Below are 57,671 nucleotides of genomic sequence, written 5' to 3' on the forward strand. Positions count from 1 at the left end.
GGAGTAATCAATAATGCAGTTTACGATCTCTGGTCTGGTCTTAACCCCGTTATTTCTTGTTACTTGCTATTTGATTCTACGTTACAATGCTGCTCAGCTTTCACTTTTTCAAAAAATAACGGTTGGAGCCTTTGTTTTCTATAGTTTCGCTGTCCTTTACTTGACTTTTTTCCCTTTTCAAATCCAAACAGGGGTCTATGCCAATCAATCCGATTGGCTCAGTCGCATCAACTTCTCCTTAGCAGCAGATCTTTCGATACTCCCTAATCTCATTATGTTGGCGCCATTAGCTGTTTTTTATTATCTGATGGCTAAAAAAACTTCTGTCTTACGAGCTGTTCTGCTAGGGTTTTTAGTCAGCTTTAGTATCGAAGTACTGCAGTTTTTAAGCAATTATTTCCTAGGCGGCTGGCGAGGGGCAGATGTCGTGGATTTGATTGCAAATACCGTTGGGGCACTACTTGGTTATTTACTCATTCGCTTTCTTTTCACTGTGCTCCCTAAGCGATCTTTTCTTAGAAAATTTATGCTTCATTCCCCTAGTGAGTCGTAAATCAACTATCGGAGCAAACAAAAAAGAGCCCGTCAAAAGGCTCTTTTTCGTATCTGTCTATTCGAAAAGAAAATCTTGCAGTTTTACTAGATGGGTATTGCTGTTGCCGGAAATCAAACAAGTCACTTTGTTTAGCGATTTGTTGAAACGATCGTGGCACCAAAAGGCATCAATGCTAGACCCGCTAGTTTCAGCGACTGTTTCGCAAAAGGAATCCCAATAATCGTAATCGTTAAGAGAATGGCACTCATCAGATGAGCGATTGCCAAAGGTATTCCTGAAAAAATCAGCCACAGGATATTCAATAGCAAAGAAACTCCTGAACCACTATAGACAACTTCTTTTCCAAAAGGAGCCAATGATAAAGAAGCAAATTTAAAACACTGCAAACCAATCGGGATGCCGATGATCGTTACACACCACAGACAACCGGCCAAAAACCACGAAATTGCACCAACCAATCCACCAAAAATCATCCAAATCAGGTTTCCTAAACAACTCATACTCATCACATTCCTTTCCTTTGAAAAAAGCGGCCATCATAGATGACGACCGCCTTGCATTATCCTTCGTTCGTTTTTGATTACGCCCATTTAGCCAACTGCTTATTCGTTAGAATTTCCGCCAAACACACCCGTGATCGAAGACCAAATTCCACTGAAGAAGTTTTTAACGTTTTCCCATAGTCCTTTGGATTTTTCTTCAATTTGTTTGCGCGCTTCTGAAAGATCCAACTCTTTGACAAAATCTTCAAAAATATTTTTGTCTTTCATGTTGCTCATCAATGTTGTCAATTCAGTAACTTGATCCGAAGTCACGATTCCCTCTAAACCATTGTCTTTCAATGCTTTTTCAACAGTTGCTTGAATATCTGATTGAGTCAATTCTGAGCCATCAGCTGTTTGAGCAGCTAGCTCTGTTTTCGCTTGTTCTTGTGCAGCATTCAGAGCTTCATCAGAATAGCCTTCTTTGTCTTTGTTTTCTTCTGTAATGGTTGATAAGACATCCATTTCATCTTGCGCAACACTGACACGATCTTGATTGATGATGCCGCCGGATTCTTCAACGATTTTATAGACTCCTGCCAATGCCCCAGAACCGTCAATCGGTACAGCAGAAGCTACTGTCAGCTTAGCATCTGTGATCCCAGCAGTCAGTGCAGCATTTTGGTATTGTGCGGCAGTGATGCGGGTGATATTTTTAGGTGTCGCAATGTCCACCGTGATTCCTTCACCGCTATCAAGGGTCTGCATCCGGACAGAACTATACACCGCCCAATCTTTAGTAAAGCCACCATCAGGGATATATTTCATTAAATCGGAACCTGAAGTCGTATAGATCGGTGTTTCTCCTTTGATCCCCAGTTGATCTAGGGTATAGTTTTCTTGCTCTTTTGTTAATGCATTACCGATGGCTACCGCATTGATCTGCAGTTTTTCTTTACTATCCGTCGTAGAAGTCGCAGTTTCTGAGCTTGCTGTATCTGAAGCTGCCGAAGACGAGGTTTCGATCGTTTGTGAGATTGCTGAGCTCCCTTCGCTTGAAGTTGATTCTTCAGCAAATGCTAATGGTGCGGCAACTAAAACTTGGCTAGAAACCAAGAGAGTGGCTAAAATCATTTGTTTTTTTCTGATATTTTTTTTCATAGTATCCTCCATCTAACTATTTTCCTGTTTCTATTATTGTACTATAAGAGATACGTTTCGACCTACGGCTAGGGTCGGATTTGAAGGAAAATTTATGATCTCATCTTTTAATGAATCGAAAGGAATGTTTTTTTATCAGAAAAAATAGCCGGTTGAAAGGGAATCCACGCCATTCTTTTTCAGCATGCAGCTGATTTTTGGTAGCGAGAAACAGCTGTCGTTTCGTTGAAAATTATTTGCACAGGGTCTTTCCCTCTGCTTGATATCTGCTTGATCAATAACCTATTTCGACTTTCGGCTCTCAATCGCTACGATTTGATGGCCAGAGGTAAAATCAACCCTTAGTTCTTTCTAGACTTTTTCCTGCACAAAAAAAGCTAGCACTTAAGTCCTCTCCCAAACGTTTGATTTATCATACCGGAAATTCAAGGTTTCCGATATGATCACTTTTCATTTCATTTGATCTGAACTTATGTCCTAGCTATTTTACGGTGCAACGCTCTCTATTCTTTACTTGACAAGCACGTTTTCTGTGTGAGAAACAGCAATCGCATGTTTTAGATAAGAAGTCTTGTTGCCCCTTGATGATCAATACTCAAACTGGCGATAGTAGCGTCGTATCTCCATTGGGTGGCAATTCATTTGCTCGACGTAAGCGTCGATGCGTTGTGTCACGCAATGCATTAACAAATGCGACAACACTCGACCCCGATATTTCTCACTGATTCCTGAAACAGGATAGTCTTTCGTGTCGATCAATGTATAGTCGCCACAAATTCGTGGCAATAATTTAGCCACTCTTTCTGATAGTGGGCGTTGTTCGTCTTCACCTAAAAAGACCGTGACAGGTGTTGTCTCATCAACGATTTCCAACGTCCCGTGAAGAAATTCAGCGGCATGGATTGATTTTGAGCGTAACCAGCTTTGCTCCTCCCAGTAGCACATAGCATAAGAATAGACAGCGCCCCATTGATTTCCCGCACCGATGAAATAGTGCATCGCATCATGACGATGTTTTTCCGCAAACGATCTGCCAAATTCATCCGCTTGTTTCTCTGCTTCTACTAATCCTTTTGCTAGATGCTGATCCAATTCTTGATAATACTCTTCGTAATCAGGAAAATCCCCATGATTTTTCATTAAACGATCCGCAACCATAAAGAATTTGATTTGTTCTGTTCCTGGTGCAGGATACGTGATGACATGGTCACACTGTTCTGCCAAGACACTGCCTTTTGTATCAATAAATCCTAGCAATGTCGCTCCTACTTTTTTGATTTCTGCGACAGCCTTTACCACTTCTTGTGTCGTACCAGTGACAGATGACAAGATAACTAATGAGTCTTTTGTCAAGCGACGGTTCCCTGTTGTATAGTATTCCGCCGCATGTTGGACATAAACAGGCAGATCACTTTTTCCATTGATATAAGTAACTGCTTGCATAGCAGAAGCATACGTGCCGCCAATTCCTAGATAATAGATCGCATCAAAGCCTTTTTCGTCAAGGGTGTCGACCAACTTTTCAATTTCTGGGCGCAAGTCTAACATTCCTTGGATATCGTCAATTTGTTGTTGTTCATTAAATTTAAGCATTTTTCCACCTCTAAATTTTACTTTTTAACACTTGATCAAAATCGTCAAAAATACGTTTACTTAAATCGATTCCTTTAGCAGCTGCCCCAAGATAGGAGAAAATTTGAAACGGAATAACTAAGAGCAACGGAGAAAAAAGTTCCTCACATGCAACATCCAGCCCAAGTGTATCGGAGTCAGCCGCTGCTGCTACAGTGATTGTATAAGCTTTCCCCACATGAGAAGTCATATAATCACGCAATAACTGAGATCTTGTTTGATTCGAGCTTGGCGCTTCAATAAAGAAAAGCACATGTTCATGGTTTGCTTCAAGATAAGGACCGTGCATATACGCTTCTAATTCCACGCCTTGAGAAGGTACTCGAACAGTTTCGGTAAATTTCGTTTCAAATTCTTTTGCGGTTCCCCAGTTTGGGCCGTAACCAATTGTCACAAACCGATTGGCTAGTTTAAAAGTACTGACGTTTTTCTCAAAAAAAGCTATCGTTTTATCAATGACTTGAGGAACGGCTTCAATCATCTTCTCTAACTGGCTTTTGATAATCGACACTTGGTCATCGGACAATAAGCCTTTGCTGTAGCCAATCGATACGCCTAACAGATAGAGTTGCAATACCGTTGCGACATATCCCTTCGTCACGAATCCAACGGTCTCGATCCCGGTTCCTAGATCAATTCTTTCGTTTACTTTTTGCACAAGGGGGCTTTCGAGATCACTGCTCAAACCGATGGTGTAAAGACCTTGCTCTGACAAATGGGCCACGGCATCTATTGTCGAGGCACTTTTTCCACTTTGAGAAACCGCCAGAACTGTCTCAATTTCTTTTGAAAGATGACCATAATGATTAAAGTGGTATGGTTCCTCGATCGTGACAGTGATCTGCGCCAACTTCTCCAGTGCGTACTTTGCTGCTAAACAGGCATTGGCAGAAGAGCCTGTTGCCAAAATCATTAAATGTTCAATCGCTGATCTTCTTTCTTCTTTTTTAGGAACAAATCCCTGCAATATCTCAACTAATGTTTCTTGCTCTTCCTGAATATAATCCATCATCGTTGCCACAACAATTCCTCCTTAAAAAAGTCCAATCAAAGATCCCAAAATACCAACTACTGCTAATCCAAGCAGAATAATCAACGGCTTGACTTCTTTTTTCAGCAGATAAAAGACAGCCCCAAACGCACCTAATGATAAAATTTTCGGGACGATATCATCAAAGATACTTTGTACTGTAACAGCATTTTCACCCGAACCGATCTGTAATGGGATATTGATATCGATCATCGTAGCTGTCATTCCTCCCACAACCATCAATCCAATGATCGCGGCGCCGTATGTTAAGCTTTCCATCATACCGTTTTCCTGGATTTTCTTTAAAAATCCTGTTCCAAGCTTATATCCCCAACCAGTAGCAAAATAACGAAACAGTAAATGAGGAATATTGAAAATCAGCAGAAAGAGAATCGGTCCCAATATGTTTCCTTGTAAAGCCAATGAAGTTCCTACTCCAGTGGCGATCAGTCGTAACGTTCCCCAAAAGAAGGAATCCCCAATCCCAGCTAAAGGTCCCATCAAGGATGTCTTGATGTTATCGATCGCTGAGGAATCAAAATTTTGATCATTCACATTTTCTTCTTCCATCGCTGCATTGATTCCTAAAATAAGTGTCACGATATGAGGGGTCGTGTTGAAAAATTCTAGATGACGTTTCAATGCATCGGCCATCGATTCTTTTGTTTTGTAAAGTTTCTTTAAAATCGGAATCATCGCATAGACATAAGCCAGGTTCATTTGCCGCTCATAGTTCCATGAGAACTCCATTTGAAACGAACGCCAGAAGACACGATTCAATTCTTTTTTGGTAATTTCGGCTTTCTCATTAGAAGTCTTCATCATCTAGTACCTCCCCTGAAGTCGTTTGAACAGATTGCCCTTGTCCGCGTATGTTTCTTAGATTCACAACTACAACGGCTGTTATCGCACCAAAGATTGCAATTCCTGTAACAGGCAGCTCTAAATAAGCTGCTAATGCAAACCCTAAAAAGAAATAAGGAGCAACTTGTTTATTGATCAGTAACCTAGCCAACATGGCAAATCCAAGGGCTGGGATCAAGCCAGTTGCGACTGATAAACCATTCTGTACAAAGGCTGGGATCATATCCAACAATTTACTAATCGTATTACTGCCTACCATGAAGGAAATCGTAACTACAAGGGCCAACATCAGTGATAAGCCAAAACCTGCCAATAAGTGCATCCTTTCCACACCTTTGTAGTTACCATCTGCCGCGTACAAATCGGCTTTTTGGTTCATCATAGGAATGAGCAGTCCCAAGTAAACATTTTTCAAGATAAGTGTCAATGTTGCGATCGGGAGTCCTAACAATAAAGCCGTCTCCGTTCCCGCTCCTGCTGTAATTGCAAAGGCTGTACCAAGAATCCCACCAGTTACGACATCGGGTGGAATAGACGCACCAACAGAAAAAGAGCCGATAAACGCTAGTTCCAGTGTTGCGCCCATAATGATTCCCGTGCTTACGTCCCCTAATACGATTCCTGTAAACAATCCAGTAACAATAGGACGCGACAGTAATGACGTTCCTAATGCGTATTCAGACTGCGCAATAAATGCAACGATTCCAAGTAATATTGCTTGCAGCATCTCTGTTACTCCTTTCTTTATAAAACATCTTCGACAGCGACTTTTTTATCTGAAGGTACCTGTCGGATATCGACAGCGATTCCTTTAGCAACCATTTTTTTCAGAAGCTCTTCTTCTGCTGGTAAAACATTGACTGCTTTGCCAATCATTTTAGTTCCTTCTTTGGCTTTGATCCCACCCAAATTGACTTTAGTGATTTCTGGATAGCTTTCTGCTAACTTATAGGCATCTTCAATGGATTCTACTACGATAAACAATTTGTATTTATCAGTCACGCCGCTTTTCAGCGCATGGATAGAATCTTCGATCGTTTTGATCACTAGCTTGACGCCTTGTGGTTTGGCTAGTTTGATCGTTGTCTTACGGATGTCATTTGTCGGCACATCATCATTAGCGATCAAGATGCAATCTGCACCCAAACTTTGCGTCCAAGAAAATGCGACTTGTCCATGTAATAGTCGATGATCGACTCGTGTCAAAATAATCATGTCGTTCCTCCTAAAATTCTTCTTCTTCGATTTCTTTTGCTACACTATCATTGCAGAACTGGATCATATCTTTCGAATTAGCCAACGTTTGATGGATTGTTTCTGAGATGGCACCTCCTCCTTGAAGTTGTGTTGTCAATTCAATCAACAATGGCAAATTCAATCCTGCGATCAAGTAGAAATTCGGTTGTTGGATATAACGTAAAAATTCATTGTTCACACTGCCACCGAAAATATCTGTGATAACGATCATTTCATGCTGTTTATAGGTTTCCATCAGTGTATCTATAGTTGCCGTTAGATCGAATGCTTCTTGAACATAACAATCAATGGCAATGACTGATTGTTTTTTTCCACAAATAAGTTCTAAAGAATGCAAGATTCCTGATGCAAATCTACCGTGTGATGCTAAAATAACGATTTGCTCCACTGCTTTCACCTCTCTTTGCGCCAAGTTACACTTTATTAAACGCAAAAAGCGTGCCAAAAAAAGTGGCACGCTTTCCTTATCGATTAAAAATCCGCTTCAACCATTGAAGAATCAGTGTTTCCAAATAAAACATCATAGATATAGCAAACTTCAGATTCTGGTATCGTGACACTGTAAACCTTTTCAATGACACTAAACGCCTTTTTGATCTCTTTCAGCTGTTTTTCATGACACTGGAGCAGTGTGTCGCTGGCATGGTAATTCTCAATGGCTTCATTTCGAATCAGTCGTTCGATCAAACAACTCGTATGGACAAACAACGCAAGCTTGCGGTCATTAGTGATTCTTTGCTGCCACATACGTTCCAGATTCCCCACAAAGAATTCCATTTGAGAAATCACTTTCTCTGTATCTAGAATCGTCACAGATTGAATCACTCGATCTAGCGAAAAGTTTCTTACTAATTGATTGTTCACATACGCAATCATCTCTTCATCCAATTCTTCTTTCAGCCAACTTAATAGTACTGCTGTACCTGCGCCAGAAATCAGTTCTTCTAAAGAAATAAAAGGAGCCAGCTCTTGACGAGGTTTGTTGGTTCCTACAACACCAACAATGTCATACGATGTCAAAGCCTGCTTGACATGTTCCCTATTTTCCAACTGATTGAACTCATAAGGGAGAATTCGAATCTGTAAATGATCTGGAATGCTCTTTTCTAATAAATTAGAGATTTGAACCGCAGTTCCAATCCCTGTTGAACACGTTGTGATGACAACTTTCTCTTTTTTCGTTTGCGGAAGAATAATCTCCCATTCATTTTGACTGTAGGCATTTACCCGTTCTGGAATTTCCCTCAACGAAACATTCTGCTGGATACATTCCCCCACAGCGATGGCTACACTTGTCGTTACATTGTTCATCATGACGATTGGAACCGTCAATTCTGGAATATACTGATAGATTTCTTTCAACGAACCCATGTCGAACAAGACCACTAGTCCATTAGATACATCATTTTTTTGAATATATGCGGTGACCCTTTCTGCAATTTGCTTAGGCGTGACATCTAATGGCATATCGAAAGACTGAAAAACCGATTCATTCAACAAACGATTCGCTACATTCGCAATACTGCTGGCAGTTGCGTAGCCATGGGCCACGATGATACTTCTTGGAAGCAATGAATCTTTGGTATACCCCATATCGTTGATATAGAGTGTAAAAATAATGCGGTCCATACTCGTTAACTCGATATCCAATGCTTTTTGCACTAGCCCTAACAGATTTTCGGTGTAGCGATCACTTGTCGAATAATGCTTTTTAACGCTCTTCAGTAGGTTCTCTGTCAATAAAAGTTTGTCTTGATCATCCGGCAGCCACTCCACATTTCGCCGCAGCCATAAATAATAACTGATCGTATAAACCATGCTGCCGTTAAAGCTGATTTGGAAGGAATGTTCGATCTGCTCCATCATTCGCTGGACGTGCTCGGTCACAAAAATCATCGTCCGCTGCTTTTGTTCTTGTTTATGATCAAACAATAAATTTTCGAATAGTCTTTCAATCACTTTAGAAATAGGATCAGTTGCAGCTGTAAAATCCTGTCCCGCCTGGACATAATTGAGTAGGATCTGTTCATATGTTTGAATGATCTTTTGTTGTTCTGGCTCACTTTCGGCAGTCAGCTGCTGGATTTGCGTTTGCCCATCAATAAGAATCGATTGCGTCGTCGCTGACTCATTGGGTTCATCTGTCAATTGCAGTAAATGTTCTGGTAAATGATAGACCGTGACTGCTATTTCTTTGGCTTTCCGCTTTAGACTAGCCGTATAGCTTTTGGCAGTAATAATCTTGATCGTACTTTTCAATTCACCGACATTCCCAGAAAAATGACTCGTCGTTAACATTTCGATCACTTGAGGTGAGAGTTCTAACGGCAAACCGATGCGTTTTTGCTCTTCAAAAAATGCTTGCAAGATTAGTTGCTTCCGTTCGGAAATCGTTCGTTCTTCCAAAGCAGGCAATGTCGCTTGGATCGGGATTCGCCGCAAAAAAGTTGTTAGAAAAGTTTGTTTCAAATCTTCTGTCGTTGCAAACGCCAACCGACAATCCAACGTGATTGGTCGTCTTGTATCCCCCATTCGATAGATGACACCTTGATCCAGAAAAGTGAATAATTTTTCCTGCCCTTCAGCATTCAACCGATGAACTTCATCGAGAAACAAGACACCGCCGTTTGCTGCTTCAAAAGCACCGCCACGATCTTCTTCTGCTCCGGTGAAGGCTCCTTTCACATGTCCAAATAAATTACTAGTCAATAGCTCTTGGTTATTGGCGTACTGTGCGCAATTGATGGTTATCAGCGGTGCATCGCTCTCTAACAATTCATTTGCCACACAATAGTGATGGAACATTTTTACCAGAAAACTCTTCCCCGTCCCACTTTCTCCCGTCAGCAAGAAGGGAAGCCCACCATTTGGATAGAAGGCGGCCATCTTGATCTGTTCAATGACTTCTGCCAGACTGCCTTTGCTGCCGATCACACTGGAAAAGAAATCTTCTTTTTGATCAAAAAAAGGTTTTTCCGCCGCAACAGCAGCCAGACTCTCGTATACGTTTTGTGTTAAGGGGTAGTTTTGGCTCTCAAATGCCTGCTTATGAAAAAAATAAACGGGTCGGGTCGCAATTTTCACTAAACGACCTTCTTCCGTTAGCTGATTCAAATAGTGACTGATCGTGTTTCTCTTGACTGAAAACTTCTCGGCAATATCTTTCGCTGTGAAGACATCGCTTACATTTTCTACAGAGAAAAAAGCCGTCTGGTTTTGCAAGTAAGCAAGTAATTGTTCTTTCATCGCTGTTCTCCTTGTCCTCTTTCTCCGTTTATCATAGCTTACGTTCCTGGAAAAGCCAAGAGGTGCTGTAAGAAACAGTTTTCTTTTAGTTTATTTGCTTCACCATTCCCCATATTCTGCTTGATAAAGGGTATCAATGATTTTGACAAGATTGACTTTGACAGCGACCAATCCACTCACGCCTAGTACAGTGAAAACAAACAGGGGTATGCCATGAAGTGAAGCTATCGTTTTGCCACTCTCCAAGACAAAAGGATGGATAAAAAAGAATGCTCTGCTTCCTTGCCGTAATAAAGAAGACTGTGATGATTGGATCTTGCTGTTTTTCACTAAAAAAGCAGTCATAAATAATGCAACTGGAACCATCATCAATAAGAAATTTTTATCATCTCCTTGATTGATATAAATGATTCCACCTTCGATCAACAGAAATAGTAACAATAAAGCAATTTTCTTCCGTAAATGATTTTGAAATATGGAATGTTTCTGATAGTCTGCCAAGAATGTACGCAAAGCAAAAAGATAAAGCTGTAAAATAGACCATTACGTGTTGTCAGAAATAAGCTTTTGTAAATATCATAGAATGTCAGCAATGGTCCCTCCAAATAACTGGAGTAGGTTTCTGAGGAACCAATCACATAGAGAAAACTAGCCAGCCCAAATTGGATAGGATAGCCCCACTTCCTTGTTTTGTGGACAAGCCACATCCCGCTGATCAGTGCCGGAAAATACCATAAGTGATAGCAGATACCGATCATAAAAAAAGCGAACCCGAAGGCTACGGGATAGAAATACACAGGGAGCGCTAGTTGCTGAAGATACATCATGCCATATGGCAGATAGATTATTGACCATAGGATATATATTTTTAACTGTCGCAAGATCCACTCTTTTAGAAGATACTGCTTTTTCCGAAAAAAGTACCCATTCAACACCAAAAAGAATGGTACCGCCCAGCGACAGAGGAGACTCTTTAAAAGAAAATGAACCAAATCATTTTCAGCAAGTCGCCCACAATGTACTAAAACAACCAACAGTGCAGCAAAACATTGCGCACAATCCAATAACGAGAATTTTCTTTTCATTCCTCTTCCCTCCGCTTCTTTTTTGACGATACTTGTTCGTTCTCATCAATCAAAGCGACAAAGGATTCCATGCCATATTCTTTTCTGCAACAAAAGAAAACATTGCTCCATCAACATGTTACCCTTTGTTGCACCCGAATATTCCCGGGGATTATTGGGAGGGTTTAGAATTTTTGCTATAATGGGAAAGACAAAACGGAGGAACCTATGAATATCGGAAAAATTATCAAAGAAGAACGATTAGCGAGAGGATTGACGCAAGAACAATTGGCCAATGAGTTTTTTGTCACCCGTCAGCTAATCTCCAAGTGGGAAAATGAAAAAAGTTATCCTGATTTAAATCAGGTGGTCAAGCTCAGTGATTATTTTGAATTGCCATTGGATTATTTACTGAAAGAAGATCAAGCAATGGTGACGGAACTAAATCTCGATAGTCGAAAAAAGAGATGGGGGAAATGGTTGATTGGTATATTGTCCGTTCTTTCTATCATTTTATTAACCGTATTAGCGATTGGTTTTTGGATCGATCCAGTCATGCTTACGAAAGAAGACATCACCATCACTGGAATCAAAAAGTACCGATTGCCAGAAACAACCATCACCAATAAAGCCACCGGTCAAACCGTTCGATTACCAGAAGATGTAGAATATTTGATTTCTTTTACAACGAATAAACCACTTATCAGCTTGCCAAAAATAGCTGGCTACAAAAACTATAGCAATGAGAAACAGAGTCTATTGCTGGCAGAGGGGCATCACGAATTGGAATGGGGCCCCCGGAAAAGCAGCATTCTTGTTCGCAGTTCTCGAGAAGAAAATCTATCCGATCCGCAATTGAATTTTGGCAAAGACCTTTATTTGTATAACACGAAAAAAGCCGGTGCTGCTTATAAAAAAGATTCCTCAGCAGTGAACAGAGTCAGCATTCCTACAGAAGGAGATTTGTTATTTACCACTGAAGAGCTGGACGCACTGCCTTTTGAAAACGGCACACTTTCTTACTGATTATCAGAAAAAAAGAGTCTACTGTAGGTTTTTAGTCAGCGAATCAATAAGAAGGTAGCTTTGGGTGAAGCTGTCTTTTTGATTTCACTTAAAAAGTCCTACCGTAGACTCTTTCTTTTACATTTACAAGTAGTTGTATCATTAAAAAACATTCACTATAAAAATAAGTCAAGCTTAAATCGTTACTTCCGTATGATCACGACTCAAGACATACAGGCTGCTTTCGATTTTGAAGTAGTCTTCGACTAATTTTTTCAACTCAGCCATTGCGGCATCGGCCCGCAAATGTTGTTCTTCATTGATTGATTCAATGAACAATACTGCGTTGACGGTCTCTTCTTTTAACATCGTGCGTTGCGCTTCTCGCCAATTTAAACAGCGGCAGATGGCTCCTTGCTCGTCATAGTAAATCAATTCTCCTGCTAGAGCTGGCGCATCCGTCTCGGCTCCTAATGGGAAAAATGACTCCCCACCCTTGGCTAATCCGAGGTGTAAATCACCTGCGATTGCAGCCAAATCTTCTCCACCTAAAGGCATTCCATACTTCATAGAGACACTATTGTAGAGATCTACTAATGGATTGATTGGAAAAAAAGTTCGATCTTGATTGACACGCTTCAACAACGCTTCAATGGAAGAACGGGCACCTTTTTTTGTCTTAAATTTTTGGAAAGCTTCCCGCCACTCTTGGACAACTGGATTTTCACTGAAGGTTTCATTCGTTAAGAATTGCTTAGCTTCGCGTTTGCCGTTTTCCAGCAATTCGGTAAAATAACTTTCTTTTGCAGGATCTATTGAATTGTCGATCCCTTTCACAACGAGACAACTAATTTGTGCTTGGGGAAAGATTTCCCAGAATGCTTGATCAATACAAATTTTCATTCTTTTCACTCTCCATTGCTTTATTTGAATCACTACAAATTACTTTGCGACTGACCGAACCACAGATACAGATAAAACGCCCAGGCTCTTCTTATGATTATACACGCTTTCCTACACTTTAAGAAGTGGAAGAAGTAGTGAAAGACGGCTCTCTTTTTTCGCTAAAAACGATTCAAGAACTTTATTTTTTCCAAAGTATTAGCCTAAAATCGTTTTATCATATTTAGTGGCAATTCTCACAATGCATGAGTGCTTGGGGGCTTATCCACTAGGTAAAAACATTCCTTTAGTTTCGTCGGATTGTTTAAAAATTGCACTGAGATAGAAGTTAATGCAAAAGAAATAACCAATACTTTGACAAGATTGGTTATTTCTACAAAGGTATTTAATGGTTATTCACATCATTGATGAGATGCGTTTGAAGCCGATTAGTATTCGCCAATAATTAACTCTGATGAAACTATCCTTTCAACCAGGGGCAAAAGGCAAAATCCCAAGTTCATTCAGATTGCTCGCCATTTCTACTTAAAGTGATCAATAACACAATAAGTAATATCCCTATTCCAGACAAGGTGAAAAAAGATTGGCTCGTTTCTCCTGTTCTGGGATACTCCCGCGTTACAACATAATGTGGAACAACCGAAGCAGTCGTTACTTCTTCCAAGTGATGATTTAATTCATTGATACTCTCCGGATTGCTGTCGGCTGTTTCAAGCCCTAATTGACCGAAAACTTGAATATCAGTTGCAGTAGCCATGCAATCACCCCATTTGTTTTTTAGTTCCAACTAACTGCATCAAACTTAAGATTCAACGTATAGTTTACGTTGACTTGTGTGGTGGTTGTAGCACTTCCTGTATACGTGAATGTTGCTTTATTGTTTACTGGCGTTGCGGGCGTATCACTAGCTTGCTGCTGATTTTTTACATTGGCTAAAGTAATCAGCGGTGCATTTAAAGAAGATACGACAGTCCCATCTGTAATCAAATTCGTTGAAGCTGTTGTCGCTGTGTTGCCTGCTGTTCCGGTAACTGCTAGTTTCAAAGTAAAGTCATTTGGCAATGTGGGATTCGTTCCTTCTGCTTTAAAGCCATTCGCAGTTACTGTTACTGGTCGCCCCGAATTGTTAAGAATTGTATAGGATGGTGCTGAAATCGTATGATTAGCCACAGTGTTATAAAAAATCGTTTTTGTCGGTACAGTCACATTGATCCAATTCGTATCTCCTTCAGGAATATTCGCATTTGGATCTGTGTTGTCAGCACCTAACGTTCCATTGACTTGAATATCAGCGGTAGTTTCGCCACTAATCGTTTGCTGACTACCACTTCCTGAACCATCTTCCGCGTAAACAGCTGTTGCCGTCCCGAGAACCACACCGGATGTTAGTAATATAGCTAGTAATTTTTTCATTATAAATTCCCCCTTATTATATAAAACAAAATGTTTGTAATACCTAAATTATTCAACAAGGAGCGTGACGCCTGCAGAAACTTCTCCTTGCTTTTTCTTTGTTTGCGGATCATAGAGGCTAAAATTAGCAGTAGTATGATACTCGCCCGCAGATAGCGATTGTTCTAAGTGAACCTGTTTAATTTCTTCTCCGGGATAAATTGCACCGGATGTATAAATAAGCTGACCCGTTTCATCCTCTTTGATCTCGACATTGATCGGATAAGCATTGCTTTCAGGGTTTTTAATTGCTAACTGTCCTGTTTGAGTTTTGCTATCGATGATTGCTTCCGAGACGATCATCATGTTGAAATTACTCGCATCAACTTTCTTCTGAGCAAGAACTGCTAATTCTTTTTCGGACATTTTTGTCGCATCTTTTCCTTCTGGCAAGAAATCCCCACTGATGACTGTCATCGGTATCGGTTTGGGAGACAAGAAGAAATGGTAGACTCCGTAACCGCCCAAAAGTAAGAGTAAAAGAAGGAGCAATAATAAAATTCGTTTTTTTCGGTTCTTTTTTTCTTCCATAATTTACTCCTCTTGATTTGTATTTTGTGCTGTAATAGCAAAAGAAAAGCGGTAACTGATCGCTTGCGGACCATTCATTGGCCCAGAATAGTTTCCAGTGAAATAAAGAGCTGCCTGATCATCCGATTCCCAAAATGGATTGAGTTGAATACTCGGCTGATCCATATTCTCTTTTTCAATCAATGGTCCCATCGTGACTCTTTCTTTACTATCTACTTTTTCTGCAACTAAAGAAAGCTGCAATTCCTGCTCATTACTTAGAAATTGATCCACTAACGAAATGATTGAAGTATTCTCAGGATCACGAGTAATACTTTTTAATTTTAGAACTGTTGGCACATTGCCAGCATTTCTCACGGTATATTCGTCTAGATTTTGTTGTTTTCCGAATTCACCAGGAATCGGACTATCAAAAGCCATCGTCTGATTGGAAAACTGCAGCAGTGTAAATTTAGGTACTTCTACAGCCACTTCTTGCCAAAGGCTTTGGAACAAATAACCAGGAATACGAGACCCTTCCACTTTCGCATATAAATAATAGGTGGCTGCAGTTAATTGTTGGAAAGTTGCCTTTGTAACGGTTCCTGTCGATGGAGAATTTTGTTCTAAGGTTACTTCCTTGCTCTGAAGAACCCCATCTCCCGCTTGCTCAATACTATCTTGAGCAGTTGGATCTGAGAGATCTGAGCCTGCATATAATTGTTTGGCAGCTAATTTATATTGAACTTGTTTCCCAACGAATGATAAAGGCGTTAGCGAATCAATTTGTCCATGGATGTTGCTAATATCTGCAGCAACTTCTGGTATTGCTGATAGGTTTTCAATTTTGGGCATACGACTGTAAGCCATTGAATAACCATTTTCGATAGCAGCTGCTGTAATTGTATAAGCGGTGTTCGACTGCACATCGGCAATATAGGTTGACTGTTGTTCTGATGTTAAGTAATCCATTCTATACGTAGAGGCATCCGTATCTTTGCGAGTGAATTTTGGGTTAAAGCCGGAAGCAAAAACTTGTTTTGACGGATTATTCGTGTCAAAAACTAAATAATCCGGTGAAGATAGATTGAATATCGGGCTATTGCCGGAGAAACTATTTGCTTCTGTCGTAAAATGTGCAATCGAATTTTCAGCTAAGTTCCCGGTCAGCGTACCGATATAACTTAAACTAACGTCATTTGTTTGATAATTCGTTCCATAAAACTTCCTGTAATGTAGCTCTGCTTGTTCTTGGATGTTTAAAGTGGCGTTATCCCCGTAGAAGAGCAAAGGTTTGCTTGTTTCGATCGAAACAAGCGCTCTTGGGGCAATTGTCACGGTTTGCGCAGTACTCCAAAAAATAGCCATAGCCGTAGGTGTATCATTATAGATTTTCGTGTTGCTGTCTTCAGAAAATAAAATAGTCCGGTAACCTTCCACGAATTCTCCGCCATATGATGAACCAGAAGAATAAAAACTATTTTGCCCCCTTAGTTCTAAACTATTCCCAGCATCATTGTTTCCCCAAAAAGGTTGTCCGCCATTTTGAATATTGTAGTTGATATTTTCCACAATAAAGTGGACATTCGAGTTTCCGTTATATAAAATTCCGTAATAGGTGCTATTTGGATAGGCACTGTTCCCAAACGATATATTTTTGTAGGTGATCGAAATATTATTAGCCCCTGTACTAAAATGGGCAGCACCATAACTTGTACCACTATATAAGAAAGCAAATCCGTTGCCATCGATCACCGTATTGTGTCCAATAACCGCAGTGCCATCGTAGACAATATCATTTTGTAATTGAATATATTTTGTTGACCCGGAATCTAAAGAAGCAGACAGTGCTTGTTTGAATTCAGAAAAAGTCGTCACTAAATATGGATTTCCAGCAGTACCTATTTCCTCAACTACAGCTTCAGCTTCCCCTGCAAAAACGGTTGGTTGTTCCATAGATTCTTGTTTCTGAGCCGAAGAGGATTCCGTCGTCAATGAACTTTCCAGACTTTCATCACCTGTTGGTTGGGCAACTTTTGACTGAGAAGACTCCTCTTGAGTGCTTTCCTCGATCAACGATTCTTCTGTCTGTGACTCATCCACTAAAGTTTGTGACTCTGGTATCGACTCTTCAGTTACCGTCATTTCTTCTGCAGCAACTGAAACCGAAAAATGAAAAAATAGGGAAAAGACGATACCTACAAGCTGCATTTTTTTGGACATTCTTTCACCATCCTCAATCTCACTAAGGTTATTAGAAATTATACGGATAATTTTTAGCAAACTAAAATCTAATTTTGGGAAAACTTTTCCCTTTTCTCAACACTTTCAGAAATTTTCCCTAAAATATCTTAAAATACTTTTTTTCTTTTCTGCAAAAGAAGGGACGTCAATCTGACTGAGATTATAACGAACATTCATTCACAAAGTCCGACTCATCTCTACCTTATTTATTATCATTCTATTCTAATCAAATAGGCAGTCCATCAGTATATGTCATATTCATTTATTTTTGCAAGCAATATCCCTTTGTCATTCTCAACACTAGAATTCCTCTTTTATTTTTTTGCTTATCGATTAAAGAAAATTTCTTATTCGCTCTGTATTAGCCTAGACTTACTTATCCAGTAAAATTCAGTGAAAGATTACAGGATAGTATCAGAACTGCTTATTTAGGCCTTTTAAATAGCTTTTCCCCTTTCTTATTTATGGATAAATGATGAGAATTTTTGTGTTGAATCACTGTTTTTGTGTAAAAGGTTGTACGATATTTCACTTATTAAGGTCTGCAGCAATTCTCAGTAAAAATAAAAGTTACCAGGATTTTATCTAAATTTTCTGACATTTATGAGTTAAAAAAGATTATAACATATCGCCGTTTTATATTAAAATATTTTAATGTAGATACTAAAACAACTATTATTTACCTTTATCGCAAAATTTTCTACTTTTAAATGATTCCTGCGGAGCAGATAAAAAGACTAAGAGATCAGCAATTCATGCTACGAATCTCTTAGTCTTTAACTATCGTTCACAGTCTTGTATCAGTTGATTTCCTATAGAAGAATTGTCTGTGAGTGAGGGCGATACCCGTTTTTAGTTGTGATGAAATGATAAATTATTTTGATTAGTACTTGAATGACTTATTGCAATTTGCATTTATCTTTAAGTAAATATTTGGTTACAAGAACGTCTTAGCAAATTGCATTCTAAGAGTGTGTTCTCAATACATTCCGTGTTTCTTTCAATATGGTCAGAAGGAACAACATACGTATCCTCTATCTGGCGAATGGCTGATTTGTTCCCTCAGTTCGTTTCATCTGCTTTTCTGACACGTATTCTCTTTTATTCAAAAAAGAACTCTTTAGAATTGTTTCTTTTTCATAATCGAAATACTGATCCTTACAGAGAGTGCCAAAAGTAGCAGAGCAATTACTAATGCAATAAGAAAGAGCATTCCTATGCTGACAATGGGCAATGTATTCAATTGAGCAATCAGATCAACGTTAAAGAAGAGCTTTGCCCCTTTTACAATCACAACACCAGCGACTACCAGAAGTCCAACAGCAGCAATAATGGCAATTCTGCCCTTTTCGCCGCCAAACTTTAGTTGGAAGGGAATCATGAGAGACTGGATGATGATCATAACAGGCAAAATCATTGCTGCAATCTGCCAGATCTCAGTGAGAGAAGTAGTATCTCTAACAACTGTTGCAATCAATCCTAAGAAAGTTGCCAAAAGCCATGAACTAAATCCCAGTAGAAATCCTAGACAATATTTTTCTAGCACATAGCCCACTCGAGTAATAGGTAAAGTGAATAAAAACGCATATCCATTGTCAAATTCATCATAGCTGATGGTGCTTAATGTGAATAAAGAAAGCACAAAGGTTAAGAAGCCTAGTGGGAATGATACATCCTCTGTAAACGAGATCATTCCTATTGCAATCAAAAGAATAACCAAAAAGAAATTTTTTTGTGTGGCCATCAATTTAAAATCTTTTACCAACAAACCTGTCATTATTCACGCCCCCTTACCATCATCATAATCACTTCATCAATTGATCCTTTTTCAATGACTATTTTAGGAAAATTCTCCATATAAAATTGTTTTTGATTCGTTAAACAACTATAGCCATAGCTTTCTTCTTTGTATCGGAGTATAAATTGTTTATCCAGTTCTTTGTATTGCTCCGGATCAACTTTCAATAGTGCATAATCACTTAACAAGACATCGGTCTCTTCGTGTAAGATCATTCGTCCATCATGGATCATATAAAGATCATCACAAAGTGTTTCTAAATCACTAGAGATATGGGAACTGATCAAAATCGCACACTCTTCATCTTTTTCCATAAACTCTCTCAACATCAAAAGTAATTCATCTCTAGCAATCACGTCCAAGCCAGCTGTCGGTTCATCTAAAAGCAACAATTTAGCGTGATGCGATATAGCTACTAATACTTTTAGTTTTGCTTTCATCCCTGTTGAAAAGTCGTTGAGTCTTTTATCCACTGGGAGTTGGAATCGCTGAATTTGTTCAGTAAAAAAGTCTTCGTCAAATTCGCTATACATTGTCCGCAAAATAGGAATAATATCTTTAATCCTTAAATAGCCGCTGAAGCCAGAATCGGATAAAACAACACCTAACTTTTGCTTCTCTTTTGGGGTGAGTTCTTTACTATCCTTACCTAAAAGTGTGATCTTCCCACTATCAAAAGGAATTAAACCAAGCGCCGCTTTAAACGTAGTACTTTTACCTGCTCCATTTTGACCAATCACCCCTGTGATAGTACCTTTTTGAACTTCTAATGAACAATCAAGAGAAAAATTATCATACTGCTTTTTTAGATGCTCAATTTTCAACATGTTTCAACCCTCCAATATCAATTCAAACAAACTTTTTATCTCTTCATCACTAATCCCGCAACGTCGCCCTTTTTGAATTGCTTGCTCCAATTCCTTTTCTAGTTCTTTTTTTTGCTCTTCCAGTAGAAGCTCTTTATTAGTGGCAGCTACATAGGTTCCTTTGCCATGAACAGTTATGGTAAAGCCTTCTGCTTCCAATGTGTCATAGGCTTTTTTGACCGTTAATGCACTGATTTTCAATTCTTTTGCAAGCGTCCGAACAGATGGTAGAGGATCATTTTCATTAAGCTCGCCACTACGAATATGCCCTTTGATTTGATCGACAATCTGCTCATAAATCGGCACCATTAAGGAAGTATTAATAATCAATCTCACATTTTCTTCCCCCTTCTCGTTACAAACAGTATATAACAGCACACAACTGTTATCAAGTGTTATATACTGTTTATCAAAAAAATTTGAGTTTTTACTGAGCATAAACAAAAAAAGCTAGGCAAAAGCCTAGCTGAGAACACGATTTAATCGTGAAAGATAGATAGTTATTTCATGCGTATGATAATTGTCCCACCTATAACACTCACAATCATGATGCCGAGGACAAGCATCCAACTCGCCTTCTCATCATTTGTCTGTGGAAGTTTTTTATCATTCGTTTTATTTGAAGCGTTTAATGTAGCAGAGTGACTTGATCCTGATTGATTGTTCTGAGTCCCTAACATGGACGAATCAGTTGTGTTTGGTTTCGTAGTACTTGGTTCTGTGCTGCTTGACTCCGTTACGCTTGATTCTGTGACACTTGGTTCTGTCATACTTGGTTCCGTCGTACTTGGTTCTGTGCTGCTTGACTCCGTTACGCTTGATTCTGTGACACTTGGTTCTGTCATACTTGGTTCCGTCGTACTTGGTTCCGTCGTGCTTGGTTCCGTGACACTTGGCTCCGTAGTACTTGGTTCTGTGCTACTTGGTTCCGTCGTGCTTGGTTCTGTGCTACTTGGTTCCGTCGTGCTTGGCTCTGTCGTACTTGGCTCTGTGACGCTTGGTTCTGTGCTACTTGGTTCCGTCGTGCTTGGTTCCATCGTGCTTGACTCTGTCATACTTGGCTCTGTCGTACTTGGCTCTGTCGTACTTGGCTCTGTCGTACTTGGCTCTGTCGTACTTGGCTCTGTCGTACTTGGCTCTGTCGTACTTGGCTCTGTCGTACTTGGCTCTGTCGTGCTTGGTTCCGTCGTACTTGGCTCTGTCGTACTTGGCTCTGTCGTACTTGGCTCTGTCGTACTTGGTTCCGTCGTGCTTGACTCTGTCGTGCTTGACTCTGTCGTACTTGGCTCTGTCGTACTTGGCTCTGTCGTACTTGGCTCTGTCGTACTTGGCTCCGTTACGCTTGGTTCGGTAACGCTTGGCTCGGTGGTACTCGATGTTTCTTTTTTAGTATTGGTAATAATGATGGTACCATCCTCATTGGTTACCGCACTTTCAAAGTCATCTGGAACATTGACTTCTTCGACAGTGTAAAAGAAATCTTCCCCTTGGTTATTGTACTTTGGTAATACTACGTTTTGGCCTTCAACTGGGACTTTTGTGCGTGTTCCTTGATAGCCCTCGCCTTTATTCAAGGTTAAACTATCTGACGTTTGCCAACTTTCAGCACTAACGGTGGTTGTTCTTTTGACTTGGTATTCGATCTGATCAGGAATCTCAGCATCAGGAACATTGACCCACTTCTTCATAATTTTCAATTCTACGACAGGTGCCTTGATGGATGGAATAGGAAAATCTAAATATTCACCATCACTTCCTGTTGTTAATGTCGTGCGTCCGTTACACAAGACCCATGTTTCTCCTTGAAACTCAGCGGATTCTGTATTTATTCGAACCTGATAAGTTAGGGTAAGTTTTTCATTTTCACCTAACGCGATGTTGCTAACAGAGATGGTTTGATTAGCTTCAGTTACTTGAACTGCTGCAACAATTTCAGGAGCTTGGATCCATGCTCCTTGATCATTTTTGCGCCACCCGACCAATTGATAGTGGCTATTATCAAACATACTGACTCCTTGTAAAAGGATGCTTTCCCCCATAGGGTCTGTGATCGTCCCATTGGGAATCGTTTTATCAATGTGGTTCGCAATTTCTTTCAATGCTGAACCAAGACCGCTAAGATTTTCGTCCGTCGTCAAATAATTAGCCGGTGCAGTAGCAAGATTACGGGCAATGTATTCGCCCCTTGCCGAAGGTGCCGTTGCCACTGAATAAACCGTAAAGTTCGATTCCTTGATGTCAACGATCGTTCCTAATGTTTCATCAGTCACCACTTGACTGCTGACTGGAACTGCTAAACTATCTGTTGAAGTCTTACTTGTTGTATGGTATTGAGGATTAGCTGTTTGGAAAGCTTTGGTATAGCTGCTAGTATGATAGCCATTGTAATCATCGATCTTTCCTGTATTGGGATACACAGTTGCATTTTCAGCAGGCAAATAGCTGCGATTGGCACTATCATCGCCAATATGGATAAACATCTTTTCAGCTTCAGGTCGACTTTGTTCAAGGAGCAGACGTTGTCCCTCCATCAAGCCTTTTTGCATAAATGTTCCTGAGTGTGATTCCGCCGTATGCTGTAAAAAATTTTGCAGATAATCGATGTCTGTGGAGAAGCCATTCGTAGAATAAGTTGTTCGATTATAGGCAACAATTCCGATACGAATAGAGCCGTTTGACAGGGAATCTCCTAATTCCTCACCAAATTGTTGCAGCCCTTTTAAGGCATTGGTTAATTTTTCTCCTTTCATAGAGGATGAGTAATCAATCACAAGGACAAGATCAACTGGATTATCTATTTGATTCCCTTTCACATCTAAAGTGACGTCAAAGAGACCTTGTTGCCCAGCTACCTCTTTGACACTCTTCTTTACATAAGCTTCATCATGATAGTTCACATAGTTTTCATTATCAAAATCGACTCCCGGCGCATTGCCGTAATCATAATTATAGGTATCCCCTTGTTCGACACCATCAGTAATGTATTGACCAGATTGATTGTTTTGATAATCAAAATCATAGGTGTCAGCATTTGCTTGTAGACTCATGCAAGTGATCATCAATCCAATAGTTAATAGTAAAAAAGCCAAACTCTTACTTGATTTTATTTTGTTAACTTTCATTTCTTACACTCCTTTACTTCATGTCCACTCATTCGAAGGGAGAATCGTCGTTCACTTGTGGACGAAATTTGCCAAACCAAATTGTAGTTTGTTTTGACAAACAAAAGAGGCAAAAAAATGCAAAACTCAAATACAAATAAATATCCTTTTTTGTGCTATCATGAGAGAAAATTGATACAAAAAAATTACTAGATCGGAGGCAAATCGATGGAGCGATTCCATACATTTTTTGGGAGTGGCCTCAAAAAAGACGTCGAGTTACTGCGCTTTTTGTATTTGCAAAAACGCTTTGTCCCTATAGAAGAAATCAGTCAAACATTAGGTCTCGATCGTCGTTCTGTCCAAAAGAGCTTTGACTCATTGACCAAACAGCTGGCAAACAATCAAGAAGAAAAAAATGAGATCCTAATTGCCAAACACGGATCCGGGTATAAATTCAGCGGCACCAAAACAGACTATAAACGATTGACGAGTCAGCTTTTAGCATCCAATCCTTTTTTTCAACTACTTAAAACCCTGTTGCTGCAAAATGAGATCAACTTGATCCAATTTGCTGCTAACAATTTTTTCTCTGAATCGACTGTTCGTAAAAGAATTTATGAATTAGAAAACGCATTGACTCCTCTTGGCTTTTCTTTGCGAAAACAAAAAGGCATGGTCCGATTGATTGGCAACGAAGCACGTATCAGATATTTTATGGTCGCCTTCTTTTGGCGGACATTCTCTGGGTTGCAATGGCCGTTCAAGGGACTCTCGCAAAAAAAATGCGAAACGATCGCTCAAGATTTCTATCAGAATAACCAGATTCCTTTCAATAAAATCGAATTAAGAATGACGACGTATATTCTAGCCGTCACTATTTTACGCTTTCGCAAAGGGCAGTCGCTCCCAACAGATTCATTGGAGGTGGCACCTTTTCTCGCAGGTGAAGACTTGCAGTTGTTTCGACAACTGACTGATCAAAATACGCCCATATTCAATCGCTTAGCAGAAGAATTATCCGAACACTTCTTTCTACCAGAAAACGAACGCCGTTTTTGTTTTCTTTGGCTGCAATCCAATCTTGACCGTACATTTAAGGAATCTCAGCTAGAGACTTATTTTTCTTCGAATGAGGTGGAGAAGACCCCTACTGCCATTCAAGAAGTGATTGCTTCAATGACATCACATCATGAGAGAAAAACATTCCCAACCTCTCAGAAAAATTTGATGTTGAACACCATTTTAAATGGCATTCTCTCCATTGCGCTTTTTGGAAAAACCGATCATACGTTGGCAGGCTATGACACCGTCCAATTTCTCGCAGAACATTTCCCAGAATTGCGGATGCAGTCAGAAAAACTTTTAGAGCAGACAAGCTTGTATCATGATGAACCACTCAATCGCAAAGGACTTGCATTGCATGTCGCAACGGCTTGGACGCAAGTGGTATCACCAGCCGCGTTTCAGAAACAAATCAGAATCAAACTCGAAACGGATTTACCTTTAGCCGTTTCACTGACAATAAAAAAACTGATCAAAATGCCTTTTCAAGGCTTTTATAATATCGATATTCGCGAACACTTTGACCAAGAGGCCTATGATCTTTGCTTAAGTACCACACCGTTGACTGAAACCTTTGAAAAAGTCCCTGTATTACTGATCAATGCCCAGATCACACTACCTGATTTGTTGGCGATCCATCAAGCCCTCGAGGAGCTGACCCAGCAAAATCGTCCGCACCATTGAAACTCAAGCATGCAGTTATTCATTGAGAAAAATAGGATATCCTGCTCCCTAAACCCCCTTCTTGCTACAGCATTCGTTAGTTCCAGTTAGAGTTTGTTGGAGGAAGACAATTATCTCTTACCTGATGCTGACAAACAATCGTATAAGCAATCTGTCACTATTCCAAATTGGCTGACAGATTGTTTTTTTGCTAGCATTCGGATGGTCTTGATAGATAATCTCCAGTCAAAGTAATTTTTTTCACTACAATTTCTTTCCAAGCAGTGCTTCTCTAAAAAGCTTCACACCTTCGAAAAATCAGCTCTCAACCTGCCATCGTTCTCATAAATACTTTTCTGATTAATTTTTTGAAGAATCAACCGATTCTTATTATTAGTGACACTTAGCAACAAAGAAAGAATAAGGAGGTTGATACTAAGAAATGTTTCTACAATTGATAGTTGATTGTTGAGTTAGTTGGTTGGGTCATTTGTTGTCTACTTCAATGTTTTGGATAGAGCTAGTCAATGAAAAGGCAAAATGATAACGCACATTTTGCCTGAATCAACAAATGATTGCCACTCCTCCCAACTATTTAAACCTCATGAAATTCATTAACGCGCTACCCCTCGTTTTTATTATTTCTATATGTAAGGAGAACAGATGAGTGTCCAGAATCGATGATTATTTAAAACAACAAATGCAGCAATCCACAAAGCAAACCGTGGAAAAAGATATTTTTTTAGGCCACTCCCCTAACGAAATCATCTACTTCATCACAATCCATGAATTATTAAGATCCCCTGATCAGTTATGTCATAAATTAAAAGACCAAATTTCTGAGAATGGCACAAAGGTCGTGATCAATGGAAATATCTACGATCATGCCCTTATCAAAGTGCTAAAAGTTGTCATCGAACTGAAGGCGGATTATTCAGTTATCGTCCGCGATGGCTTTAGAGAATATAACGGAAATCTTCACAGTAGTGAACAAGTTGGTTTGCTCGTTGTCAAGTCAGCTAAATAAAAAACTGCTACCTCTCAAAAACAGAGGTAGCAGTTTTTTCGTCTTTCCACCAAACGATAACTACGATTGATTGCTCGTTGCTTCATTCGTTGCTTTATTTATTATTTCAAAGATTGCTTTCTTTCCGATTATGTTGACGATAAAAGCTGAGAAAAATGATTGCATATAACACCGCTGTAAAACCAGTGACGGCAATCGAATTTGTGATCAGAATCCCCAGAAACAGCAAGACGAGAGAAACAATCGCCAAACTTAAATAGCCTTTACGAAAAAGATTTTTTTGCTTAATGGCTAAGACAAAAGCGGCCAGACTGATCAATAGCCAGATCAAAAGAACAGTGTAGGAAAGAGAGCCAGCTAAATAACCAAACAATTTGTCTCCTAAAAAATAGGAAAGCACAACACCTAAGTATAACGTTCCACTACAAAACATGATTGCTCGTTGCGGGACACTATTTTTATTTAAAGCAATAAATTTATGCTTAGCATTGCCATTGTTGCTCATTCGGAAATACAAGATTCGCGAAGACGCATAGATTCCTGAATTGATCGAAGAAAATAAAGCCAGAATGATTACCAAATTCACGATGTCCGATGCGAAAGGCAAATGAATCTTTTGAAAGACCATCACGAATGGACTCACATTCGGATCCGCTAACTGATTCCATGGGTAGATAATCAGTAATAGAAATAACGGAATAATATAAAAAGCCGTGATCCGTGTCATGACCCCTCTGATCGCTTTAGGAATCGCTTTTTTCGGATTTTCTGCTTCACTGATCGTGATTGCCACCAATTCTGAGCCACCATAGGAATAAATAACTACTAGCAATGAGTTGATAAATCCTTGAATCCCATGAGGGGCAAAACCACCATGGTCAGTGATTTGACTAAAGGTCGGCAAGAAGCCAATATCAAGTAGTTGTGTGCCGACTAGATAGATTCCAATAATGATCAACGCAATCACTACGCTGATTTTTGCCCAGGAGAGCCAATACTCCGTTTCTGCAAACAAACGTACGGAGAAAAGGTTGATGGCTGTCGTTAAAAGAGCCAGTATCAAAACAAAGATCCACGCCGGAATATTGGGAAACCAAAGCTGCAAAAAACTGGCAGCTGCCACTGCTTCGGCAATGATGTTGATCATCCACATCGACCAGTAGAGCCAATCGATAAAGTCAGCTGTATGTAATCCAAGATACGGTTGGACCAATCCAGAAAGACCATGTTGCTTTTGATCTTCTAGAACCAGCTTTCCAAGTCCTGTCATCACCATAAATAAAATAAGGCCACAAAAAATAAAGGCGAGTAATACCGAAGGTCCGGCTAAGTCGATCGCTTCTCCACTTCCTTTGAAGAGACCAGCTCCAATCGCTCCTCCAAGAGCCAACATGGTAATGTGGCGAGTTTTCATTTGTCTTTTTAATTGATTTTCTTCTTTCATATGATCCTCCTTGTTTCTCTGATAGGCATAAATGAAATCAATCAAAAAAATCATCATTTTTTATAACTGGTTTCAAAAAAATAACGGAGCTAGACTCCTTGCCCAGATCATACACAGTTAAATAACCTAATGCAACAAAAAATTGAAAAAATAATCTATTTTTTCTGAAAATTCTATCATATTCTAATCTTTTTCAGTTCCTTCAAAGAATCTTTCTCCCTTTATCTGAACAGTAAGTAGCCATGCATACATAAAAAAACGTTTCTCCCCTTCAATAAAAGCAGAAAAACGTCATTTAAAAAGGTTGGAAATCCATCCACTTATTGACCAAATAGCAAACCAGCTTTAAAGTGTTCCAATCAAATCCAGTGGATGCTCAATGAAGAAGTCCGGACCAACGCCTAACAAGGCTTCTTTCGTATGGCTTCCCCAGGCAACAGCGACGGTGCCCACACCGGCTGCTTGCCCCATCTCGATATCAAAGGTAGCATCACCGATCATCCTAACCTCTTCTTTTTGCAATGCATGATTTTTTAAAATCAAAGTTATCCCTTCAGGATGGGGCTTGTAGTGCGTCACTTTATCTGATCCGATCGTCTCGGCAAAAAAAGCAGCAATGCCTAACCCCTTCAAATTCCGATTCAATATATCGGTTTTCTTACTGGAAACAACAAAACATTTGATCCCTTGCTCTTTAAGAATTGTCAGTAATTCAGGAATGCCATCAAAAACCTTAAGCGACTTTTCTTCAAAAAATTGATAATGGCTTCGAAAAATGGTGAGAAGTTCCTTTAACTCCTCTTCCGATAACTGTTTGTCTGCCATCTCCAGAAAAGACTTTTCAATAGGAATCCCCATATAGTATTCGATCGTTTTTTCATCGGGAATCGTTAATTCCATTTCACTAAAGGCTTTTTGAGTAGCTAATATCCCACATTCTCTTGAATCGCCTAACGTCCCGTCAAAGTCAAAAATCAAGCCCTTGGTTCCCATTCCATCCTCACCCTTCATAATCAAAAAGTTTTATTCATCGTATCCTATTCTTTGATAGAAAACAATCATTGATTTTTTCCTCGTCTGAAGCTATTGATCCCAAACAGATTCTAGAACTAAGTATCGTTCACATCTTATAAAAAAAGAGGAAACGGACTCTTTTTTCAAAAAGTCAAAAATAACCGTTGACCTTAGAACGGCTCTAACCTTTATGCTGAGTATGTAAAGAATATGGAGGGAAAAAAATGAAACATTGGCATAATTTAGAAATCGAAGCAGTACGATCTGAAACGAGTACCGAACTTATCACACCGAAGATACGTACAAATTATCAACTAACCCATGGAAAAAATAGACTTACTGCTGCAGAAAAAACACCAGAATGGAAAAAGTTTTTTTCATACTTCAATGACGCACTGATGTATGTCTTGATCGGTGCTTCTGTTTTAAAATTTATTACAGGAAGTTTTATTGAAGGCGCAATCGTTTTATTAGTTGTTATCTTGAATGCCCTGATCGGTTATTACCAAGAAAGAAAGGCAGACGAATCGTTATCAAGTATCACAAAACTTCTCAGTTCCAAGGCAACTATCGAATCCAAGGATGGTAGAATTTCTATCGATGCCGAAGAGCTGGTTCCTGGTGATCGTGTCTATTTGGCACCAGGCGATATTATCCCTGCTGATTTACGAATCGAATCCGTGAATGAATTGAAAATCGATGAGTCGATTTTGACAGGCGAGCCAGATGCCGTCGTTAAGACAGTCCCTCGCTTAGATGAGCATACAGCTTTAGCCGATCGAACCAATATGGCTTACTCTGGAACGCAAGTCCAATCAGGGACAGGAAAAGGGATCGTTGTTGCGATTGGTTCCGAGACTGAGATTGGCAAAATCAATGCATCATTAGCATCGATTGAAGTGAAAGAAACGCCTTTACTGAAAAAAGTCAATGAAATGAATCATGCGATCTTTAAAGGAATTGGACTGTTCATTTTCTTGCTCGGACTGATCAGCTATTTTATTTACGATATGAGCATCATGTATATCGTTTCGGCAATCATTGCACTGATCGTCTCTTCTATTCCTGAAGGATTGCCATCAATCTTGACGATCATTCTGTCTTCTGGAGTAAAAAATATGTCTCAGCAAAACGCAATCGTGAAAGGATTGCCCACAGTAGAAACTCTTGGATCCATGACAGTGATTTGTTCTGATAAGACTGGTACTTTAACAAAAAACGACATGACGTTAACTACTTTGTTTACAAACAATCAGGTGATTGATGTGTTGAAGACAAACCAGGAAGATTATTCGAAGAATGAACTGCTCGCAGAGATCATGCAAAATTGTCAAGAAACGCAAAGCTTTGAGGATGTTCATTGTCCAGTTACAGGAAATGCCACAGAGTTAGCCTTGTTAAAGTGGACGAATCGGATCGGTGCCCAACGAATAGAAAGTGTAGAGACATTGCCCTTTGATTCAAAATATAAATATATGGCAACGAGTCATAGAATAAATGGCAAGAAACGTATTTTTGTCAAAGGAGCGCCGGACGTCATTATGACGAAAGTTTCCGCAGCTCATATCGATGGAACTATGCAAAAATTTGATCGCCTGCAATGGGAACAAGTCAACTCATCTTTTGCTTCTGAAGGTCAGCGTGTGATCGCTTTTGCCTACAAGGATGTAGCAAACGATACCCTATTAACCCATGACGAAATAAATGATCTAGTAATGACCGGACTAGCAGGTATTATTGATCCGCCGAAAGAATCCGCGATCGAGGCTGTCGCAGACTGTAAAAAAGCGGGTGTCAGAGTAGTAATGATTACCGGAGACCACCCTACAACAGCCAAAGCGATCGCCCAGCAACTAGGAATCAATCATGCTGATCGAGCAATTACTGGTACTGAATTGGATCGTTTGTCAGCAGAAGAATGGCAAACCGTTGTGAAAAACACCAATATTTTTGCCCGGACTACACCAGAGCACAAACTTCAAATCGTGACTTCCCTACAAGAACAAGGTGAGATCGTAGGGATGACGGGCGATGGCGTAAATGATGCCCCCGCACTTAGAAAAGCCGATGTCGGCATTGCTATGGGGATCAAAGGGAGCGACGTAAGTAAACAAGCGGCAGACATGATTCTGATCGATGATAATTTTGCGACGATTGCCAAAGCTATTAGAGAAGGCCGCAGAATTTTTGACAATCTAAAAAAGACGATCCTCTTCTATTTACCAACTTGTTTGGCGCAAGGTCTATTACTGATCGTCTCCATGCTGGGAAACATGCCTTTGCCATTGACCACCGTTCAGATTCTCTGGCTTAATCTTGTCGCATCCATCACGCTTTCTTATGCGCTAGGCTTTGAACCCGCGCACAAAATGATCATGAACCGTGCACCTCGAGACATGAATGAGAAAATCATTTCCAAATATACGTTGTTTCGAATCCTATACGTTGGTATCCTATTGACCTTTTTTGGATTCCTTACCATGAATTTATTTAGTGATGAAGCGACAAGACAAACCGTTCTCATCAATGCGATCGTTTTTGGTCAGGCATTTTACATGCTCAATTGTCGTGAAATCACTAGCTTTGCCTTCAGTAATAAAATCAAGCAAAACAAAGCCTTGATCTATTCGTTGCTAGTTATGGCCTTGTTACAATTAGCCATGGTTTATTTCCCACCGCTGCAGGGAATCGTCCACACCACTTCATTAAGCTTAAACAACATGCTGATAAGCATTCTTCCTGCTTTATTACTGTTTCTATTAGTCGAATCGGAAAAGCACATTACACGAGTGATTCTGAATGAAAGTTATTCTGAACAGTTCAATTCATTCGAATAATAAGCACAAGCTCGAAAATGAATATGCCTTTTGATAGTCTTGATACGATTGGACTTGTCACCTGCTAAACCTAATATTCATATTGTTTTCTAATCGAATTGTTCCTACCAACAATCAGATCCTTTTTGGGTAACACTTCGAATCGACATGATTTGTTTATTATCAGCTCAGATCGATCTGTACAAATCAAACAGAAGTATCAATATATAAGTAAAAAAGAAGCGAGTCAAAACAACCTCGCTTCTTTTCCATCTTTTTAAGGACTCCATCTAATTATCATAGCCCTTCAGTTTCTTCAATTTTCTTTTTTATCCTGAAAAGCGTACTTTGACTGAACCCGGTTATGGTTTTAATCTCTTTATACGACTTTCCAGAAGCAATACGTTCATATACCTGTCTTTTCTTTGGTGTGCTTGTTGCTTTTTGACGTCCTTGGTTGTAATAATGAGATCCAACCAAATTCTAGTGCTTCGTCCATTTTCTTCTCGAAACGGGTGAGCAATATTCATCTGTACATATTTCTGGATAATTTCTTTAAAAGAAGATTGCAGCATCTGATCAATATGTTTTAATGAATACTCCAGCTACATGACCGGCGCAAATCGAAAATTTCTATTTGCAATATTGACTGTCCGTATTTTTCCGGCAAAATCGTAAATCTCCGAAAAAAGATTCTCCCCGATCAACCTATCTACGGTTGATCAAGGAGAATCTCGATTTTACTGACATATTCTGATGGTTGATTTGTCTCATGAAAGTCGATCAAATAAAATTCATAGTAGTCACCTATTGTTGCAAGTTGGTGTTGCTTTAAATAATCGTTTAATTGACGAAGCGCTGCTCCACGATTCTTATAGGTCCCCGTATAGTAAATAGAGGCATAATTACCTGCTGGCAAAACAAAGGCTTTCTGATCAGAAAGATCACTGGTTAAACAATAAAAAACTTGATGTTTAAACGTCTCTCCATGAGGGGTTAAGACGGTGCCAAATACATTTTGATTATTGGCATGTAATTCTTTTTCAAATTGTTTATGTAATCGTTTGAGCTCAAAATACAAATCTTTTCCCAATGTATTTTTTTCCTGGCTCAAAACAATATAGCGATCGTCATAGTAAACCGTTTCGATTTCATGGTTTTGCTTGGTTTCCGCATACTCAAGTAAATCGATTCTCTCTTGTAACAACGCTTGTTTCTGCTTCAATTCCTTGATCCGCTCATCCAATTGTTCACGCTCAAAATTTAAGATTTCTTTGGTTAAAGCCTTGTTCTTGGTATCTAAATACTTCTTTATATCCTCTAAAGGTACATCAAAAAATCGCAAATCTCTAATCGTATTCAATCGTTGGATTTCTTCATAGGAATAATCACGATAACCATTCTCAGAATACTTTGGTGACAATAAACCGATTTTTTCATAATACCTAAGTGTATGAGGCGTGATATCATAATTTTCACTGATTTCTTTTATTTTCATCTTGGCACATTCCACCTAAACGATTTAGAATAAGTTTTAAACCCGTATAAGATTCATCTGATAGGATTCAAAACGAATACCTAGCTTTCCCAGAAGCTTTGGGCAGTCTGATTATCCCATAATCCTGAGTTAAAAGAAATAGCCTTGTTTCAGCTCACCAAAAATCAGTTAGTCGTTTAAAAACCATCTACTCCAACGAACTTATTCAGATATAAGCGATTGCTCATAATATTCAGCCTTACTATCCAAAAATTTTGCAACAGCAGCAGGGTCTTTTTTGAGTTCTGAAATAATCGTAGAGTCGTCAGTAAGTACAATCATTCCCAACTTTCCGTCGCTAATTGATTCGTAAGGAATAAACTCACTATAGTTCTGTTCAATCGAAAAAGAGTTGGTAGATTGGATGTCCTCACTTCCTGCGACAGATAGAGCGACTTCAAATTGACGGTCTTTCTCAGCAAAAGACAATTCCATTTTTTGGCTATCGTTCGTACTAAAAAATGGGGTACTTAATGACTGAGTTGAATCTTTGGTCTTTAAGTCCGTGGAGAAAACAAAGACACGCTCACCAGCTTTTTGGTGAATGGTATACTTGTTGGCATTCATTCTTTCAACTTCTGGAACTGCCTCAAACTCTGTGATTGTTCTTGATTCATCAATTTCAGCATTTGAACTTGTTTCGCGAGTCGTATGACAACTTCCAACGATGGTGACACTTAACAAAGAAAGTATCCCTACTAGGAACTTTGACATCTTTCCTTCCCCCTATCACTGAATGATCTATTAAAATCAGTATAAATGAAATCGTTTTAGAATGATAGTTAATTACTGTCTAAGCAAATTAAAACAGCGAAAAAAAACTATCCGAAGGCTCTTTTTTGAGTCTTCAAATAGTTTTTCCCCATGTTTCAATTTAACCAATATGACAATTACATTCTTTGACCATGAGCTGTTGCTTTTTTAACCAGTATTCCCCACAACACGAGGAGTGCTAGTCCCAAATACATGAGATACTCCCCCATCGAGCCTGTTTGAGGCAGTCGACCTATCTTTGATGCATCGGCAACAATGATTTTCCGATCCTTTTCCGGCTGAGAGTTTTCTTTCTCAAGTACATCATTTTTGACGGGCTCTTCACCTACGCGTCCCTGGACCGTCAGTTGATGAGAGGGTTGTTTCTGAACATGAGTCAGCCAATTCTGAGTTTCTGCTGTTACAGTCTGTGGAAGTATATTTCCTAGGAGAATAAGCATCATCAGCAGATATAAACACTTCCATAATCGTTTCATTGTATTGCTCCCTTCGGAAATTAGAGAAGGAATCGATCCGTCACTAAATGACTGGTGCGAAACGCAAAACTAAATTAAAACTTGGATTTAGCTCTGTGGCGGCATTACTTGGGCTTGCATCTCCTGTGAATGAGAATGAGCCTACAGTAGTTGAACCTTGATTTCCTTGCAATGTAAATAGTTCTGTCTCTGAGACTGTAGGTGCTCCATTTGCAAACAATTCAATCCCATTTACTTCTAGCAAATCAATTTCACTCATGCCGGTAGGTGTATCTACACCGGATACATAAGTAGTCACACCTACCGCTGAATTATTGGTGATGGTGTAAGTTGGAGAAACAATTTCTTCATGATTGGAAGACGCTGTCGTGTAGAACAATGCCGTCGTTGGAATTGTCACGTTGATCCAATCATCGGTCAGTTCTGGATTGGGTCCAGGGGTGGTATTGTCAAATTCACCAATAATCCCATTTACTGTAACATCTCCCGTTGTTTGTCCTGTTCGTCCATCCACAACTTGCTCCGCAAATGCCGGTATACTACTTGCCAAAATCCCCACAATTGTTGCTGTGCTTAATAACGCTGTTGCTTTTTTCATTTTATATTCCTCGCTTTTTGTTTGATTTTAATTCTTAACGATAATCGTTAATTCAGCTTCAGTGACCCCTTGCTTTTCTTTCGTTTCAGGATCGTAAATATTAATTGTTGCTTTTGCTTGGTATTCTCCCTTAGCTAATGGCGTGATCAAATTGACGTTTTCCACAAACTGATTGGGATAAATTGCTCCTGACGAATAGACAAGTTCTCCATTCGATAAGGTAATATCAACCGCAATTGGATAAACATTTGTTCCGGGGTTAACAATCTCGATTGATCCAGAGCTGTTTCCATCTTCAAATATTGCTTCTGGGTTGATCTGCAACGTAAAATAATTGGCATCTGCAATTTCTTGCGCACGTTCTGAGAGACGTTGATCATTGGCATCACCGATTTCTGGTAATAGCTCTGCACTGATGATCGGTACTGTTCCTTTTTGAAAATAAAAATACAAACCAATTCCGCCTGCGAGCAATGCAAGTAATAATAAGCAAAGCAATCCTCTATGTTTGTTAGATGCTTTTTTTGTTTGCTCCAATGGTTCCACCTCCTCGAAAATGGGTGTCTGCAACAACACCTCCAACTTTTTGCAGGATCAGTTTGGAACAAAGCGTAGAATGATCCGATACTTCGGTGTTAATGATTCTTGGTAATACCCACCTTGCTCCAATTGATTATCAGCTACCCAACGGGGATACGGCCCATAGAAAACTCCTGATAAAAGCATTGAGGTACGAGCACCTTCAGATAAGTGAATGAAGTGTTGTTCATCCATATTACGAGTCAAATGGACCTCTGCATCTTCTGCTTTTAAACTGAGCCTTAACAACGGCACCGAGATATCTCCTAAATTCGACGATCCTAAGTCTGGCGCTACATGGTCCAATGGGCTTTCACCTTCGGGCAGTAAAATGATTCCAGCATCATCTTCAACCACTAACTGATTCACATAAGTATCCACTGGAATCGTTGAGTGATTGCGGATCTCATAGGCAGAGCTTTCAAAATTGCGATTGCTTTCCTCTTCATCATAAAGGGATTCAAACAATATTTTTGTAGGGATCGTAACCTTTAAATGGTCTAATTGAGCTGTCACATCGATGCTTATCAAGAATTGATACGCTTTGTTTCCCACTTCCAATAGCGCATAGTAGGTTCCATCTTCGGCAATCTCGCGAGTCACATCTGTTTCGATTACTCGGATATCATTAGACAAATCAGCTCCAGTCAGTAAGTCCTTTGCCTCTCCACGACTTTCTCGTAGAATCAGATAACCTAATTCTTCATTCGATGTCAAGGCATTGATGGCTGAGCGACTCACTGTGATATTGTTGGCTCGATAATCAATTCCTTTGATTACTCTCTGGTTTTCTGTGACATCTCCCGTTGTATTAGCGGAAGGTTTTGAAAGAAAAAGTGTTACGATTGTATCTGTTGCTAGACGTTCGTTCTCTGCTAATTTAATCTGGAAATGACGAATCTTTTGTTGCATATCGTGATAATCTCCCCATTCAATGCGGGGAGAGTCTTTATCAATCGTCACTGTATTTCCTGCTGTATTTTGATAAGTGATTTTCAGACTATCCACAGCTTCCGTCATATATCCGGTGATTGATTCAGACTGATCGCTAACAGGAGCTAACTGCGCCACTAGTTCTTCTGGTGCTACCCGCTCCCAGATGTAAGTCCCGGGATGACTACCATCATAGCCAATGATAAACTGAATTGAAGAAGGAAAAGTGATTGGTTCATTGCTAACCGGATCATCTAGAACCCACCGGCCGGTAAATTCATCGTTGCTTGGAATTGCCGGCAATCCTGCACCTTGTTGAAAGATGCTACGTTCCCCTAAAGTAAGAGAGCGTAGAGAGGACATACCGCCAAAAAAATTATTCATGAAATTTGGAGAAACACTTTGCGTTGACCAGCTACTCAAATCCAAAGCAGTAATCGAACTAGCATTTTGAAAAACACCATTCATATTGGTCACTCTCGAAGTATCGAAATTACTTACATAGAGAGTCTCTAAATCTCTCGCTCCATTGAACATCCAACTAATATTGGTCACACTAGACGTATCCCAATTTCGAATATCTAAAACGGTCAACGAGCTATTGGCAAACATGGAAGACATACCGGTCACCCGAGACACCTGCCAGTCACCTACATCCAGCTCTTTTACACCAATTCCACTGAACATAGCACTCATATCTGTAACACTCGATGTATTCCACTTTCCTATTGATAGTTTGTTTAAAGATGGCGTTAAACCAAACATAGCGGACATGTTCGTTACTTTTGAGGTGTTCCATTCACTAACAAAAACTTCTTCTAATGACGTCATTCCCTGAAACATCCAGTCCATATTTGTTACATTCATCGTATTCCAACTATTTAAATCCAAATGTCGTATACCACTTCCCATAAACATCTTATTCATAGTTTCAACGCGGGCTGTGTCCCAATTGTTAACGGAGAGTTCTCTTAAGGCTGTGGTACCATAAAACATCTCAGCCATACTTATGACTTGTGATGTATCAAGATTACTGACAGCCAAATCGACAAGTGCTCGCGCATTTGTAAACATACGTCTCATGTTTGTTACAGAAGATGTATCCCACTGATTTAAATCTAATGTTGTCAAAGCACTAGCCGATTCAAACATTCCAATCATGTTTGTCACTCGTGTAGTGTTCCAATTACGAACGTCTACTTCTCTTAAAGCAGATGTTCCTTGAAACATTCGTTCCATAGTCGTAACTAACGATGTATCAAATTTTTCAGCGCCATTGATGCTGATCAAATTCGATAGATTTTCAAACAGTCGACTTGAATTTTGCGGCAATATCACCGGGTCCTGAACAATAATTCGTTCTACATCTGTGTACGTTTTCCAAGGGGCTTGTGCCACAGTACCAGCGTTTCCACCGTATAGAGTAATCGTTTTTGAGTCGCTGTCATACTCCCAAGGAACGTTTCCCCATAAAGAAAGCTGACGCTGATAAACAAAGATCACTGTCTGATCTGTATTCGAGAAAGTTCCTGAAGCATTATCAGGAACTGCAATTAGCCCCCAACCTGGAATAGTCTTGGCTTCTGCGGTATAAGATTCTCCTTGATAGCCATTCAGAAGCACGGTATTCGCAATCTCATTTCCAGATTCATCAACATGCCTAACTGTCACTATTCCTCCAGGAATCCGTTCATATATTGCTTGAATGACTGCTTCACCAGCTCCTTGTACCGTGATCCAGGAAGATTCTGCATAAAGATCATTGACAGAAACCCCAATGCTGCTAATAATCTCCCACTTGACAAACCGCCAATTAACATTGGGTCTTGCCATTATACCTGGGATCGATCCCGTAGGTGTTGGACTCATAAATTGTTGAGGATTTCCTCCTTCTGGCGGATTAGCAATTAACTGGACTAGGGGATTATTTCGCTCTACAGAATGATTCATTACTTGTTCTGATTCTTGCCTATTTGATTCGATGGTATTTTCCTCATTATTGGATTGAGAGGTCTCCTCTGCATAAACCATACCTACAGGAATATGCGATAAAAGAATGGAGAATACAACTAGAAATTTAATCAGTTGATTCATTTTTTTTACTTTTTCCATCATTCCCTCCTTTTGTATAAACTAGCGAAATTAACCATGCGTTTCCTACTCTATATAAGCAATAACTACGTTTTTAAACTCGTTTAACGTTCGACCGTTTCTTATTGTCTATTTTTTTAGACACATTCCTCCTTCCACCTTTTAAAATCAAAAATCTTCGTTTTTAATAAGCAAATAAAAAAACGGACAAATGACTTTGTATAAAGACAAAAATCCTTTGTCTCTAGACAGCGCAGATGAAGTGTGTTCCCCATAAGTAAGCGTCTCAAAAACGAAGGTTTTTGAGACAAAAGATTGAGAAATTCAAATTTCTCGAGATCAATCATAACACCTCAAAAAAAATAAAACCCACCAATATTTTCTTTACCTAGTGAAAAAATTGACGTGATGTTCCCCTTCTTCAGCAGAAAATACTTTCTTCCTCAGGGGATTACATAACAAACGAACCGATATATTTAAAAACAGCAATATGATAGGGATTGTTTTTTCAGAATGTTTCATTTCCGTAAATAGCAAAAAAATCTTAACGACCGCCATTTTTTTCATGTCCTTACTCAACGCCCTGCTCTCTTCTAGACAAACAAATTCAGCAATTATTGTTTTGGTTTATCTGCTATCTTCAAAGAAAAAAACTGAGTGGGGAAAAATAGGCTGTTTGAAAACGAATTTTCATCTAGTTAGACAAAATAATTCGTTATTTTACCTTATATACTTCATGTACAAAAAAAGGTATTCTTTCACTAAGAAAAATTTTTAATCGGAGGAATATAGATGTCAGGAATGGTTTATGGTTATGCGCGAGTCTCTACAAGACAGCAAGATCTTTCACGTCAATTGGATTTACTTGAGAAATATAACTGCCACAAAATTTATACAGAAAAGATTAGTGGTACGCAAGCCAATCGGCCAGAGTTGATCAAATTAAAAAAGCGGGTGAAGAAACAGGATCAAATCATTATCGAAAGCTTTTCTCGTCTTGGCCGTAGCACCAAGGATTTGATTGATTTGGTTTATTTTTTTGAACAAAAAGGTGTGAAAGTAATCAGTATCAAAGAAAATTTTGATACGCAGACTCCCCAGGGAAAATTGATGATGACAGTCTTTCAAGCATTCAGTCAGTTTGAACGTGATATTATCGTAGAACGTACCAAAGAAGGGCTGATTTCTGCACGGGCAAGAGGAAACATTGGTGGTAGACCCAAGGTAGATCCTCAGTTAATCCAAAAAGCTCTCCTTTTGTATCAAGAGCAGGGCTATTCAGTAGCAGAAGTTTGTCAAAAGACCGGTGTCAAGAAAGCAACGTTTTATCGTTATTTAAAACAATCAGCATTGCAAAGTTGATCACTTGGCTTTCCTTCGCTAACTCAGAGAACCACATCAAAAAACGACCATTGTTTTACGATGAGTCTATTTCATCGTAGTACAATGGTCGTTTTTCTTATTTTAAAACAGCAAATTTTCTAGTTTTTAATCAAATATTCTCTGGTTCTTCTTGTTTCTGATAATATTTTTTTTCGAAATCAGTCCATGATCGGCTAAATTGATGATTCGAAAAGGCACTCTTTAAGCCGGAGCTTTGTTTGAAACGAAAAACTTCTTCTGCATCCATTCCCAATTCTTTGGCAATCCGATCATCTGTCCATCCGCTTGCTACTAATTGTTGAACGATTTTGCTCATTTTCTCGATACCATGAGTGCCTCGAGCTCGATTATGTCTAACAGTAGAAGCCATACGATTTTCTAGCGGTTTGTCGATGACCGTTACTGGCACTTCTTTCAAGTCCAGACGTTCTTTGGCCACCTGATAGCGATGAAAGCCGTCAATCAGTAAGTACCCTTCTTTTTCGTTGTCAAAATAACAAACTAATGGTTGTGTGAAGCCGTCTTCCCGAATCGACAACTCCAAAAGTTCCAACTCGGGTTCCGCTACTTTATTGGGATTGTAGTGATTGGCGTGAATTTGAATCAATGGAACCATTTTGACAGCTAGCACAGGAAAAGCAATTTTTCCCATTAAATAGAACACTCCCTTTTGAGAAAATAATAGTTCTTCGTTTGGCGAAAAACGGTGAACCCTTTTGTCTGGAACAACGCCACTTCATTAGGGTGATTCGTTGTGACTGTGATTTCTTGATCCGGATATTTTTTTCGGATGTCATGCAGCATTTTTCTTAACAAAAGAGTTTTTCTGCCTGAAGCAGGCTCTTTTTCATAGAATTCGCCAATCTCGATGCGAGCGGTTTTTTTTTCATAGTAAGAAAAGGCCATCACCTGATTCAGCGGATCCACGATCACATACCAATGGCAATCCCCAGAATTAACGAGATAAGGAAATTGCTTTTGGTAGATTCGCTCAGCAAAGAAAGGTCCCATCAATTGATAGAAATGTCCTTTCTTATATGGTGGAAAAAAGACGATCAGTTGTTCTTTCAACTACTCCACATCCTTTCAGCAACTAACTGATTACGGCTGATTCTTGGTCAATTGTTCATAGGTCCTTCCTAACTTCTTCAATTGATATTTTGGCAGGTGTTCGATGCCTAATGCTGCACCAAATTCCACAGCTAACGCATAGAGTTCAGACTCGTCTTTCTTGGTCAATGCGTATTGTCTGGTACTCAAAGAGAAATCATTTTTTTCCAATGCTTTAGCGATCCCCTTCCAGTCATGCCAAAGTACTTCATTCTTCAGCCATTCTTTGCGTTTGGTTTCGTCGGGGATCGCCTCTACATGAACACCGTACTTGTCCCGATAGTGAGCGATCAGAATCGATATTTTACGGTAATAATGGTCTTGCAGATTTTTGGAATATAGCCCAATCGATTCCAGCAAAAAGACAGCGTATTCCTGCCAAGTCATGTGGGCAGGTTTTTGAGTATTGTAATGGGCCAACAAGGAAGTTCGTGCATACAAGCGGCCAAAATTCGCTCCCGAGACACGGTTGACGACTTTCTCCCAAGTATCCGGTTCGACTAGCGCATATTGAGAGAGTCCTTTTCGTTGTTGCAGGCCATATGGCTGACAAATCCGCATTTGCGTGATGGAGACCCCTTGCGTATAAAGCTTGTCATAAAAAGCATTCATCTCCCAATCAAAATGGGCATACGCTCCCCAGACATCCTCTGTCTTCCAGTCATATAATGGATAAAAGTTGACGATCGTTCCTTGATTGGTTTGATGTTTGATCCAGCAATGCCCCTGATAATTGAAGTTTCGATTTAAAATGGCCCGGTAGCGATGCAAACTTTCTTGTGTTCGAATGCCGATGCCACAAGCAACCGGCTCCCCTTTGTGATAGTTCGCATACCAAAAAGCAAAATTTCTCAGGAATTTATCTGGATTTAAATTTGCACTTTGGTACAGTTCCATCATTGATTCATCGAGATCTGCCAGCGAAATCGCATCCCTGGGCATTTCTTGGACCCACTTATCCTGTTCGGCTTCATCCCACATTTTCCACTGAGGCTGAAAAATACTAGTCGTATTGTCTTCATAAAACGGCAAGCAGAAATGATAGACCTGTTGAACGCTTTTCAGCTGTTTGATCGATTCCATAAAGTTCCGAGTCGAGCGATAATTGGCTTCGATGTCTAAAATCAATAAGTCAAATTTTTTTCCACTTTTTTGGGCAATTTGGTCAGCTAATTGGACCATTGCTCCGCTGTCTTTCCCACCGCTAAAAGAGAAATAAACATGAGAAAAGGTATTGAATATATACGTCAGACGTTCCTCAGCAGCTTCCAACACATTGATATCGCAATATTTCTTCATAAACCCCGCTTCTTTTACTTATTTTTGATTGAATTTGTGTATGTATTCACTTTAATTATAAAGTGAATTGGGTTCGCTTACAAGCCTACCTCTTAATTGCAGAATCTTTCTTAACGAAATAAATATCCAAATATTTCCACTCTTTCTTTCGATTAGGAGAAAAAAATTGCCTGTCTAACCCGACATTGCTTGAGCTGGATCATCAATTAAGCGGATCGGGGAAATCCAATGGTTATCAAAACGTAAAAATCCCACTGGACTAGTTGCTAGTCTAGTGGGATTTTCCTTACTCCATTGGAAAATCGTCGTTCGTTTTTATTGTTTCGTCACTTTCTCCAGTTGAGCGGGATTTTTTCCACAAGACGTACACAACGATGACACCAACCATTAAGATACCGCAATTCAACCATTTGGCATCATTCAACACGTGTAAATCTGGAGATGACAATGGATCGTTTCCCGATAGCTGTAACAAGATATTCAGCGGGCGATCAAAGAGAGTTGTCATAATCAGTAGAAAAGCCATCATGACGAATTGATGCGTGACACTCCCCTTATTTTGAGTGGTAAATTTGGCGATCATTCGCTGATCAACAGGCAAGGAAGGTTCCTGCGCATACCGTTGATTCAACCAGCTGCTGGTCAAAGATTGCCAAAAGCTTAATAAAAACAAACCAAAAACAAAGCTTTGTGGAAAAAGAAGCACAAACAATGAAAGAGCCAAACCACCAAGCAGAACTGGAACTGTATTTGGAGAAATACCTTGCAGAATACGTTTGCCTAAGATCATGGACAAAATCATTCCTGCAAGATAAGGCAAATACAAATAGCGAGTCAACGCCTCTGTCCCATACAGACTTCCTAGATAAAGTGCTCCAAATAAGAAAACAAAATTCCCTAACATGCCATTTAAAAAAGTTAGCACGTTGAGCCATGAGGGCAGTTTCCAATGCTTCTTCGCTCGTCCTAGATAAAATACGGCACCTAAGAAGAGGACAAAGAAACCATAAATCGCCCAATCAAGCAATTGGATATTTGCCAATAAACGTGCATTCCGCAGCAAAAAGAGTAACAAGAAAAAGATTAGAAAAAGAAGCAATTCTTTAAAGGCGATCACTTTTGAATTCATTTGCTTAAAGTCGATGCTATATCTAGGATAGTGGGTAACTGTATGGTAAGCCATGACGTAAAACATCGTATACAAGCCAAATGCGGCTATCAGCTTCGTTGTGCCTGACCATTCCATCACCACTAACAACAAAATCAGTAAGAACAATGCAAAAGGCATTTTTTTACGAGTCATATTGGTAAATCCCAAGTTCTTTTCATGAAGATTGACCGTGCGATTCGTTGGAACTAGCCAAGAGGCACTCAGCCCTAGCAAACTACCGGATAAATAGAAAAATGGAAAATAATAAACACCTAAAATTCCAGCAAAGGCTCCAACACCACCCATCAGCAAAGCACCAATCAGCAGTGTATAACTGTCTAATCCTAAACGTATACTGCGGATAAGAAAAATTCCTGTCATCCGTAATGTATAAAATAAAGTAAACGGCAGAATCGTTAACCAACTCTTGCCATCATTCAATCCTAGGAATAACAAATACGGAATCACGATTACCGTATTACTTAAAAGAAATGGGGTCGTTTGTGCAAACGTCACGAGCCATTTTTTGATTCGTTGAACCATCAGGAACCTCCTTGTTTCTCTCTACCAATCACTCATCTGTAGTACGATCTATTGACGTGTACAAGTGATCGTTTCTCATTTATTATACCTTTTCTATATAAAGACCGCACGGCTTTCCACAAAAAAGAAACTGAGAATCGAAGGCGTTATTCCTTTATCGCTCGTTTAGAGTATCATTTTTATCACTTACATCTTTTGTTCCATTGAATTCAGACATTCGCTATGCTACACTAGCGTTACTTTTGTTTGGCTGACGAACCGCTGCCCCAACCATGTTCGTTTGGACCAACTCGTTGCGAGTATTCGTGTTTTCGGATGCTCTTTTTGTCGCGTTTTTTGCCAAAAAAAGAAAGTGAGTGAATCCAAATGATCCAAGTGCAACACCTCAACAAAAGCTTCAAAGTCGCGAAACGCCAAAGTGGTTTTCGCAACGCTGCCAAGGCGCTCTTCCATCGAGAGGTTTCGACAATCCCCGCTTTACAAGATATCAGCTTTACGATTCAAGAAGGAGAAATGGTCGGATACATCGGCCCGAATGGTGCTGGAAAAAGCACCACCATCAAAATCATGTGTGGTGTTTTGACACCTGATGACGGAACGTGCTTGATTAACGGGCGCGTTCCATGGAAAGAACGGGTCGATCATGTCCAAGACATTGGCGTTGTCTTTGGTCAACGTAGTCAGCTCTGGTGGGATGTCCCAGTCATTGACAGTTTCGAGCTGATTCGTGATATTTATCGGGTCGATCCGCAAGTCTATCGGCAAAATCTGGAAGAGCTAGTCGCTCTGCTCGACCTAAGCGAAACGTTGAAAACCCCCGCCCGTTCGTTGAGTCTAGGGCAACGTATGCGCTGCGAGATTGCCGCTTCGTTGCTCCATGATCCCAAGATTTTGTTTCTAGATGAACCGACGATTGGCCTTGATGCGGTGTCTAAGATCGCAGTGCGCCAATTCATCAAAAAGCGTAATCAGGAAAAAGGAACGACTGTCATCCTAACGACCCATGACATGCAGGACATTGAAGCATTGACAGAACGCATTTTACTGATTGGTAAAGGGCAAATTTTATTAGATGGTCAATTGCCAGAGTTGAAGCAACGCTTCTCTGACGCCAAAACATTGCAGATCGATTATCTAGGAACCCCACCGACACTTCCAGCAGGCGCCACTGTGACCCAAGCAGAAATCGGGCGATTGGAACTAACGATTGATCCAAATCAGCTGACCGTTCCGCAAGCCATCACACAGCTTAGCCAGCAAGTGGAGATCACTGATCTGTCTGTTTCCAGTATCACAGCAGAAGAAATGGTCGCTAAGTTGTATAAGGAGTACCACATATGAGCAAGTATCAGGCACTCTTTCGTATCCGTTTTACCAATAGTTTGCAATACCGCTCGGCCGCATTAGCTGGAATGGTGACACAATTCGTTTGGGGCATGTTGGAGATTTTAGCTTTTCGCGCCTTTTATCAGACCGATCCGACAGCTTTTCCAATGACCTTTCAACAAACCGTCTCTTATGTCTGGATGCAGCAAGCGTTCTTAGCATTATTCATGTTATGGTTTTTTGAAAGTGAGATTTTTGATGCCATAACATCAGGAGCGATCGCTTACGAGTTGGCTCGTCCAATGGATCTCTATGACCGCTGGTTTTGCCAATCGGCAGCGAATCGCTGTGCAAAAGCGTTGCTGCGCTGCCTGCCGATTTTTGCTATCGCCTTTTTGTTGCCAGCCCCCTATCGTTTGGTCTTACCAGAAAATCTGATGAGCATACTGCTATTTATGCTGTCGCTGGTTTTAAGTCTGGGCGTCGTGGTGGCTGTGTCGCTGTTGATTTACATTTCGACGTTCTATACCCTTTCTTCCCTCGGCGTGCGGGTCGTGATGGGGGCAATCGGTGAATTTCTCGCTGGCGGTATTATTCCGTTGCCATTTTTCCCACAGCCTTTTCGACAAATCGCTGAATTGCTGCCTTTTGCCGCGATGCAAAATGTGCCTTTGCGGATTTATAGCGGGGATTTGGTTGGAAATGCGTTATGGCAGATGCTGGGAATGCAGCTCTTTTGGCTGCTGGTATTGGTAGCTGGTGGCAAGTTTTGGATGGCTCGTGCGTTAAAACGAGTGATCGTACAGGGGGGTTGAAAATGTCTCTTTACTGGAAATATTTTAATATCCATTTGAAAAGTCAAATGCAATATAAGGTTTCGTTCTTCTTGACAGCGTTAGGCCAATTTCTTGGTTCCTTTACCGCTTTTCTAGGAATTTTGTTTATGTTTTCCCGGTTCCATCAAGTTGATGGCTTCTCATTTGAGGAAGTGCTGCTGTGCTTTGCGACAGTCCTTTTTTCTTTTTCATTAGCGGAATGTTTTGCTCGCGGGTTCGACCTATTCCCGCAAATGATCGCCAATGGTGAATTTGATCGAGCATTGGTCCGGCCCCGATCGCTAGTCTTTCAAGTACTGGCTGCTAAAATGGAATTCACTCGCATTGGTCGGCTCCTGCAAGCATTGCTCTTATTTTGCTATGTACTGCCAACAAGCGGCATCGATTGGCAGCCAATCAAAGTGCTGACTCTGACTTTGATGATTCTCTGTGGTGCCGTCTTGTTCTTTTTTCTCTTTTTGATTTATGCCGCCATTTCTTTTTTCACCCTTCAGGGATTGGAATTCATGAACATCTTTACGGACGGCGCCCGCGAATTTGGCCGCTATCCATTTAGTATCTACGGCAAACAAGTCTTGCGGATCTTGACCTATGTCATTCCAATGGCTTGGTTTCAATACTATCCCTTTTTATTTATCATTGGTCGGCTGGAGCAGCCACTATGGGCGTTCGCCCCATTACTATGCTTGCCATTTGGTATTCCCGCCCTCTTATTTTGGCGCTTTGGTCTGAGCAGGTATGTTTCTACCGGTTCATAACTAAAAAGCAGCGTCTTTAAACAATAATTCTTTTCCAATTTTTGAAAAAGAAAAGTTGTTTAAGGTGCTGCTTTTCTTTACACAAATGATTTATAGTGAAAGAGTTTTTCTCCAAAGTGAACATGACCCTTTTCATTTTTCAAGGTACCGTCAGATTCTACCAATACAACGATCAGTACACTATCTTTATCTGCCTCCTCCAGTGCTGCTATATCCATTTGTGCTAATAAATCACTAGGCTGGATCCTCTGTCCTTTTTCAACAAGAATAGTAAACGGAGCCCCCTTCATCTCCACTGTTTCTAATCCCATATGCAACAGTACGATTGCACCATGATCTGTTTTGAGGGAAATTGCATGTTTAGTTGGAAAAATATCCTGTACGATTCCTGAAACAGGTGCAAAAACCTGACCATCATGCTCCGTTATAGCAAATCCACCACCCATCATTTTTGATGAAAATACCGCATCTCCTACCTCTTCAATAGGCAACACATTCCCTGAAGCAGGAGCCTGCAGCCAGTTTTTCTTTGAAAAAAACATTTATCTTCCTCCTCAACTTTTTTTTGTAGCAGTAAATCCTCTGTATAAAATAAACGCAAGAATTGGTAACAAGCCAAAAATAAAAATAGTTTGATCGATGGAAAGATAGTTTGATAAAATTCCCGAGAGCAAGGGGGAAAGAAATGAAGAACAGCCGATATAGAAACTGACGGATATCAATTGTCCCGAAGAAAACACAGCTCTTGGAGTGATCTGACTAATCAGTAAACGACTGCCAATCGTAAATATCGGTACAGTAAAAAATTGCAAAAAACTGGCGCCTAATAAAATCAATGGCCGATCAGCTAAATAAAAAAGAAAAAACTGCGCGGTCAAAAAAGCACCTGATATCATAACCAATCGTTCATTTTTCCATTTTGTGATCGTTCTATTCAGCAAAAGATAAGCAGGTATTTCGCAAAAAGACTGGATCGACCATTTCAAACCAACATATTCTTTGCCCCTCGACATGTCGATCAATTTATCAATGACCAATGTGTTATTGGCAACGATCGTCAAATACAAAAGAAAGAAAAGACTATTGTATAACAGAAATGGTTTGCTTTTGCACAATGCCAAAATATCTTTTAGTTGAACTTTAGCGACTTGTTTCGGTACAGTCTCCTGATTCCCCTGCATCGCCTCAGGTGTAGCTTTTGAAAAAAAGAGTGTCATCCCTAAAAGTGCCACAAGTGGCAAACTCAAAAGACGATAATCCGCTCCGATAATAAACAGCGGGATCAGCAAGCTCATCACACTCCAGCCTAAGGATCCAATGGCTTTGATATAGGATAAATGTCTGGCTGTGGGTGGCTCTGACAAAACCCAGTTATCCAATAATGTTGCTGCAGTGTTAGCTAATCCGCCGGCAATAGCTAAACTTGCTAAATGAAGTACCCATTGTTCTTTTCCCAAAAGATAAAAACTGATTACAAAAAGAACCAGTAAAAACGAAACCGTCATCGAAATCCTTTTCAAGCGATTATTCTTATCTGAAAAATACCCCAGAACAATTTGAAAGAGGATAGTTGTCACACTGTAGGATGCGAGAAACCATCCTCTTTGGACTGCGTCATACCCTTGCTCTGTCAAAAAGGGAACGATTTGAGTCATAAGAATGGCCATAATTGCATATTGCGCAAAGTAGACTAGTTGAAACTTGGTTTTGACTTTCATGTTCTATCTTAAAACTATCGGTCTGTGAACATATGCTTCCCAACAAGTCGAATCGCCGAACCATAAGAATTGCTGCTACGGTTCAGTAAATCCCCGTTTCCATTTCATAAAAAGCAGTCATTAATCCCTATCGTTCGGAGCGATTCGTCTCAGTTTTTCTTATGTCACACTTCCGATTCCTTTCCTCATTTCTAGCACTTAACTAAGCGTTGGCCAATAAGGTGCATTGACCTCAATCATGTCGTCGAGAATTGCTTTGGCAACTTTTGCGCTTGGAACTGTCTTGTTCATAGTAAACGATTGCCATAGTTTTTGATACGAACCTTGTTCCCAAGCATCGACTGCAAGTTTTTCTGAAGCAATTTGCTGTTCCATCAACCCTTTTTGGAAAGTCGGAATTTCACCGATCGATAGAACTTCGTAGCCATCTTTTCCAACAAGACAAGGCAACTCTACCATGGCATCCGGTGCAAAATTCGCAATTGCGCCGTTATTCTCAACGATCAATATCATTCGTTCTTTTGTATTAAATGTTAATGCGCAAGCTAAGTCGGTAATGAACGATGCATGTTCATTGGAAGCAAATGAAGTATCTTCTGCTGTACTGTTGGCAATGATTCGTCGGCATTCATCAAAAACATATTTTTCTCGTCCATCAATAATCTCATTTGCCCGAGTATAGTCTTTGTTGGCATGTGCAACCGTCGAGTCCGCCATCAAATAATACTTTAAATACGTATTTGGCAGATATTCAGGTTCGATTTCATGAAGTTCTTTCGCTGCCCACATTGTTTCCAACCAACTTGTTTCCTTGTGTTGTCCTTTTTGTGTTTGTTCTGTATAGCCATATTCCCTTACATGGGCACTGATACTAGGCATTAAATCATTTCCGTCATGGTCTTTGATACTGGTCCACCAACCGAAATGGTTCAAGCCAAAATAGGATGTTTCAAAGTCTTTGCGGTCTTTCAATCCAATAACCCGTGCCATAATGTCTTCCAGACAAACCGGCATATCACAAATATTGATGATTTTTGAATTTGGGCGGAATCTTCTGGTTGCTTCTGCGACCACAGCGGCTGGATTCGAGTAATTTAAGAGCCATGCCTCTGGTGAATATTTCTCCATGTAGTCTACTAATTCCAAAACCGGACCGATTGATCGTAACCCATAAGCCAATCCACCAGGACCACAAGTTTCTTGACCAACCACATTGTGCTTAAAGGGAATTTTTTCATCTTGCTCCCGCATTGCGTACTTGCCGACTCGTAACTGTGCCATCACAATATCTACATCAGAAAAAGCTGCTGCCGGATCAGTAGAATATTCAAATTCGATTTCCGGTGCGCGTTCTGCAATAATGATTTGACAAGCTTCTGCTAAGACCGCCTGACGTTCTGCATCGTTATCATAAAATTTGATTTTTCTTACTGGAAATCGCTCTTGACCTTCCAGTAACATAATTACTAAGGATGGTGTATAGGTACTTCCTCCTCCAGCAATCAAAATGGAACTTTTTTTCTTATTCATCGTCTTTTCCTCCAATAGTTATCTAAAAGATTTCTGTTTAAAATGATTTTGTTTACCGTTTATTCTTTCATCAGTTCTTCAAAAGATTCCCGAACTGTCGGTACTGTTAATCCAACAATGATTTGAATACCACCGTTGCCTGTGTTGACCAATCCAGAGGCTCCTGCCGCTTGAAATTCCGTTGAACTGGCAACTTTGTTGGCATCTTTGATGGTCAGTCGTAGCCGAGTTGCACAATTCGTCACATCAATTACGTTCTCTTTTCCTCCCACCAATGCCATATACGCTTGTGCCTGTCTGAGATGTTTGGGAATTTCCTCCTCTTTCCCCTTATTTTTATCTTTCTGCTTATTCTCATAATCTGCTTTCGAGTAAAGCTGCATACTTTCGAGATCATCTTCCCGTCCTGGTGTTTTCAAATTGAACTTTTTGATGATAAAAGTGAAGACAAAATACCAAATTGCCGTGAAAATCAGCCCGATAATGATTTGGGTAATATACGTCGAACTGTGGAATTTCCATAGAGGTAACCAGTCAAGTCCTAGCCAATTGATCAGGCCACCGCCAAAATCGCCAACGACACCAAACGCATAGGAAACTGTAGCAATTGAGGCATCCAATAACGCATGCACCACCCATAATGCTGGGGCAACAAAGAGGAAAGTAAACTCAATTGGCTCTGTGATCCCAGTCAAGATTGCCGTCAAAGCAGCCGGTGCAATCAACGCAATAACCTTCTTCTTTTTATCGGGGCGAGCCGTTTGAATGATTGCTAAGCTTAAACCTGCTGTTCCAAAAACCTTAGACATACCGGATAAAGAGAAACCGCCAAAAGGATACAGCTCTTTTAGTGATTGAGCGCTTGTTTGAAAATCACCGATATGTCCTGCCCAGTAAGCAGCCATTCCACCCTCGATTACTGCATTGTCATAGGCAAATGGCGCATAAACAAAGTGATGTAATCCTGTTGGAATCAGTATTTTTTGTAAGAACTGATAGACAAAGACTCCTAAGCTTCCAGAATTGATAAAGAACCCTTGCATGCTTCTCATACCCTCTTGAATCGTTGGCCAAACAAAGCACATAATCACTGCTAAAGGCACCATTACGAAAAAGCCTATCATTGTGACAAAGACAGAACCGCTAAAGATCGACAACATTTCAGGCAATTCTTGCTCATAATAGCGATTGTGGAGATAAACAACGATTCCTGATATTAAGAGTGCCCCGATCATTCCTGTATCTAAAGTAGTGATTCCTGCTATTGAAGTTAAACCTGAGCCAGTAGTAGCGGCTTGAGTAATATCCACACCAAACGAATTTGGCCATAAAGTTAAAATAGCATTTACGAAATAATTGAAAGCAATGTAGGTCACTAATGCTTCCATCGTTGCTCTAGCGGCATACTTCTTTGCTAAACTAATCGGTAATCCTACAACAAACAATATTGGCAATTGGAAAAATGGTGTCCAGCCTCCTGCAGCAATGACATTCCAAAATTTATACCACAGCGTACCCGGTGCTGCGATATCTCCCATAATCGTTTGATTCGAAAACAGCAATGAAAAGCCAATAATGATACCAAAAAATGAAAACAACATTACTGGTGCCAACATCGCTCCGCCGAACCTTTGAATTTTTTTCATCATAGTCTTTCGTCCTTCACGTTTTTTAGTTAAGCGCTTTACTGATTCACATTTTACTATTAAAATAGGCTTGTGAAACCCTTTTCCCTCCTTTAAGAGTAATTCACCATTGAAAAGATTTTTTCACACTAATTGTGAATCGTCACACTTGAACAAAAGTAACGGAGTGCAAGGAGAGATAGTATGCTGCAAGATCGTATTACTAGGTTTCAAACAAAATTGACTGAGAATGATCTGATGATCTGGTCCTATATCGTTAGTCACAAAAAACAATGCCTCACCATGTCGATCAATGACTTAGCCAAAGCATGCATTGTTTCCAGAACAACAATCATGCGGTTTTGCCAAAAGATTGGATTTGATGGTTTTTCAGAATTTAAGTACCATCTAAAAGCTGAATTGATGAAGGAGAACGCTCTTTTATCAGAAATCGAGGGAGAAATTCTCGCCAATCATATCCAAACGATCGAAAATTTAGAGAAGAAAGATTTCTCAGCGATTTGTGCCATGATGGCAAATGCTAACCGCATTTTTATTTATGGATCTGGCGACATTCAAAATCTAGTTTCAAGTTATATGAAACTACTTTTTCTCCACAATGGCTTGCTTGTCTACGATTTTGATGCTGTATCGATCAATGAGCAGTTTTATAAAATCATCCAGCCAGATGATCTTGTTTTGCTGATTACACTCAATGGCGAATCGGATACCGTCGTCAAACTTGCTAAACAGTTAAAGCAGAGAAATATCGATACAATTGGACTAACCAAACTAAGAAATTCGACGGTTTCTAAGCTATGTACAGAAACAATTTTTGTCCTAAATCCGGAGATACGCTCTTCTGATACGGTCACCTATCCTTTTGAATCGACTTCTACACTTTTCTTTGCAGTCGAGTACTTGTTGCTGAAATATGACGCTTGGCAAAAGCAAAGTATTGATTTGTGATCTCTTTAAACTGCTAAAAAAGGAAGACCCTTAGCGGCCTTCCTTTTTCGTTACCCGTAAATAGGAGAACGCAATTTAACAGATTCACCCAGAGATAGTGCTTCCCTATCTTTTAATGCTTCTTTCTGCGATGGAATATTTTTTCACTTTTAATATTGTTTTAAACACTACCCTATGAGAAAATTGTTGGAAAGAACTGCTTTTATTGAAAGGAGCAACGCAAAATGAATCAACCTGTAAACCCAACAAAGAAAACTCCGCGAAAATCCAGACCTCTGATTGCTTTCATTCTACTTCCTGTCATCCTTGTAGGTGCATTAGGTCTATTCTTGAATCACTTCAATTACTGGCCTTTTCAGGGTAGCAAAATAGCTGGTGTCCCTGATGGGCAGCTTGTTCAACTAGAAAATGAACCAGATTTAACGGGTTTGCTACTGGCATATGGTTCGCAACTAAAATTCAACACCACGGCAACCTCATTAACAGTCTATTTTGATCACTATCGCAAAGGTGAATTAAATACTCATGAATCAGTTGCTTCTTTGACTTATGAACAAGATGTTTCCATCAGTGGCTATTTAAACTTTGGTATTGCGGAAGGGCAGAATCATTTATTGGTGAAGCTATTCTCCAATGGCGCCATGTCACAAACAGTCACCGATCTTTCAGACTATGACTTTCCCCTTACACAGGAAGACAGACAATTTGGTGCTGTGACTACTATCAAAAACGGCAAAGTGAAACTCGAGAAAAACAAAAAAGTCCCACTGCTTTATTTAGCAGAAGGAAATGATGGATTAAAAATCTATGATGATATGGCAAATAATCTAGCACCAGATAACTTGAAAAACTTGCCAAATGCCTACTTAATTTACTTGATAATTAAATAACTTAAGTTCTTCTAAGAAAACTACATCGGCTTTGACTATCCCCTTCAAGACCTTTTTAAAAGAACAAAATGAACAGCAAAATCTTAGTTGTCTTCTTTAAATCGTTTCCCTTTACTTTTTTATACTTTTTACTTATTATTCTTTTGAAATAAGAATAAATTAAAATAAAAAAGGAGAACAAACATGGAAAAATATCAAGTGTTTCCTGGTCAAGACTATCAGGCAAAGGTTATTGGCTTTAGTGGTTTACAAGATGTTAGCGTTATTCATGTTTACGAAAATACAGCTACAGTGTTGATTCAAGGTACTTCTGAAACAGGAGTTGCGAGACTTTGCAACTTTTCAATCAAAACTGCATCATTGGTGGGGTAAAACTTTCAGAGACTGAGGAAACTGATTTTAGGTACAGGATTCCCAAAACAGAAAAAAGGTAGCCCAATTAGTGCTGCTTCGTTGAAACACCAAAATGTATAAAGTATTTTTATTTTATTTATTCAATATCTCTCTACATTATTTGCAAATAATGTTAAAATAAAAAAACAGGAGATGTATCAGGCTTCCCCCAAGAGAATCTTCCCCAAGTGCTCTTGCCTGGTACTTCTTCCTTGTTTGTTTTTCGGAACTATAGAACAATGGTAAGCCATTCTTCTACGAATTACAAGTGGTCTTATTGCTGAACAAAACAAAGATTTACTATTCTATTTTCCTCAAATCTCCCAATAAAAAAACATTTCTTTTATTTTTGTTGATAAATTTCCAGCTACGGAGATCTGCTGATAATCCTATCCTCGAGTAAAAAAACTGCGAAGGCACTTCTTGTTGAAGCGTCCCCCACAGTCTTTATCTATGACACATTTCTCACTTTGATTTGAATCCTTCTAGTTTGGAATATTCTCTGTATAAACGGTCTTTCTTCCATACAATTCTTGTGTGATGCCCGAAAGATAAGCAGCAGAGTTATTGCTGCGAAGATTATACATTAGGAAAATCCCGTAATTTTCAGCCTTCGTCCGTTTAGCATATTGAATGCTTTGTGCTTGGTTTCTTCCTACTTCTACAGCCGCTGGTCCTAAACGGTCGGCACCCATTCCAACAAAGTAAGGAACCTGCCAAGAGCCATAATATGGATTCCAGCTATAATCGATCGTCTTTGAAACATTTTCATTATACATTGAATTCTCGGCAGCGGGACCAATATTATATAGTGTGATCAGCTTATCTGCCCCAAGACGATTTCTCAATGCTTGAATAAGCCAAATGAATGACTGATCATTTGGTTGTGGTGTCCCATTCTTCCCGTATTCTGCATACTCATCATCAAAATCGATTCCGTCTAAACCATACGTTTTAACCACTTGTTCTAGCTCCGCAGCAAACGCATCAGCACTGGCATAATCTGTGAAATTTGCAAAACCAGCTCCTTGGTGATTTCCTAATATCGATAAAAGGACTTTTGTGCCTCGTGCTTGTAACGGTTTGATCTGGGTTTCCTTTTCAGCTAGTGTTTTTTGTACTTGCTCATTTAAATGAAGATAGGCTTGCTTTGTCGCTGGATCATAATTGATATTCGCAGCAAAAATGATCCCGATGTCGATTGCAGGTTTGTCCGTTCCGGCTAGCGTATATTTCCCAATGTTTTTAAATTCGTTGTCATTGACTTCAACATACATCACTGTTTTCGGTGTGACTTGATCGGCAGCCTGAGCTTCTAAAACCGGTGTGGCCAAAGAAAAAAGACTTAAAAGAACCATCACCACAAAAGCAACTGTAAATCTTTGAGATGGTTTCACTGCTAGTTGATTCTTATTGTTCACTGTCAACGCCTCCTATAATAATCAGATATTTACGCATCATTTACGAAGAGTTTTTTTGCATAGAGTCTATTGTTCTGCTGCCATAAGCGCAGCTTCTTTCAATGGGTCATATTCGGGACTGACCGCTTCTTCATACTTAGCAGCCAAAAACACTCGATTCACTTCATAATGAGAAGTGGCACGTTCGATTTGTTGACTTAATTCTTGAACTTGGCGATCGGAAAACTGGTCGTTCTTTCTAGCAAGATAATGTTTAGCAAAAGCTTGCGACTCGGCCAAAGAGTAGCCTTTTGATTCCAAAATCGCCGTTTTTGTCCAGAGAAAGTCCGTTTTCAACAACTGATCGTTTCTTCCTTGGATACCATCGCGATCAATCGCATAAAGAAACATGCCGCCAGTTTCACTTGTACGGACATAGTTTGCGACACTATAGAGATTGCTGGACTCATAAGGTTCACGGGTATCTCCCCATGTTTGATTGGTGCGTTCTTCAGGAAAAGAGAGACCGACTAAATACTGAGACCGTTCGATTCCTGTCTTTGAGAACTTGTTGTTCCATGAAGACTCCGCCCGCGTGGCATTCGATCCATATTGCTGTGCACCCAAAAAACTGAACGCTGATGAAACAGGAGTAAATGGCTCTAGGGAAAAGATATCTACAGTATCATAAATCAGCAGTGTATCTGTGTCTGACTTCGGTCCAATATAGTGTGATAGGGCCTCGATCACCCCATGGGCGATTTTCAGTTGACTGGTAGTATAAGTACTTTCCATATCAAAATCAAGACCATCGATTCCTGGTGTCATATATTTATCTAAAAGCTGCTTTGCATAATCGTCAAATTCTTTTGCTGTTGGTTGGCTCTGCGTTGTAGGAACTTTCAATAGTTCGCGATAATCTAATCCTCGTACAAGCTTTGTTCCTCGCTTGTGTAATTCTGGTGCATACACATTGGCGACTTCATCAAAAAAGACTTTACTATCTGCATCACTCACATTTGCGTGGAACACATTGACCACATCAATACCATAAGGAATATCTGTCATTCGGATCTGATTATTTTGTTCAGATGGAATACTTTGATCTCTCCATGTGCGGTAATAGACCATAAATGTTTTTTCCGATTTCTCAACAGTGGTGGCAGATCCCTCAACCCCAAACAAAAACCCACAAAGCAACAACGAACTGGCGGCAAACAATCCCAAAACGACTTTTTTCATCAACATCCATCCTTTCAGAATAAAATTTGATACACCTAATGTTAGCGCTTACTTAACGAAATATCTAGGAACAAATTATAGGTATTTCATAACAAATTAAAGATTTTTCTTTAAAGTAAAAAAAGACTGCACTAAAAAATAGCAACAAAAGAAGCCCTCTATTCTCATGAGGGCTTTCTCCTCCTTTTCTTGCAAAACGGCAGTCTCCTAGAAAAGAATGGTGCTTTTGGTAACACATTTTTAGAGCATTGCTTAACTGCGAACAAGCAATTCAAACGGTAAAACGATTTGTTCCCTACTCCGTTCCTGGAATAGACGAAACGCTTCTTTTCCGCAGAGGTGCAAATGGAATTCAACGGTGGAAAAGTTCAGTAATCGACTGATCAGTAAGTTTTCTTGACCGATAACCAGAGGTGCTTTGCTTTCCTCATATTGAGATAATATTGTCGCTGCGATCTCATCTCCATTGGTAATGATCCCGTCCACGCCCCGGTCTTTGAAAAAAGCAGCCGCAGCCTCGCCATCTTCTGCTTTGATACAATCCCAAAAAATGTCCTCTTCTGAAAACCCAGGAAAGAGCTCCTTTGCTTTAGCGATCGTATTGATCGAATTACAGCTGAGTCGTTTGCTGCGACCAAGAGTCAAGCCTAACCGTTTAACGCCTTGTTCTTTAAGATAAAGGATGCTGGCTGTCACTGAGCCAACTTGATCGATCGTTACGAATGGGACATCCGTTCCGCTTGCATCTTCGCAAAAAACGATGGGGCCATTTTCAAGATAGGGACGAAACGTCTCAATATGGTTAGCACGCGTGATGACAATCAACCCATCGAATCCTTTGGCAGCGAACTCTTCTAAATAGTCCTTCTCCAAGGCTTTATCGAAATTAGTTGGTAAAAGCGTCACCTTATATTGTTGCGCAAATGCCTCCTCCATAATACCATTGAGGATGCCATCGAAGAATGGATGGTTGACAAATGGTACGATGACCCCCACATTGAATGTTTTTCCTGAGCTTAGTTTCTGAGCGATCTTATTCGGCTTATAGTTCAGTTCTTTCATCATGGCTAAAATGGTTTGACGCTTTTGTTCTTCCACATACGGATGGCCGTTGATAACCCGGGAAACCGTAGTGATGGAATAACCAGTCATTTTTGCAATATCTCGAATCGTTGCCATAAACAGTTGCTCCTTATGCTATGTATTTTCACTGCTGTTTTATATCTCTATCTCTTTGTAGTCTACCATAAAACTAGTCCAAGGACAGACTGCTGGCTATGAAATTTATGATGGAACGTTTCGGGAGTATTC

51 protein-coding genes and 2 pseudogenes are annotated in these 57,671 nt (G+C 39.8%); 12 read left to right on the forward strand and 41 right to left on the reverse strand.

Translation table 11 applies throughout. The annotated features are described in order from the left end of the window. Positions 1–13: 13 nt before the first annotated feature. Positions 14–553: a VanZ family protein gene (locus EG2_RS04980; protein WP_249024273.1), complete on the forward strand. Its 540-nt coding sequence runs from the start codon at positions 14–16 to the stop codon at positions 551–553. A 131-nt stretch (positions 554–684) separates the two neighbouring features. On the opposite strand, the gene EG2_RS04985 is transcribed toward EG2_RS04980, so the two are convergent. The 11 genes from EG2_RS04985 to EG2_RS05035 form a co-directional block, all read right to left on the reverse strand. Next, on the reverse strand, positions 685–1,056 hold the full coding sequence (locus EG2_RS04985; RefSeq protein ID WP_060813898.1) for a YccF domain-containing protein: 372 nt from the start codon (positions 1,054–1,056) through the stop codon (positions 685–687). Positions 1,057–1,158: 102 nt separating this feature from the next. Further along, entirely contained in the window at positions 1,159–2,199 is a 1,041-nt protein-coding gene (locus tag EG2_RS04990) for a DUF1002 domain-containing protein (protein WP_060813773.1), read from the reverse strand. 588 nt (positions 2,200–2,787) lie between these two features. Further along, entirely contained in the window at positions 2,788–3,792 is a 1,005-nt protein-coding gene (locus tag EG2_RS04995) for an SIS domain-containing protein (protein WP_060813774.1), read from the reverse strand. A 10-nt stretch (positions 3,793–3,802) separates the two neighbouring features. After that, complete coding sequence (locus EG2_RS05000; protein ID WP_060813775.1) at positions 3,803–4,852, reverse strand: SIS domain-containing protein; 1,050 nt, start codon at positions 4,850–4,852, stop codon at positions 3,803–3,805. A 12-nt stretch (positions 4,853–4,864) separates the two neighbouring features. Then, the gene (locus tag EG2_RS05005; protein ID WP_060813776.1) at positions 4,865–5,686 is read right to left on the reverse strand and encodes a PTS system mannose/fructose/sorbose family transporter subunit IID; all 822 of its coding nucleotides are present in this window, start codon (positions 5,684–5,686) and stop codon (positions 4,865–4,867) included. Then, complete coding sequence (locus tag EG2_RS05010; RefSeq protein WP_060813777.1) at positions 5,670–6,452, reverse strand: PTS mannose/fructose/sorbose/N-acetylgalactosamine transporter subunit IIC; 783 nt, start codon at positions 6,450–6,452, stop codon at positions 5,670–5,672. Before EG2_RS05010 ends, EG2_RS05005 begins: the two co-directional genes overlap by 17 nt. Positions 6,453–6,469: 17 nt before the next feature. Then, the gene (locus EG2_RS05015; protein ID WP_060813778.1) at positions 6,470–6,940 is read right to left on the reverse strand and encodes a PTS sugar transporter subunit IIB; all 471 of its coding nucleotides are present in this window, start codon (positions 6,938–6,940) and stop codon (positions 6,470–6,472) included. A 10-nt stretch (positions 6,941–6,950) separates the two neighbouring features. Further along, complete coding sequence (locus tag EG2_RS05020) at positions 6,951–7,370, reverse strand: PTS sugar transporter subunit IIA (protein WP_060813779.1); 420 nt, start codon at positions 7,368–7,370, stop codon at positions 6,951–6,953. 83 nt (positions 7,371–7,453) lie between these two features. Then, positions 7,454–10,228 carry a sigma 54-interacting transcriptional regulator gene (locus tag EG2_RS05025; protein WP_060813780.1) on the reverse strand — a complete coding sequence of 925 codons (2,775 nt, stop codon included), beginning with the start codon at positions 10,226–10,228 and terminating at the stop codon, positions 7,454–7,456. Between the two features lie 99 nt (positions 10,229–10,327). After that, positions 10,328–10,669, reverse strand: coding sequence for a hypothetical protein (locus EG2_RS05030; RefSeq protein ID WP_060813781.1), 342 nt, complete (start codon positions 10,667–10,669; stop codon positions 10,328–10,330). Beyond that, positions 10,651–11,313: an acyltransferase family protein gene (locus EG2_RS05035; RefSeq protein ID WP_060813782.1), complete on the reverse strand. Its 663-nt coding sequence runs from the start codon at positions 11,311–11,313 to the stop codon at positions 10,651–10,653. The genes EG2_RS05030 and EG2_RS05035 overlap by 19 nt, the downstream gene beginning before the upstream one ends. Positions 11,314–11,520: 207 nt before the next feature. Between EG2_RS05035 and EG2_RS05040 the strand changes: the two genes are divergently transcribed. Beyond that, positions 11,521–12,318, forward strand: coding sequence for a helix-turn-helix domain-containing protein (locus EG2_RS05040; protein WP_060813783.1), 798 nt, complete (start codon positions 11,521–11,523; stop codon positions 12,316–12,318). A gap of 174 nt (positions 12,319–12,492) precedes the next feature. Here the strand turns inward: EG2_RS05040 and EG2_RS05045 are convergent, their stop codons facing one another. From EG2_RS05045 to EG2_RS05085, 9 genes are all read right to left on the reverse strand, one after another. Continuing rightward, complete coding sequence (locus EG2_RS05045) at positions 12,493–13,200, reverse strand: B3/B4 domain-containing protein (protein WP_060813784.1); 708 nt, start codon at positions 13,198–13,200, stop codon at positions 12,493–12,495. A gap of 499 nt (positions 13,201–13,699) precedes the next feature. After that, on the reverse strand, positions 13,700–13,957 hold the full coding sequence (locus EG2_RS05050) for an LPXTG cell wall anchor domain-containing protein (protein ID WP_060813785.1): 258 nt from the start codon (positions 13,955–13,957) through the stop codon (positions 13,700–13,702). A 20-nt stretch (positions 13,958–13,977) separates the two neighbouring features. After that, positions 13,978–14,613: a hypothetical protein gene (locus EG2_RS05055; protein ID WP_060813786.1), complete on the reverse strand. Its 636-nt coding sequence runs from the start codon at positions 14,611–14,613 to the stop codon at positions 13,978–13,980. Between the two features lie 48 nt (positions 14,614–14,661). Further along, positions 14,662–15,183, reverse strand: coding sequence for a hypothetical protein (locus EG2_RS05060; RefSeq protein ID WP_060813787.1), 522 nt, complete (start codon positions 15,181–15,183; stop codon positions 14,662–14,664). Between the two features lie 3 nt (positions 15,184–15,186). Beyond that, the gene (locus EG2_RS05065; protein WP_060813788.1) at positions 15,187–17,385 is read right to left on the reverse strand and encodes a pectate lyase-like adhesive domain-containing protein; all 2,199 of its coding nucleotides are present in this window, start codon (positions 17,383–17,385) and stop codon (positions 15,187–15,189) included. 1,141 nt (positions 17,386–18,526) lie between these two features. Beyond that, positions 18,527–19,183: an ABC-2 transporter permease gene (locus EG2_RS05070; protein WP_060813789.1), complete on the reverse strand. Its 657-nt coding sequence runs from the start codon at positions 19,181–19,183 to the stop codon at positions 18,527–18,529. Then, positions 19,183–20,031 (reverse strand): ABC transporter ATP-binding protein, encoded by an 849-nt coding sequence (locus EG2_RS05075; protein ID WP_060813790.1) that lies wholly within the window; start codon positions 20,029–20,031, stop codon positions 19,183–19,185. The genes EG2_RS05070 and EG2_RS05075 overlap by 1 nt, the downstream gene beginning before the upstream one ends. Before the next feature lie 3 nt (positions 20,032–20,034). After that, a complete protein-coding gene (locus tag EG2_RS05080) occupies positions 20,035–20,406 on the reverse strand; it encodes a GntR family transcriptional regulator (protein ID WP_060813791.1) in 372 nt (123 codons plus the stop codon). A 164-nt stretch (positions 20,407–20,570) separates the two neighbouring features. After that, complete coding sequence (locus tag EG2_RS05085; RefSeq protein ID WP_060813792.1) at positions 20,571–23,192, reverse strand: VWA domain-containing protein; 2,622 nt, start codon at positions 23,190–23,192, stop codon at positions 20,571–20,573. A gap of 207 nt (positions 23,193–23,399) precedes the next feature. Between EG2_RS05085 and EG2_RS05090 the strand changes: the two genes are divergently transcribed. Continuing rightward, complete coding sequence (locus EG2_RS05090; RefSeq protein ID WP_060813793.1) at positions 23,400–24,920, forward strand: helix-turn-helix domain-containing protein; 1,521 nt, start codon at positions 23,400–23,402, stop codon at positions 24,918–24,920. A 646-nt stretch (positions 24,921–25,566) separates the two neighbouring features. Beyond that, positions 25,567–25,926, forward strand: coding sequence for a hypothetical protein (locus EG2_RS05095; RefSeq protein ID WP_060813794.1), 360 nt, complete (start codon positions 25,567–25,569; stop codon positions 25,924–25,926). 106 nt (positions 25,927–26,032) lie between these two features. Here the strand turns inward: EG2_RS05095 and EG2_RS05100 are convergent, their stop codons facing one another. After that, positions 26,033–27,370, reverse strand: coding sequence for an amino acid permease (locus EG2_RS05100; protein WP_060813795.1), 1,338 nt, complete (start codon positions 27,368–27,370; stop codon positions 26,033–26,035). Between the two features lie 345 nt (positions 27,371–27,715). Then, positions 27,716–28,363: an HAD family hydrolase gene (locus tag EG2_RS05105; RefSeq protein WP_060813796.1), complete on the reverse strand. Its 648-nt coding sequence runs from the start codon at positions 28,361–28,363 to the stop codon at positions 27,716–27,718. A 245-nt stretch (positions 28,364–28,608) separates the two neighbouring features. Here EG2_RS05105 and EG2_RS05110 point away from each other — a divergent pair, with 245 nt between their 5' ends. Then, positions 28,609–31,221, forward strand: a complete 2,613-nt coding sequence (locus EG2_RS05110) for an HAD-IC family P-type ATPase (protein WP_060813797.1) — start codon at positions 28,609–28,611, stop codon at positions 31,219–31,221. 276 nt (positions 31,222–31,497) lie between these two features. On the opposite strand, the pseudogene EG2_RS19105 reads toward EG2_RS05110, so the two are convergent. From EG2_RS19105 to EG2_RS05145, 8 genes and pseudogenes are all read right to left on the reverse strand, one after another. Continuing rightward, positions 31,498–31,662: pseudogene (locus tag EG2_RS19105) on the reverse strand (recombinase family protein); the annotation flags it as partial. After that, a pseudogene (locus EG2_RS18755) lies at positions 31,662–31,904 on the reverse strand (Fic family protein); the annotation flags it as partial. The pseudogenes EG2_RS19105 and EG2_RS18755, both read right to left, overlap by 1 nt. Before the next feature lie 8 nt (positions 31,905–31,912). Continuing rightward, positions 31,913–32,698, reverse strand: coding sequence for a MerR family transcriptional regulator (locus EG2_RS05120; RefSeq protein WP_060813798.1), 786 nt, complete (start codon positions 32,696–32,698; stop codon positions 31,913–31,915). Positions 32,699–32,899: 201 nt separating this feature from the next. Further along, positions 32,900–33,451, reverse strand: a complete 552-nt coding sequence (locus tag EG2_RS05125) for a hypothetical protein (protein ID WP_060813799.1) — start codon at positions 33,449–33,451, stop codon at positions 32,900–32,902. 176 nt (positions 33,452–33,627) lie between these two features. Next, on the reverse strand, positions 33,628–33,987 hold the full coding sequence (locus EG2_RS05130; protein WP_060813800.1) for an LPXTG cell wall anchor domain-containing protein: 360 nt from the start codon (positions 33,985–33,987) through the stop codon (positions 33,628–33,630). A gap of 43 nt (positions 33,988–34,030) precedes the next feature. Then, a complete protein-coding gene (locus EG2_RS05135; protein ID WP_060813801.1) occupies positions 34,031–34,585 on the reverse strand; it encodes a hypothetical protein in 555 nt (184 codons plus the stop codon). 27 nt (positions 34,586–34,612) lie between these two features. Continuing rightward, on the reverse strand, positions 34,613–35,122 hold the full coding sequence (locus tag EG2_RS05140) for a hypothetical protein (protein ID WP_060813802.1): 510 nt from the start codon (positions 35,120–35,122) through the stop codon (positions 34,613–34,615). 57 nt (positions 35,123–35,179) lie between these two features. Continuing rightward, on the reverse strand, positions 35,180–38,209 hold the full coding sequence (locus EG2_RS05145; protein ID WP_060813803.1) for a BspA family leucine-rich repeat surface protein: 3,030 nt from the start codon (positions 38,207–38,209) through the stop codon (positions 35,180–35,182). 771 nt (positions 38,210–38,980) lie between these two features. On the opposite strand from EG2_RS05145, the gene EG2_RS05155 reads away from it, so the two are divergent. Next, positions 38,981–39,550: a recombinase family protein gene (locus EG2_RS05155; protein ID WP_060813805.1), complete on the forward strand. Its 570-nt coding sequence runs from the start codon at positions 38,981–38,983 to the stop codon at positions 39,548–39,550. 130 nt (positions 39,551–39,680) lie between these two features. Here EG2_RS05155 and EG2_RS05160 read toward each other — a convergent pair whose 3' ends face one another. The 4 genes from EG2_RS05160 to EG2_RS05175 form a co-directional block, all read right to left on the reverse strand. Next, positions 39,681–40,223, reverse strand: coding sequence for an IbrB-like domain-containing protein (locus EG2_RS05160; RefSeq protein ID WP_060813806.1), 543 nt, complete (start codon positions 40,221–40,223; stop codon positions 39,681–39,683). After that, positions 40,223–40,642 (reverse strand): hypothetical protein, encoded by a 420-nt coding sequence (locus EG2_RS05165; RefSeq protein ID WP_082709516.1) that lies wholly within the window; start codon positions 40,640–40,642, stop codon positions 40,223–40,225. Before EG2_RS05165 ends, EG2_RS05160 begins: the two co-directional genes overlap by 1 nt. Positions 40,643–40,672: 30 nt before the next feature. Beyond that, the gene (locus tag EG2_RS05170; RefSeq protein WP_060813807.1) at positions 40,673–41,980 is read right to left on the reverse strand and encodes a DUF3440 domain-containing protein; all 1,308 of its coding nucleotides are present in this window, start codon (positions 41,978–41,980) and stop codon (positions 40,673–40,675) included. 286 nt (positions 41,981–42,266) lie between these two features. Beyond that, on the reverse strand, positions 42,267–43,673 hold the full coding sequence (locus EG2_RS05175; RefSeq protein WP_060813808.1) for a hypothetical protein: 1,407 nt from the start codon (positions 43,671–43,673) through the stop codon (positions 42,267–42,269). A gap of 366 nt (positions 43,674–44,039) precedes the next feature. On the opposite strand from EG2_RS05175, the gene EG2_RS05180 reads away from it, so the two are divergent. Genes EG2_RS05180 through EG2_RS05190 form a run of 3 tightly spaced genes read left to right on the forward strand, consistent with a single transcriptional unit; the run spans position 44,040 to position 46,593 of the window. Continuing rightward, complete coding sequence (locus EG2_RS05180) at positions 44,040–45,014, forward strand: ABC transporter ATP-binding protein (RefSeq protein WP_060813809.1); 975 nt, start codon at positions 44,040–44,042, stop codon at positions 45,012–45,014. Continuing rightward, on the forward strand, positions 45,011–45,814 hold the full coding sequence (locus EG2_RS05185; RefSeq protein WP_060813810.1) for an ABC transporter permease: 804 nt from the start codon (positions 45,011–45,013) through the stop codon (positions 45,812–45,814). Before EG2_RS05180 ends, EG2_RS05185 begins: the two co-directional genes overlap by 4 nt. 2 nt (positions 45,815–45,816) lie before the next feature. Further along, entirely contained in the window at positions 45,817–46,593 is a 777-nt protein-coding gene (locus EG2_RS05190; RefSeq protein ID WP_060813811.1) for an ABC transporter permease, read from the forward strand. Between the two features lie 77 nt (positions 46,594–46,670). Here the strand turns inward: EG2_RS05190 and EG2_RS05195 are convergent, their stop codons facing one another. The 4 genes from EG2_RS05195 to EG2_RS05210 all read right to left on the reverse strand — a co-directional run bounded on the left by EG2_RS05195 (position 46,671) and on the right by EG2_RS05210 (position 51,490). Further along, complete coding sequence (locus EG2_RS05195) at positions 46,671–47,135, reverse strand: PTS sugar transporter subunit IIA (RefSeq protein WP_071870122.1); 465 nt, start codon at positions 47,133–47,135, stop codon at positions 46,671–46,673. A 12-nt stretch (positions 47,136–47,147) separates the two neighbouring features. Continuing rightward, positions 47,148–48,311 (reverse strand): MFS transporter, encoded by a 1,164-nt coding sequence (locus tag EG2_RS05200; RefSeq protein WP_060813812.1) that lies wholly within the window; start codon positions 48,309–48,311, stop codon positions 47,148–47,150. 198 nt (positions 48,312–48,509) lie between these two features. Continuing rightward, positions 48,510–49,841, reverse strand: coding sequence for a 6-phospho-alpha-glucosidase (locus tag EG2_RS05205; RefSeq protein WP_060813813.1), 1,332 nt, complete (start codon positions 49,839–49,841; stop codon positions 48,510–48,512). 59 nt (positions 49,842–49,900) lie between these two features. Next, positions 49,901–51,490 (reverse strand): alpha-glucoside-specific PTS transporter subunit IIBC, encoded by a 1,590-nt coding sequence (locus EG2_RS05210; RefSeq protein ID WP_060813814.1) that lies wholly within the window; start codon positions 51,488–51,490, stop codon positions 49,901–49,903. Between the two features lie 180 nt (positions 51,491–51,670). Here EG2_RS05210 and EG2_RS05215 point away from each other — a divergent pair, with 180 nt between their 5' ends. The 3 genes from EG2_RS05215 to EG2_RS05225 all read left to right on the forward strand — a co-directional run bounded on the left by EG2_RS05215 (position 51,671) and on the right by EG2_RS05225 (position 53,697). After that, positions 51,671–52,435 carry a MurR/RpiR family transcriptional regulator gene (locus EG2_RS05215; protein ID WP_060813815.1) on the forward strand — a complete coding sequence of 255 codons (765 nt, stop codon included), beginning with the start codon at positions 51,671–51,673 and terminating at the stop codon, positions 52,433–52,435. A 224-nt stretch (positions 52,436–52,659) separates the two neighbouring features. Then, complete coding sequence (locus tag EG2_RS05220; protein ID WP_060813816.1) at positions 52,660–53,325, forward strand: hypothetical protein; 666 nt, start codon at positions 52,660–52,662, stop codon at positions 53,323–53,325. 183 nt (positions 53,326–53,508) lie between these two features. Further along, positions 53,509–53,697: a hypothetical protein gene (locus EG2_RS05225; RefSeq protein ID WP_060813817.1), complete on the forward strand. Its 189-nt coding sequence runs from the start codon at positions 53,509–53,511 to the stop codon at positions 53,695–53,697. Between the two features lie 506 nt (positions 53,698–54,203). Here EG2_RS05225 and EG2_RS05230 read toward each other — a convergent pair. The 3 genes from EG2_RS05230 to EG2_RS05240 all read right to left on the reverse strand — a co-directional run bounded on the left by EG2_RS05230 (position 54,204) and on the right by EG2_RS05240 (position 57,539). Continuing rightward, complete coding sequence (locus EG2_RS05230; RefSeq protein WP_060813899.1) at positions 54,204–55,076, reverse strand: endo-beta-N-acetylglucosaminidase H; 873 nt, start codon at positions 55,074–55,076, stop codon at positions 54,204–54,206. A gap of 129 nt (positions 55,077–55,205) precedes the next feature. Continuing rightward, on the reverse strand, positions 55,206–56,360 hold the full coding sequence (locus EG2_RS05235; RefSeq protein WP_060813818.1) for an EndoS/ChiA family endoglycosidase: 1,155 nt from the start codon (positions 56,358–56,360) through the stop codon (positions 55,206–55,208). A gap of 252 nt (positions 56,361–56,612) precedes the next feature. Beyond that, positions 56,613–57,539 carry a LacI family DNA-binding transcriptional regulator gene (locus EG2_RS05240; RefSeq protein ID WP_060813819.1) on the reverse strand — a complete coding sequence of 309 codons (927 nt, stop codon included), beginning with the start codon at positions 57,537–57,539 and terminating at the stop codon, positions 56,613–56,615. Between the last annotated feature and the right edge of the window lie 132 nt (positions 57,540–57,671).

This window comes from Enterococcus gallinarum NBRC 100675 (assembly GCF_001544275.1).
Taxonomy (GTDB): Bacteria; Bacillota; Bacilli; order Lactobacillales; family Enterococcaceae; genus Enterococcus_D; species Enterococcus_D gallinarum.

What these genes read in the sequence shown, in the direction of transcription:
- EG2_RS05060 (WP_060813787.1), bottom strand. Translation starts at nt 15,183, where the DNA reads ATGGAAGAAAAAAAGAACCGAAAAAAACGAATTTTATTATTGCTCCTT.
- EG2_RS05035 (WP_060813782.1), bottom strand. Translation starts at nt 11,313, where the DNA reads ATGAAAAGAAAATTCTCGTTATTGGATTGTGCGCAATGTTTTGCTGCA.
- EG2_RS05195 (WP_071870122.1), bottom strand. Translation starts at nt 47,135, where the DNA reads ATGTTTTTTTCAAAGAAAAACTGGCTGCAGGCTCCTGCTTCAGGGAAT.
- EG2_RS05235 (WP_060813818.1), bottom strand. Translation starts at nt 56,360, where the DNA reads ATGAAAAAAGTCGTTTTGGGATTGTTTGCCGCCAGTTCGTTGTTGCTT.
- EG2_RS05045 (WP_060813784.1), bottom strand. Translation starts at nt 13,200, where the DNA reads ATGAAAATTTGTATTGATCAAGCATTCTGGGAAATCTTTCCCCAAGCA.
- EG2_RS05065 (WP_060813788.1), bottom strand. Translation starts at nt 17,385, where the DNA reads ATGTCCAAAAAAATGCAGCTTGTAGGTATCGTCTTTTCCCTATTTTTT.
- EG2_RS05025 (WP_060813780.1), bottom strand. Translation starts at nt 10,228, where the DNA reads ATGAAAGAACAATTACTTGCTTACTTGCAAAACCAGACGGCTTTTTTC.
- EG2_RS05105 (WP_060813796.1), bottom strand. Translation starts at nt 28,363, where the DNA reads ATGGGAACCAAGGGCTTGATTTTTGACTTTGACGGGACGTTAGGCGAT.
- EG2_RS05130 (WP_060813800.1), bottom strand. Translation starts at nt 33,987, where the DNA reads ATGAAACGATTATGGAAGTGTTTATATCTGCTGATGATGCTTATTCTC.
- EG2_RS04980 (WP_249024273.1), top strand. Translation starts at nt 14, where the DNA reads ATGCAGTTTACGATCTCTGGTCTGGTCTTAACCCCGTTATTTCTTGTT.
- EG2_RS05185 (WP_060813810.1), top strand. Translation starts at nt 45,011, where the DNA reads ATGAGCAAGTATCAGGCACTCTTTCGTATCCGTTTTACCAATAGTTTG.
- EG2_RS05225 (WP_060813817.1), top strand. Translation starts at nt 53,509, where the DNA reads ATGGAAAAATATCAAGTGTTTCCTGGTCAAGACTATCAGGCAAAGGTT.
- EG2_RS05005 (WP_060813776.1), bottom strand. Translation starts at nt 5,686, where the DNA reads ATGATGAAGACTTCTAATGAGAAAGCCGAAATTACCAAAAAAGAATTG.
- EG2_RS05160 (WP_060813806.1), bottom strand. Translation starts at nt 40,223, where the DNA reads ATGGGAAAAATTGCTTTTCCTGTGCTAGCTGTCAAAATGGTTCCATTG.
- EG2_RS05090 (WP_060813793.1), top strand. Translation starts at nt 23,400, where the DNA reads ATGGAGCGATTCCATACATTTTTTGGGAGTGGCCTCAAAAAAGACGTC.
- EG2_RS05075 (WP_060813790.1), bottom strand. Translation starts at nt 20,031, where the DNA reads ATGTTGAAAATTGAGCATCTAAAAAAGCAGTATGATAATTTTTCTCTT.
- EG2_RS05220 (WP_060813816.1), top strand. Translation starts at nt 52,660, where the DNA reads ATGAATCAACCTGTAAACCCAACAAAGAAAACTCCGCGAAAATCCAGA.
- EG2_RS05205 (WP_060813813.1), bottom strand. Translation starts at nt 49,841, where the DNA reads ATGAATAAGAAAAAAAGTTCCATTTTGATTGCTGGAGGAGGAAGTACC.
- EG2_RS05175 (WP_060813808.1), bottom strand. Translation starts at nt 43,673, where the DNA reads ATGGTTCAACGAATCAAAAAATGGCTCGTGACGTTTGCACAAACGACC.
- EG2_RS05055 (WP_060813786.1), bottom strand. Translation starts at nt 14,613, where the DNA reads ATGAAAAAATTACTAGCTATATTACTAACATCCGGTGTGGTTCTCGGG.
- EG2_RS05100 (WP_060813795.1), bottom strand. Translation starts at nt 27,370, where the DNA reads ATGAAAGAAGAAAATCAATTAAAAAGACAAATGAAAACTCGCCACATT.
- EG2_RS05190 (WP_060813811.1), top strand. Translation starts at nt 45,817, where the DNA reads ATGTCTCTTTACTGGAAATATTTTAATATCCATTTGAAAAGTCAAATG.
- EG2_RS05040 (WP_060813783.1), top strand. Translation starts at nt 11,521, where the DNA reads ATGAATATCGGAAAAATTATCAAAGAAGAACGATTAGCGAGAGGATTG.
- EG2_RS04985 (WP_060813898.1), bottom strand. Translation starts at nt 1,056, where the DNA reads ATGAGTTGTTTAGGAAACCTGATTTGGATGATTTTTGGTGGATTGGTT.
- EG2_RS05110 (WP_060813797.1), top strand. Translation starts at nt 28,609, where the DNA reads ATGAAACATTGGCATAATTTAGAAATCGAAGCAGTACGATCTGAAACG.
- EG2_RS05210 (WP_060813814.1), bottom strand. Translation starts at nt 51,490, where the DNA reads ATGATGAAAAAAATTCAAAGGTTCGGCGGAGCGATGTTGGCACCAGTA.
- EG2_RS04990 (WP_060813773.1), bottom strand. Translation starts at nt 2,199, where the DNA reads ATGAAAAAAAATATCAGAAAAAAACAAATGATTTTAGCCACTCTCTTG.
- EG2_RS05015 (WP_060813778.1), bottom strand. Translation starts at nt 6,940, where the DNA reads ATGATTATTTTGACACGAGTCGATCATCGACTATTACATGGACAAGTC.
- EG2_RS05180 (WP_060813809.1), top strand. Translation starts at nt 44,040, where the DNA reads ATGATCCAAGTGCAACACCTCAACAAAAGCTTCAAAGTCGCGAAACGC.
- EG2_RS04995 (WP_060813774.1), bottom strand. Translation starts at nt 3,792, where the DNA reads ATGCTTAAATTTAATGAACAACAACAAATTGACGATATCCAAGGAATG.
- EG2_RS05085 (WP_060813792.1), bottom strand. Translation starts at nt 23,192, where the DNA reads ATGAAAGTTAACAAAATAAAATCAAGTAAGAGTTTGGCTTTTTTACTA.
- EG2_RS05215 (WP_060813815.1), top strand. Translation starts at nt 51,671, where the DNA reads ATGCTGCAAGATCGTATTACTAGGTTTCAAACAAAATTGACTGAGAAT.
- EG2_RS05170 (WP_060813807.1), bottom strand. Translation starts at nt 41,980, where the DNA reads ATGAAGAAATATTGCGATATCAATGTGTTGGAAGCTGCTGAGGAACGT.
- EG2_RS05145 (WP_060813803.1), bottom strand. Translation starts at nt 38,209, where the DNA reads ATGGAAAAAGTAAAAAAAATGAATCAACTGATTAAATTTCTAGTTGTA.
- EG2_RS05230 (WP_060813899.1), bottom strand. Translation starts at nt 55,076, where the DNA reads ATGGTTCTTTTAAGTCTTTTTTCTTTGGCCACACCGGTTTTAGAAGCT.
- EG2_RS05050 (WP_060813785.1), bottom strand. Translation starts at nt 13,957, where the DNA reads ATGGCTACTGCAACTGATATTCAAGTTTTCGGTCAATTAGGGCTTGAA.
- EG2_RS05135 (WP_060813801.1), bottom strand. Translation starts at nt 34,585, where the DNA reads ATGAAAAAAGCAACAGCGTTATTAAGCACAGCAACAATTGTGGGGATT.
- EG2_RS05125 (WP_060813799.1), bottom strand. Translation starts at nt 33,451, where the DNA reads ATGTCAAAGTTCCTAGTAGGGATACTTTCTTTGTTAAGTGTCACCATC.
- EG2_RS05070 (WP_060813789.1), bottom strand. Translation starts at nt 19,183, where the DNA reads ATGACAGGTTTGTTGGTAAAAGATTTTAAATTGATGGCCACACAAAAA.
- EG2_RS05010 (WP_060813777.1), bottom strand. Translation starts at nt 6,452, where the DNA reads ATGCTGCAAGCAATATTACTTGGAATCGTTGCATTTATTGCGCAGTCT.
- EG2_RS05155 (WP_060813805.1), top strand. Translation starts at nt 38,981, where the DNA reads ATGTCAGGAATGGTTTATGGTTATGCGCGAGTCTCTACAAGACAGCAA.
- EG2_RS05120 (WP_060813798.1), bottom strand. Translation starts at nt 32,698, where the DNA reads ATGAAAATAAAAGAAATCAGTGAAAATTATGATATCACGCCTCATACA.
- EG2_RS05200 (WP_060813812.1), bottom strand. Translation starts at nt 48,311, where the DNA reads ATGAAAGTCAAAACCAAGTTTCAACTAGTCTACTTTGCGCAATATGCA.
- EG2_RS05240 (WP_060813819.1), bottom strand. Translation starts at nt 57,539, where the DNA reads ATGGCAACGATTCGAGATATTGCAAAAATGACTGGTTATTCCATCACT.